This window comes from Leifsonia xyli (genome assembly GCA_001647635.1).
Taxonomy (GTDB): Bacteria; Actinomycetota; Actinomycetes; order Actinomycetales; family Microbacteriaceae; genus Leifsonia; species Leifsonia xyli_A.
Genome location: CP014761.1, coordinates 2,058,934 through 2,115,855 on the forward strand (window position 1 = coordinate 2,058,934; position 56,922 = coordinate 2,115,855).

Here is a 56,922-nt window from a genome sequence, read left to right on the forward strand (position 1 = left end):
AGGTCGGCCTGGGTGTCGTTCCAACCCAGAATCTCCCGAGACCGGGCGATCTCTCCCGAATGCTGCGCATAGGAGATGCGGGTCTCGCAGTCGGCGAGAAGTCCGAGTGCGCGAGAGTGAAGGGCGCTGTTGCGGTCGCCGAGCGCGTCGAGGTCCGCGACCCGGTGCAGGAGGTACCAATTGGAGGTGCCCAGGTGCCGGGCGACCTTCTCGTCCTCGACACGTTCGGCGAGTCCGTCACCGCCGGAAACATCATTGAGGAGCTCGACGGCGGCCTCTTCATGGATAATGACGCGGGCCTGCCGGTTCGCGCCGAGGCTGGCGCGCCGGATCCAGTTCGCCGTCGCCAGCCGGGCCAAAGCCTGCGCTTCGGGCGATGCACCCTTCAGCGCGGAGGTGTCGACGACCATCATCGGGGCGTCCGCATCAAAACGGACCGTGGAAGGCCCGTCGAAGAATCCGGTGAGGTCGCCTGACACCATGCGGCGAAGTGAATGCGCGAGCCGGTGGCCGGCGTCGGCCACTTCCACCGCCAGACCTTCGTTTGAGTCAACGAGCCGGTCGTAGACGTGGGTGATTGTTACAGTCGACTGGCCGCGCAGCGCATCGAGGGCCACATCGAGCGCGGTGTGCTCGACCGGCTCCAGGTTCCCACCCTCGCGGAGCCGACGGATGATCGTCTTCACTGTCGCACGCCGGTACTGGAGCACATTCTGGTTCCAGTCCTCATCCGAGAAGGAAGCGTCGCGCGGTCCTTCATCCAGGAGATTGATGCGGGCGGCTTTGCCGGGGCCCACGGAGATAAAGGTGCCGCCAACGTAGGCAGCCACGCGCACCCACTCTCCATTCGGGTCGTGCGGGACCGCGATCTTCCTGCCGAGCCGCGCCAGCCGGGACGACCAGGACTTGGCGAGCATGGACTTGCCGGTGCCTTTCACCCCGAGGATCGCCACCGAGTGCGAGCGGACAGCTTCGGCGGAATACGCATCCCACGGATCGAAACAGAACGGCGCCCGAGACAGCAGATTCTCCCCGATGTACGCCCCAGTGAGGATGTCACCGGTTTCGGCCAGGAATGGGTACGCGCCGCCGAGCACCTTCGAGCTGCAGCGGTGTGCGGGTGGGGTGGCGCGCAGCGGGCCACGCAGGTTATGCGGCTGCTTCCACCCCCACGCCGGCATCTTCGACGCCGGCAGTTCCGCGGACGGGATCTTCCACGACGAGTTCTTGTCCACGTCGCTGCTCCGGCGATGGCGGTCGTTGGCCCCTGGCTTCTCGTTCGCGGGGATGCGGCCGATGACCGTGTTCGGCTTCATCGGAGTCACTCCCCTTCCAGCGGCACCGGCAGAGCGCCGGTGACAAACCCGGCGGCTTGCTGCCCCGACATGGACGCCAGCACGAGCCGTGCTGGGTGGGAAGCCTGCTCGATGTCCGTCCGCGCCTTCGCTAGTGCGTCTTTCGATTCGGCGGAGATGGTGACAAACCCGCGGTATTGCACGTCGCCGAAGCCGTCGACGAGGTCGCGCTCGCGGACCGCGAGGTCCTCCTCCTCGCGCAGGTGGGTCAGCGGGACCCGGGAAGACAGCTTCATCCGGATTGTCGCGGCGGTTTCCATGTCGGACTGGGCACGGTTCAGCTGGGCCAGCGCCTTGTGTGTGGCCACCGGCCGGATCTGAAGGGTGATCACCCGGGTCGCGTCTCCGGCGTAGAGGAGGGGTTCGAGGAACCCGGTGCGGACGTCCGTGCGGGGCCACTCGGCGACCCAGAAGGTCTGGTGCCAGGACTCATCCACGCACATCACGTCCCAGCCCTCGTCGATACCCATCACGGGAGGCGCGGGCTGCGGCACGAGCGTGGCGTCCTGCTCGCGCCGGGTCGCGGCCGAGACGGGGTCCGCGGAAAGCGCGAGCAGCTTGTCGAGATCGTCGGAGGTCAGCCACCCGGCCGGTGTGAGGCGGGCGTGCTCCATCGAGGTCTCGATGCCAGCGACGCGCTCCTTGAGCACGGCGGCAAGTCCGGTGAGTCCTTTGCCTGCGTCGCGGATCGCCCCGTTGAGGGCACCGGTGTCGAAAGTGAGGGTGACGTAGTTGGTGAATCCCATCGACCGCTTTGAGGCGGCCTGGGTCAGGTCCCAGTACTGCTGTCGAAGTTCGGGGCTGACCTGTGGGGCGTGTTCGCCTTCGCGGGCGATGAGGTAGTCGCGGAGCTCGTTGGAGGAGGCTCTGTCCACTCGAATGCGAATGGTGGTCTCTCGCACGCCCGGCAGGTTTTCCAGTGAGCTGAGCCATTCGACGAAACCGTCGTAGGCCGCTTCCTGTGTGCCTTTGTCACGGAGCGCCCACGCACGGGATCCGACCCGCACCGTGATGCAAGCGAGCCGGCCGTGAGCGTTGTAAATGAACGCGCCAGCGCCTGGGATTTGAACGACCTGTACATCACCTAATGCGCCTGGGAGCAGGAACTTCGAGGTCACGGTCGGAGTGATCGCGGCAGCCTGTGCGTGGCCGACGTTCAGCGACGCGGTGGCGACTCGAAGCCAGACGTCTCGGCGGAACACGGTTTGACCGGCGATGCTGCGGTACACGTACCGGGCCGCCTGGGCAGCGATCACCAGCACCGGCTCGCGCCGGTACGTGGCGAGTGCGAAGAACACGATCAACGAGATCAGCGGAAGCATTACCCAGAACGCGTTCGGGTTGATGAACAGCGTCGCAAGCAGAGCGGCGACGGCGCCGCCGATGACGACAAGCTGGAGGAAGGTGAGGCCGAGGAAGATCCCGCGGCGCTCGCGGGCGGCGAACCGGACGCGTGGCGCGCCCTCATCCGTGATGATCTGGTCGGCGGTGAAGGTGGTCATGAGTTATCTCCCAACCTTGATGACGCGCGCCGCGGAGCGAACAGGTGCGGCGGCGGTGTTGACGCGCGAGAACTGGTCGCGCACGGAGAAGCGGTGATGTAGAGCGGTGCCCACTTCCGCGCCCGCAAAGGACACGAGCTTCGTGGCCCACAGCGGGGAAAACGAGGCGGCGATCACGGCGCCTGCGGCGACCAGGATGACTCCGATGCTGAGGCTGGATTTGGTGAGTTCGACGGCGAGGAGGACGACGCCGGCAGCGAGGGGTTTGGCGATGAGCAGTCCGATGGTGAGGTTCATCCAACGCTGTGCCCAGGCGGTGAGCTTGGGTTGGCCGATCATCATCAGTCCGACGGGGGCCATCGCTGCGAGGGCGAGGAGCCCGAACTCGCGGATGGCCATGGCGATGAACAAGAAGAGCGAGGCGATCATCATCAGCCCGACCACGAGCAGAGCGAGCACGTACTCCCCAACGGCGCCGGGTCCTTGCGCGCCCTGAGCGGCGATAGTGAAGACGGCGCCTCCTTGGGTGAATTGGGAGTAGTGCATTACCGCGTTGGGCGCTTGCTTGGTGATGTCGAGGATGCCGACGACGCGCAGCAGGCCTTGGCTGAGGCCTCCGCCTTGCACCGTTGAGGTGAGGCTGCTGGTGACTGCGTCGGTGACGCCAGAAGCTTTTTGCATGCCCCAGACGCAGATGGCGGCGAACGGGATGGCCAGGGCGGCGCCGGCGGCAGTTCGGCCGATGCGTGCCCAGTCCCGCAGGATCATCGCGATGCCAATCTGGATGAGGGCGACGATGAGGATCACCGGTGCGGTAACGGCGACCCAGAACAGGAACTGGGAGTGTGCGATCTCCCAACTGCTCTGGTCGATGTTGGTGTTGAAGGAGCCGGCGATCATGGTGGCTATGAAGTCGCCGAGGTTGCGGATGGTGGATCCCATGAATTCGGCGAGGGTTTGGGAGGCCTGGCAGTCGAAGTCCGAGATGAAGCAGCCGTAGTTCGGTGAGAACGGGTCCGGCGGAGCAGCGAGTACCTGCATGGTGATCACGCCACGTGAAGGGACTGGCCCCAGTTGATCAGTCCGGCGATTCCGGCGGCGACGGCGACACCTGCGACGCAGCTGACGACGCCGACGATGCCCATCTTCTGCACGCGTCCGTTGCTGGAGATGTGGCCGACGACGATGAACCCGGCGGCGATCAGACCGCCGATCACACCGAGGGTGAGGACGATGGCGAACACGACGTTCGCAATCGACTGAAGGGCGCCGACGCCGGGTCCGGAGAAGTCCGGCGACGGGTTGTTCACGGTCAGCACGGGTATCGTGCGGGAGTGCACGATCACGAGTGCTTCGTTGAGAGCGTTCATGATGTGGTTTTCCTTCCAGTGGGTTATGTTCTCGACTCGGGTTCGTTCGTCTCGGCCATCCGCTTCGCGGTCAGGAGCCCGGATCCGATGATGCCGAGCAAGGTGACTGTGACGAGTCCCAGGACGCCGAGGAGAGTTAGCACGAGGTTCATGAGGTCACTCACCGCCAGCGTTCGCGGAATTGGTTGCGGAGGCAGGCAGCGGGACGGTCAGTCTCAGCGGTTGTCCCTCGGAGGGGACGTCCATGGTGAGCAGGAGGCGATCGACTCCTGCTGGCAGATACCAGGCGGCGGCGAAGGAGCGTTCTTTGTCGTTCGGGAGGGTCCAGGTGGACTGGCCGCGGAAGAGCCCGCTCGGCATCCAGGGCAGGCCGTTGGTCTTGGCGACGGTGGGCCCATCGGCGGTGTCCAAGACCGCGGGCTCCGGTCGACCATCGAACTGTGTGCCCTTGAGGGTGGTGCCGGTGACGTCCTGATAGGTCTGGTTGCCTTGCGAGGGCTTCCACTCGCCGGTCATGGTGAACTTCATGAAGATGACCGGTGTGCCAGCGGGAAAGAGTTCCTGCGTCGCATCGGGGAGTGTGCAGCGGCAGCCGTGCTTGGCCTTGAACGTCTTCCCTGGGAAGACCTGTACGTAGACCGTATCGACGATGCCGTCTGCGGCCGGCGTCGCAGCTTCAGCCGGGGTCGGGGTTGGCTTGGCCGGCGCGACGGTGGTGAATGACGGGTTCTTGGCTGGGGCTGTCGTGGCGCAGCTGGTCAGGGCTAGGCATGAGAGGAGCGCCGCGACTGCGATCAGCTTCTTGGTCATTTCACTTCACCTCGGTTTCGTGTGCGCCCTTCACTTAGAACTTCCGGTTCGGGACGTTTTTTGGCGCGCATCTCGAACTCAGGGCACCTGGATGTGTTGGTGGTTGCAGGTGTCGGGGAAGGCAGTGGTGATGTTCAACAGCGTGCCCAGGACCACGTGGGCGCGAGCTCGGCAGTCGCTTTGACCGATCGACGAGTCGTGCGGGGCGTAGGGGTCCAGGGCGTGGATCAGCTGGAGCGAGAGGGCGTCCGCTCCGGTCAGCGACTGCCGATTGATCGCGTAGAAGTCGACCGCCTTGCCCTTCCAGTGCGCGGACGCGGTGCCGGCGCCGGGCGTCGACCCGGTGCACTTGCGGTTCAGGTCGCTGATACCGACCTGCTGGAACGCTTGGACAGCCACGACGATCAGTTGGAGGATGTGCGCGTCGATGATGCAGTCGGATCTGGCTGTGCCGTCTGCCATGTTGAGAACCTGCTGCCGATAGCGCGTCTCAAGGAAGTTGAGCTTGTTCGCTTGGATCGCCGCAGCCAGGACCGCTGCCGCTGCACGAGCGTCTGCAGGGACCTGACATTCCGTGGCACTGGCCCCGGTCAGGGCCGTGAGGACCCGTTCGGCGGGCGTCCAGAACGGGGCGTAGTGGTTCGGGTCTGCGTTGATCTGCACCGCGTGCGCGACAAGGGTGGGAGCCATGGTCTGCCAGTCAGGGACGCGCAGCATCCGCGTGTAGAAAGCGGCGGCCGCGGTGGCCGGGTCCATCCGTTGCGCCGGAGTGCCGTAGCTGGCGCCCTGCTGGAAAACACCAATCGTGGTGTTGTCCACCGCATCACCGTGGTCAAGATTGCGGAGTCCGGACTCGCCAATCGCGACCATCAGCGCCAGCGTCAGCCCGTGCGGAGGAACACCCATCTGCTGCCCGACGGTGATGATCGTCGCAGCGATCTTCAACTGCTCAGGCCCGTAACCATCGACCGCCCGGCCTGCCTCCAGGGCGGGAGCGGAACCGCCGCACGCTCCCCCGCCACCGCCGAACCCGTTGGCTCCCATCGCGAGCACCAGGGTGACCGGCACCGCGACCAGGGCCAGCGGGACGACGAGGACGATGACAGCGGCCACGATCAGCAGGTTCCGGATCGTCTTCGGATGCGTCACCGCGTGAGCTGCCGCTGCGCTGGCGCTGATCATGCGGCAGCTTCCTGCTCGAGTACAACACGGGCGATCATCAGCAACCGCTTCGCGGTCGCGATCCGCGCCCGCGCGGACCCCGGGTGGATGTGGAGCGTATCGGCGATGGTGGTCGCGTCCTCGCCAATCATCTCCGCGACCTCCCGAAAGCCACCAACGTCGGGAACGCAGGACACGATCACCGACCCCGTAATTGGTAGTCCGGCGTCTGCGGCTGCGAGGGCGGCCAGCACCGTTCGCGCGGTCTGACACACCCGGTCATGCACCGAGCGCAGCCCGCGTTTGGAGATCTGATGGGTGTCTGCCACACGGTCGGCGTCGCCGTTGGCCAGGCTGAGGTCGCTGATGATCTGCCAGTCGGACGGACCCACGAAGTCGGCGACCAACACCATCCACCGGTGCGCGTCGAACCTGCGGATCAGCGCATCCAGGGGGTCGATGTCCGTATCGGACTCCACGTCGCTCGGAACGTCGTCCATGACGACGTGCTTCCGTTCGACTTCTCGGAGTACGACATGGCGGGTGATGCCGAACACGAACGCATGCGGTGAGCCGCGTTCCGGGTCGTACCGAGAGCTTCGATGCCAGACCGTCTCGCGAGCCAGCTGTAGTACCGCGTCGACCTCGTTCGGCCAGCCGCGCAGCTGGAACCGGACATACGGCAGCAACGTGTCGACTTCGCGGAGCAGCTCCGTCAGTCGAGCATCCGCGCGCGTGCGGAGTTGGATTCCTTCAGCCACGAGATCACTACCTTCCTTGTACGGAGGTGGCTTGTGTGAAGGATCGGGTTCGGGCCTGAGGACCCGTTAGTGCGGTGCGCCGGCACGCCTTGGCGCGCGCCAGCACAGAATGAGTGAGGACGGTGAACCGGGAGTACGCCGGGGATTCAGGTGGGCGGCGTGCCCGGATCGAGAGATGGAGTAGCGAGGCGGGCTCTGCGGTTCGGGAGCGTCAGCCACGATGCGTCACCGCCGCCCGGACTCGGTCTGTGAGTCGTGCGCCACGGTGAAGAGGGTAAAGATCGGCCGCTCCATTTGGTGCCGGACGCTACCCCCATACGGGGGTTGGCCTGGCGCGCCACGCCGGGGTGGACGGCGGGTTCTACTGACAGCCGTCGCACTGCAGCGCATCCATCGGGTCGACCGGCACGAGATAGCCGTCGACGAAGTCCTGGATGACGCCAACCGGCGTCGGCGCCGATTGCCCTACGCGTATGTCGTCGTCGCGGTCTGCGCGCTCGCTTCCAGCCATGCGATCACCTCCTCCCGCTTGTACAGCACCGTCCGCGGCGTCGGCTTGTAGAACCGTGGCCCCTGCCCGCGATGGCGCAGCTGAGCGAGCGCCGCAATGGAGAGGCCAGTGAGCTCAGTCACTTCCGCCGGCTGGATGAAGTCCCCCGTCATTTCGATCGCCTCCGATTCGACAACTGAAGGATCAGTTGCTTGTCAGGGTGACAATAGCGTGAGTCTGTTGCTTTGACAAGACTGGCGGGTTTAGTCTGTCGAAATGACGGACTTTCGATCGGAAACCAGCGTCGGCGCTCGCATCAAACTCGCCCGGCGACAGCGAGGCTTCCGCACCACCCGTGACCTGGCCGAAGCGATCCCCGGCGGCAACGTAACGGCCGCGATCCTGGAGAACATCGAGTCCGGACGAAAAGCCGACATCAGCGTCAGCCAGCTACTGAACATCGCACGCGCCCTCGGCGTACCGCCGACCATGCTCCTCGCGCCGATCGGCCGACCCAACAACGAACTAGACCTACCCAACCTGAGCAACGACTTCGACGGCATGACAGCCGCCGAGTTCGACTGCTGGCTCTCCGCGACACCCGCCAGCTCTTACGTCCCCGGCATCGCCGCCGAACGGTTCGACATCGACATCCTGGCGTCATTGCGGGAACTCGGCACACTGCGCCGGGAAGTTGACCGACTCCGCATCGTCCGCGACGTACACCTGACATCCGGCGACCCGGACCTCTCGGCCTCGAGCGCCGAAATCGACGACCGGATCGACCGCGTCACCCGGGAGGCCGCCCGCGTAAGCGGCCTCCTGGCAAGCGCAGGACTGACCGGCATCACGAGCGAGCCCGCAGGGGTCTAGTAGGCGGCGTGAGTGATGGGGAGCATCGAGAGCTACCAGACAGCGGGCGGCCGGCGTTACCGGGTCCGCTATCGCGACCCGGATCACCGTTCCCGGGAGAAGGCCGGATTCTCGCGGAAGATCGACGCCGAACAGTTCCTCGCCTCGACTACCGTCACGACATCGCGAGGTGAATGGGTCGACCCATCGTCGGCCAAGGCTGAAGTCGGCGCACTCGCTGAGGAGTGGCTTGCGTCGCGTAGCAACCTGAAGCCCTCATCACTGAAACCGCTGAAGGGCTCCTGGCGTAAGCACGTCGCTCCCAAGTGGGCGCACCGTCGCGTCGGCGAGATCCGGCACAGCGAGGTGCAGACCTGGGTCGCGTCGATGTCGAAAGCCAGCTCGCCGACCGTCGTGATCCGAGCCCACGGGGTCCTGGCCGGGATCCTTGACATCGCGGTGCGCGACCGGCGGATCACACGAAACCCTGCCCGCGAGATCAAGCTGCCTCGAAAGGTTCCCAAGGAGCACGTCTACCTCACCCACCAGCAAGTCCACGATCTGGCCACAGCATCTGGTGAGCGCGGGCCGATCATCCTCCTGCTCTGCTACACCGGCCTGCGCTGGGCCGAGATGGTCGCGCTGCGCGTGAAGGACATCGACTTCCAACGGCGGCGCATCCGCGTCTCCGAGAACGCCGTCGAGGTCGACGGGATGATCGAGGTCGGCACCCCGAAATCGCACAAGCGCCGCACGGTTCCGTTCCCCCACCTGCTCGACCCGGCGCTGCGTCCGCTGGTCGAGGGCAAGGGCCCGGACGACCTCGTCTTCGCCGACAAGCACGGCAAGTATCTGCGCCGCACCCGGGTGAGCACGGCATCGCGATCCTGGTTCGTGACCGCGCGCCTTACCGCCGGCATCCCACAGATGACCCTTCACGATCTCCGACACACGGCCGCGAGTCTCGCGGTGTCGGCCGGCGCCAACGTCAAAGCCATCCAGCGGATGCTCGGTCACGCCTCCGCGGCGATGACTCTGGATATCTACGCGGACCTCTTCGACGATGACCTGGACGACGTTTCGGCACGCCTCGATGACGCCGCCAGGAAATCAGTTGTGGGGTTTTTGTGGGGGATGGGCACATCTGGGCAGAAAAAACCCCCGGAATCAGCGGGATTCCGGGGGTTTTGGGCGGCGGAGACGGAGGGATTTGAACCCTCGGTCCCCTTACGGGGACTCCACCTTAGCAGGGTGGTGCACTAGGCCTGACTATGCGACGTCTCCAGCGCGACCGCGAGCGGACGCACGACAGCCATCATAACGGACGCGGCGGGGGCGTCCGGACACCGGACTCTCAGGCTCCGTACGGCACCTGGTGGGAGACGGTTCCCAGGATCTGCGACACGAGCACGATCGTCCACACCATGGCGACCACGAACGCCACGACCTGCACCGCGATCGCCACCCACAGCGGGGCGAGGCCGCGGCCGCCGGCGACGCCGCGCACGATGACGCTGCGACCGATCGGGTAGACGATGCCCAGGAACGACCAGGCCCAGTGGAACGGGCGCTCGACGCCGCGGCGGACCAGCTCGCGGTAGTCCAGCCACGAGAACACGATCACGGCCGCCGTCACCAGCCACCCGAGACCCGCCACGAGGAAGTAGCCCGCGCCGCCGATCAGGGCGAACGGATCGACGCTCAGCGTCGACCGGCCGCCGACGGAGACCTCGCGGAACATCACCTGCGGCTGCACCAGGAACTGCAGGAGAACGGGGATGATCGGCAGCGCGACGACCAGCCAGATCCACACCGTGTAGACGGGCGTCCCGTCCGGCAGCGGGGACGGCGCGGCGGCGTGTAGGGCGACGCGCCGGTCGAGGCGTGCTCTGTCCAGCGGACGCCGTCCCACCAGCGGAGTCCGCCGGTGCCGGTCGGGTCCGGGTACCAGCCCGGGACCGGCGAGCCGGGAACCGGCGCGGCGGGGGTGCTCACGAGTCGCGGCCGACGGCGGGCTCGCCGACGAACTGGTGCGACTCGGAGGCGAGCTCGGGCCAGTCCTCGGCGTCGGCGATGCGCACCCAGGCGCCCTTCGCCTCGCTGCGCCCGGCCGGGACCGCCTCGGCCACCCCGCGAGAGACGAGGTCCTCCGCGCGCTCGGCCGGAAGGTCGAGCGCGAGCTCGGTGCCGTCGAGGTAGGCGAACAGCCTGCCGTGCACGTGCAGCCCGGTGGCGGTTACCGAGACGTCGAGGTCCGGGTCCTCCAGCAGCTGCGCGGCGAGCAGTTCGAACGAGGGTACGGGGCTGTCGGTCATGCGGATCCTCTCGATCAACGGTCGGGATGGCGGCGATGCGCCCGCTTGAGACCCTACTCGCGTGGCCGCTCAGGGCGTCCAGTCGCGCGAGACCTGATCCTCGAGCTGCTTGAGATGATCGCCGAGGGTGCCGCCGACCGGTGGATACGTGGTCACGGGATCCGAGACGCTGTGGTCGGCCGTCGACAGGGTGACGACGGCGAGGACGATCGCGATGAGGGCTACGACGGCGTCCACGGCCAGGACGAGATCGAGGATGCGACGCCGACTCGGACGCCTGGCCGGCGGTTCGGCGACCGGTGCGTCGGCGACCGGACCCTCGACGGCGACCGGGGACAGCGGGACCGTGGCGGACGCGTCCTCTCGTTCGGACGCCGGCAGCAGCAGGGTCGAGCCAGTGGCGGTGACCGCCGGCTCCGGCGACGGGTCCATCCGGGCGGTGGGGACGTCCGCCGGATCCACGGGGTCGGCGATCCAGGCGTCCTGATCGAGGAGGGGCCGGAGCTCCGCGACGACGGTCTCCGCCGAAGGACGCTGTTCCGGCTCCCGCGCCGTCATCGCGGCCAGGAGCGCGCTCCACCGCGGGTCGAGCGCAGGCGGCATCGCGGGGTCGCGCGTGAGCCGAGCCGCTGCGGACTCCGCCAGCGTCCCGCTGAACTCCCGACGGCCGGTCAGGCACTCCAGCAGCACGAGCCCCAGCGAGTACACGTCGCTGCGGCCGGTCAGCGGACGACCCAGCGCCTGCTCCGGACTCATGTAGCTCGCGGTGCCCATCACCGAGCCGGTCGCGGTGATCTTCGTGTCATCGACCAGTCGGGCGATGCCCAGGTCGGTGAGCTTGGCGGCGACGCCGGTGGACAGCGACTCCGGCAGGAGGATGTTCGCCGGCGAGATGTCGCGGTGCACCACCCCCTGACCGTGGATGTAGGCCAGCGCGTTCGCAATGTCCAGCCCGATCGCGGCGACGACCGGGCCGGGAAGAGGTCCGTCCTTGATGCGGTCGCGCGCATCGCTGCCCTTGACGTACTCGAGGACCAGAACGCCGCGCCCGGCGTCGTCGGAGGTGGCGTCGAACAGGGTGACCAACGAGGGATGCGACAGGCTCGCGAGCAGCCGCACCTCGACCTCCTGGCGGCGCAGGTCCTCCGCGGAGGCGAGCTCGCGGCGGAAGATCTTCAGCGCGACGTCACGGCCGAGCTCCTGGTCCTGCGCGCGGAACACCTCGGCCATGCCGCCGTGGCCGACGCGCTCGACGAGGCGATAGCGGTCGGCGATGACCCGGCCGGACTCGTCGACGGGAGGGGTGGGGAGCTCATCGGTGGTCGACACAGTCAGTCACCCCCGCCCTTCTTGCCTTTGCCGCCCTTGTCGTCCTTCTTGTCGGGGCCCTTCGGCTGCTCCTGCTGTTGTTGCTGCTGCTGCTGGAGTTGTTGGATCTGCTGCTGCAGCTGAGCCTTCTCCGCCGCGTCCTGCAGGCGGCCGAGGTCGGCCCGGATCGCCGTGATGGATGCGGCGATCGCGTCGTGACGGGCCGCGCTGATCGATCCCTTCTTCACCGCCGCGTCGTTCAGCTGCTCCAGCGCGGTCAGCTTCGCCAGCGCCCCGGCGTAGTCGTCACCGGCGGAGGAGGTTGCGACATCCAGCACCGCGTGCTGAAGCTGGGACGCCGTCTGCGTGGAGTAGGACTCGCCGCCGGCGCAGCCGGTGAGGCCCAGAGCGAGCACGAGCGCGGCCGCGAGCAGGGGAGCGCGTCCGGTCATCTCGGCACTCCACTTCTTCTCGGGCACGCCGAACGGCGGGCGATCTACGGTTCGCTGACACGGTAACCGCGCCGCACGACCTTGTCGACCCGGCAGGCTCGGACGGAAGCGGAGGGCGTGGGATTCGAACCCACGAGACATTTCTGCCCACCAGTTTTCAAGACTGGCTCCATCGGCCGCTCGGACAGCCCTCCTGAGCGCCGGGACGGAACCCGGCGCCTCGAGTCTAACCGGAGCCGCTTCGCCGTGGCCGCGTCACGATCCTGCCGGGGCCGTCGTCGTAATAGGTGACCGAGTGTCCAACACATGCAAAGGAAATCCATGTCTTTCAAGAAGGCCGTCGTCGTTCCGGCGATCCTGCTCGCCGCTCTGACCACCGGGTCGCTCGCCGGCTGCGTCTCGACCACCGAATCCGACATCAAGACCACCAGCACTGCCGAGGCGGAGACAGGCGGTCTCGGTGTCACCTGGGGCCACGACGACAAGATCGAGGGCCTGCCGGAGGAGATCCCCTACCTCGACGACTACTCGAGCGCGAAGGCGACCGGTGACGAGGCGAAGGGCGAGTACGAGCTCACCATCGAGACCAGCAGCAAGGACGCCAAGGCGGACGCCGCGAAGAAGCTGACGGATGCCGGCTTCACGGCGAGTGGCAGCACCTACACCACCTCGAAGTGGAAGGTCACGCTGGTCGGCAAGGACGGCAAGGTCGTATACACGATCGAGAAGGCGTAGTCCCCACACGAGAAAGCGCCCCCGTCGACATCACGACGGGGGCGCTTCTTCGTATGCGGACTCAGTCCTGGAACGGCTTCGAGCAGGTGTACTGCGCCGCGGTCTGGCCGTGGACGTCGGACGGCAGCTGGACTCCGGAGCCGTCGCCCGCGGCCTGCGTGGAGCCGTCGGTCGGCGCCTGCGTAGCGGGCGCCTGAGTCGCGGGGGCTGCCGGCGCCTGGGTCGCGGGCGCCTGCGTCGCCGGAGTCTGCGCACCGGGCGCGTTCGGGTCGGACTCCGAGCCGACGCCGGTGTCGCCGGTCAGGGTGACGGGCTGGTCGTTCTGCAGGGCGCCCATGAGCTGGGCCGCGGCATCCTTCGTCGGGGAGACGCCGTCGCCGTCGTAGTGGTTCGGGTACTGCACGAACACGACTTTGCTGATGTCGATGTTCTTCAGCGCCATCGCCATCGACACGATGGTGGTCGGGTTGTTGAGACTGTCGGAGAGGGTGATGTTGCTCGTGGCGGCTTTCGCGATGCCGTACAGCTTCACGGGGTTGTTGAGCACATCCGCGCTCTTGATCGTGCGGACGAGCGACGACAGGAACACCTGCTGATTGCTGATGCGGCCGAGGTCCGACCCGTCGCCGACCCCGTGACGGGTGCGAAGGAAGGCGAGAGCCTGCTGACCCTGGAGGGTGTTCTGGCCGGCCTTCACATCCAGACCGGTGTACGGGTCCGTGATGTCGCCCGCGACGCAGACGGGCACGCCACCCACCGCGTTCGACATCTCGATGACGCCGTCGAACTGGATGACGCCCGCGTAGGGGATCTCGAGCCCGGTCAGCTTCTCGACCGTCAGCACGGTGCAGGCGAGACCGCCGTAGCTGAGGGAGTTGTTGATCTTCTGGCGGCTCATCGCGTCGAAGCTGCCGCCCTTGGGGTCGGGGCAGGACGGGATGGACACGTACATGTCGCGCGGGAAGCTCACGACCGTCGCGTTCTTGTGGTCGGCGGAGACGTGCAGCAGCATCGTGACGTCGTTGAGGTTCTCCTCGCGGTCACCGTAGGCCGCGTTGCCGCCGCCGGAGTCGCTGCCGGCGAGCAGGACGTTGAACGCGCCGTTCATCGCGCCGACGCTCGGAGTGACCTCGTTGCCCTTGGCGTCGACGAGCTTGACCGACTTCTTGACGCTGGCCACCACATCCACCGCCGCGTAGGCCGCGAGGGAGACGCCGGTGACGCCGAAGACGGCGACGACTGCGACGAAGATCTTGAGGAGTGCCTTGAGCGGGTGGTGGTGCTTCAGTCGACCGTGCCGGACCGCCGGCCCGGCCGTCTTCTCCTGCGCTCGCGCTTGCGCGCGGGTGGGCATCTCGCTCATTCACTTCCTTCCGGACGGGCTGTGCGCACGTTCACAAGCGTGCACCCGGGATGGGCACACGCCGTCTCACAGCATGCCACGCCAGCCTGGAAAGGGTCTCAGAGCGCGTCGAGGACCTGCGCGAGTCCGTCCTCGACGACGGAACCGGTCGACCGGGTGGCGACCGCCTTCACCTCGTCGGGCGCCTGTCCCATCGCCACGCTCAGCCCCTCGGCACCCGCCCAGGTGAGCAGTTCCAGGTCGTTGCGGCCATCGCCGACGGCGACGACGCGCGACCGCGGGATGTCGAGCGCGTGCCGCACCCGCTCCATCGCCGTGGCCTTGTTGACGCCGTCGGGCGAGATGTCGAGCCATGCCGTCCAGCCGATCGAGTAGCTGACCCGCTGGAGGCCCATCCGGTCGACGATCGACAGGAACTCCTCGGTGTCGTGCTCGGGCGAGACCACGACGACGCGGGTCGCGGGATGCTGCAGCAGCTCCTCGAACGGCACCTGCTCGGCGTTCACGAGCTCCCAGTCCGTCATGCCCTCGGTGTAGCGGCGGAAGCCGGTCGGCCCCTCCACCATGAAGCTGCCGCTCGGCAGGTGGGGTCGCATGGTGAGCAGCACGTCCGTCGGGTCGAAGACCTCGATGAACTCGCGCCGATAGCCGCCCTCGACCGAGCGGTCGCGCTTCATCGTGAGCGCTCCGTTCGCGCAGACGACGAACTCGCTGTCGAGCCCGAAAGCCTCGTGGATGGGGCGCGCGGTCTCCCAGCTGCGGCCGGTGGCCAGCATGACCTCGTGTCCGGCGTCGCGCACGCGCGCAACCGCGGCGCGGACGGCGTCGCCGATCGTCTCGTCCTCGTGGATGAGCGTGCCGTCGACGTCGAGCGCGATCAGCAAGCGGTCGTCGGAGCTCACCGGGCGATCGGCTCCAGCAGCTCCAGGCCGCCCAGCCAGGGACGCAGCGCCTCGGGCACGCGCACCGAGCCGTCCTCCTGCTGGTGCGTCTCGAGGATGGCGACGAGCCAGCGGGTCGTCGCCAGCGTCCCGTTGAGGGTTGCGACGGGCGCGGTCTTGCCGCTCTCGGTGCGGTAGCGGATGTCGAGGCGGCGGGCCTGGAACGTCGTGCAGTTCGAGGTGGAGGTGAGTTCGCGGTAGCGGCCCTGGGTCGGGATCCACGCCTCCACGTCGTACTTGCGGGCTGCGCTCGAGCCCAGGTCGCCGGCAGCGGTGTCGATGACGCGGTAGCTGAGGCCCAGCGCCTGCATCATCTCCTCCTGCCAGCCGAGCAGCCGCTCGTGCTCGGCCTCCGCGTCCTCGGGACGGGTGTAGACGAACATCTCGAGCTTGTCGAACTGGTGCACGCGGATGATGCCGCGGGTGTCTTTGCCCGCCGAGCCGGCCTCGCGGCGGTAGCAGGTCGACCATCCGGCGTAGCGGAGCGGTGCGTCCACGTCGATGATCTCGTCGGCGTGGTAGCCGGCGAGCGCGACCTCGCTCGTCCCGGTCAGATAGAGGTCGTCGTTCTCGAGGTGGTAGACCTCGTCGGCGTGCGCGCCCAGGAAGCCGGTGCCCTGCATGATCTCGGGCTTCACCAGCGTCGGGGTGATCATCGGGATGAAGCCGTTCTGCACGGCCTTGTCGAGCGCCATGTTCATGAGCGCGAGCTCGAGGCGCGCACCGATGCCGCGGAGGTACGAGAAGCGGGCGCCCGCGACCTTGGCGCCGCGGGCCATGTCGATCGCACCGAGGAGCTCGCCGAGCTCCAGGTGGTCGCGGGCCTCGAACTCGAACTGCGGGATGTCGCCGACCGTCTTGAGCACGACGAAGTCGTCCTCACCGCCCGCCGGAACGCCGTCGATGATCGGATTGCCGATGCTGCGGATGAGCTGCTCGAACCGCGCGTCCGCCTCGTTCGCGGCCTGCTGCGCCTCCTTGACGCGCCCGGCCAGCTGCTGGGCCTGCGCGACGAGCTCCTTCTTCTGCTCCTTCGGCGCCTTGGCGACGGTCTTGCCGAACGCGTTCTGCTCGGCGCGGAGCTCCTCGAAGGCCGTGATGGCCGCACGACGCTCGATGTCGGCCTGGATCGCCTCATCGACGAGCTGCACGGAGTCGCCGCGCGCCTCCTGCGAGCGGCGGACGACATCGGGGTTCTCGCGGAGGAGCACGGGATCGATCACCTGACCAGCTTATCGAGCGATGCCGAACAGGTAGCGTGAGCACCGTGAACGCTGGGGGTGGGGACGCGGGGATGGTCGTCGCGGTCGTCTACAACCCCGTGCGCGTCGACGTCCCGCGGGTGCGCGCGGCGGTGGAGGCCGCGGCGGCCCAGGGCGACGGCGTCGAGCTGCTCTGGCTGCCGACCACGGTGGAGGAGGGCGGCCAGGCGCAGGCCCGCGAGGCGCTCGACCGCGGCGCCACGCTGGTCCTCGCCGCGGGAGGGGACGGGACCGTGCGCGCTGTCGCCGAGGCGCTGCGCGGGCAGGACGCGACGCTCGCCGTCATCCCGGGCGGCACCGGCAACCTCCTGGCCCGCAATCTCGGCATCCCGTTCGGGAGCGTGGAGGCGGCGTGCGCCGTCGCGTTCGGCGGCGAGACACGCCGGATCGACGCCGGGGTCGCCGCGGCGCGCTACCCGGACGGCTCTCGATCGGAGCACGCGTTCCTGGTCATGGCGGGGATCGGGATCGACGCGGCGATGATCGCCGGCGCACGGCCCGAGCTCAAGCGACGGTTCGGCTGGCTGGCGTACGTGGATGCGGCGTTCCGAACGTGGCCGTCGGCGACCGAGGTGCGAGTGCGGTTCCGCCTCGACCGCGGGCACGAGCGGTCGGCGCACGTGAGCACGATCCTGATCGCCAACTGCGGCGCGCTGCCGGGGAACATCGAGCTGATCCCTGACACCGCGATCGACGACGGTCTCCTCGACGTGGCCATCCTGCAGCCCGCGACCGTGTTCGGCTGGCTGGCGATCTGGCGCAAGGTGACCTGGGAGAACCGGGTGCTGCGCAGATCCGCTCTCGGCCGGCGCATCATCCGCTTCACCGATCGGGCCGTGCGTACCCGGCTCAGCTACCTGCGCGGGGCGTCGGTGCAGGTGGAGGTGGATGCGCCCGAGCCGTTCGAGCTGGACGGCGACGCGTTCGGCGACGTGGTCGGGCTCGACTTCAGCGTGGACGAGTTGGCGCTGCGGGTGAAGGTGCCCGCCTAGAGCTCATCGTCGGGCGGCGTCTCGACGGGTGCGCGACGGCCGGCGATCACGTTGAGGAACAACAGCCCGACGAGGGTGAGGAGGCCGACGGTGATCAAGGGACCGGCGAGCATCCACCCCAGCTGTGCGAACACGAGCGAGCCGACGTCGCTGCTCGGCGTCGGGCCGCTGTACGACGACGTGACCGAGATGCAGTAGAGCACGATGCCGAGCAGGACGAAGCCACCGCCGACGATCCAGAGAGCCAGGATGAGCGGGTTGCGGCGGGGGCTGACGTCGAGCCGGGCGAGCGCCCCCTGACCGACGACGTATGCGGACGCCGTCGTTGCGGGTTCGATCGCGGCCTCGGGCTCGCGGACCAACGCGGCACGCGCCTCCACCGGCGGGAGGTCGTCATCGTCCGTCTCGGCGGGGCGCTGCAGCAGCGACGACGGCCTGCGGTAGGCGGAGTCGGGCGCTTCGGCACGGACGCGGGTCTGCGCGCGCTCCCCCGGCTGCGGCTGGTAGCCGCGCTGGAAGGACGGGTCGTAGCGCGGGTCGAAGGCGTCGCCGCGACCGCTGCCGTCCTGCTCCTCGGCCACCATGCCGACCTCCTCGCTGTGTGGCGTGTTCGCAGCCTACGCCGGAGAGGGGCGGTCGTGACCCGTCTCATCGGTCAGCGACGCCAGCCACGCGCGGGCCTCGGTGAAGACGTCGTCGCGGTAGCGCTGGTCGAACTCTACCGGCACCCGGTCGGCCCGCGGATACGAGCCGAGGAACATGACCGACGGGCTGAACCGGCGGAGGCCGAGCAGGGCGTCCGCCACCCGCTCGTCGCGAATGTGGCCGTCGGCGTCGATGACGAACCGGTAGCGGCCGAGGGCGTCGCCGATGGGCCGCGACTCGATGAGGCTGAGGTTGACCCCGCGGGTGGAGAACTGCTCCAGGAGGTCGAGCAGGCTTCCCGGGCGGTCGTCGGGCAGCTCGGCGATGAGGCTGGTCTTGTCCGCGCCGGTCGGCTCGGGGACCGTGCGGGAGGTGCTCACCAGCACGAACCGGGTGACGGCGTTGGCGTTGTCGCCGATGTTCTCGGCGAGCACCACCACGTCGTGGTGGTCGACGATTCCGGGCGGCGCGATGGCCGCATCCGCCCTGCTGCCCTCGAACAGCGACGCGGCGGCCGCGACGTTGCTGGAGGCCGGGAGGTGCCCGTGGTCCGGGAGATTGCGGTCGAGCCACTGGTGGCACTGCGCGTACGCGACGGGATGCGCGTTGATCGTCTTCACATCGGCGAGCGCCGTACCCGGCCGCGCGACCAGGACAAAGGTCACCGGGACCAGGTACTCCCCCACGATCCGCAGCCCCGGGATGGTGGCCAGCGCATCCTGAGCCACCGAGACGCCGCCCTCGATCGAGTTCTCGATCGCGATCATGGCGGCCACGCTGCGGCCCTCGACAACATCGGCGAGCGCTTCGCCGAGGTTGTTGACCGCCCGCCACTGCTTGCCGCGCGCCTCGGGAACCTGCTTGAGCGCGGCCTCGGTGAACGTGCCCGAGGGACCCAGGAAGCTGTAGACGTCGTCCACGGAGGCGGGGAGCTCGGCGCGCGCGTCGGCGGGGTCGGAGGACATGCCGCTCAGCTTACCGAGGCCGTTGGCGCAGGCCGCCCGCCGTGGAAGAGTAGGGGCATGGACGAACGAGCCGGAACCCCCGCCCAGCCCTCCGACCTGATCGACGTCGACGCCCTGCGGCGCGCGTACTACGAGCTGAAGCCGGATGTGAGCATCCCGGAGCAGCGCGTGGTGTTCGGCACGTCGGGCCACCGCGGGTCGTCGCTCGACACCGCGTTCAACGAGGACCACATCGCGGCGACCACGCAGGCGATCGTCGAGTACCGGAACAGCCAGGGCATCACCGGTCCACTGTTCATCGGCGCCGACACGCACCTGCTCAGCGAGTTCGCGACGACGACCGCGCTCGCCGTGCTCGTCGGCAACGAGGTGCGCGTGCTCGTGGACGAGTTCGACGACTGGGTGCCGACGCCCGCCGTCTCGCACGCCATCATCCGGTACAACCGCCAGGGGCATGACGACCAGGCGGACGGTATCGTCGTCACGCCGAGCCACAACCCGCCGCGCGACGGCGGCTTCAAGTACAACCCGCCGCACGGCGGCCCGGCCGACACGGATGCCACCAGCTGGATCGCGAAGCGCGCCAACGAGATCATCGCGAACGGGATGACCGAGGTGCGGATGGCCGAGCCGTCCGGCGTCGAGACCTACGACTTCCGCGGGCACTACGTCGACGACCTCGAGAACATCATCGACGTCAAGGCGATCAAGGACTCCGGCATCCGGATCGGCGCCGACCCCCTCGGTGGCGCGAGCGTCCACTACTGGGAGGCGATCGCCGAGCGCTACGGGCTCGATCTGACCGTCGTGAACCCCGACGTCGACCCGACCTGGTCGTTCATGACGCTCGACTGGGACGGCAAGATCCGGATGGACCCGTCCAGCCCTTCGGCGATGGCCTCGGTCGTCGCGCGCCGGGCGGACTTCGACATCCTGACCGGCAACGACGCGGACGCCGACCGTCACGGCATCGTCACGCCGGACGGCGGCCTGATGAACCCGAACCACTATCTCGCGGTCGCGATCGACTACCTGTTCCGCACCCGCACGGAGTGGAAGTCGGACGCCGCCGTCGGCAAGACGCTGGTGTCGTCGTCGATCATCGACCGCGTCGCCGACTCTCTCGGGCGACGGCTGTGGGAGGTGCCGGTCGGCTTCAAGTGGTTCGTGCCGGGCCTCATCGACGGAACCGTCGGCTTCGGCGGCGAGGAGAGCGCCGGCGCGTCGTTCCTCCGGTTCGACGGGACCGCGTGGACGACCGACAAGGACGGAATCCTCCTCGCCCTGCTCGCCAGCGAGATCCGCGCGGTGACCGGCAAGTCGCCGTCGGAGGTCTACCGCGAGCTGACCGAGCGCTTCGGCGACCCGGTGTACCAGCGGGTGGATGCGCCGGCCAGCCCCGAGCAGAAGGCGGCGCTGTCGAAGCTCGACGGCGACGCGATCAGCGCCACCGAGCTGGCGGGCGAGCCGATCACGGCGAAGCTGAGCCGCGCGCCCGGCAACGACGCACCGCTCGGCGGCGTCAAGGTGCAGACCGACACGGCCTGGTTCGCGGCGCGTCCCTCCGGCACGGAGAACGTCTACAAGATCTACGCCGAGTCGTTCGTCGGCGAGGACGACCTGCGCGAGGTGCAGGAGGAGGCCAGGCGGATCGTCGGCGACGCGCTCGGCGGCTGACGCCACGTCCGAATCTCCGACGATGAGCGCGGGCCGTCGCCCGGTTCAGTAGGCGGCGGCCTCGCGGCGCAGGACGATCGCGAGCGCGTCGCCCGACGACGCGCCGTGGGCAGCGGCCACGATGCGGGAGACGGCGCCCGCGGGCGTGACCGACCCGCGCAGGATCGACTGGATGCGCAGCAGCCCCTTCTCGCCGCCCAGCGCGTCGAATACGCCGTCGCTCAGGCACAGGAACTGGTCGCCGTCCTCGAGGATCAGCTGCCGGGCCGGGCGTGACTCGCGGTCGAGGCCCAGCGGGAGCGTCGCAGTCTCCAGCCGCTCCAGCTCGCCCGTGCGCTCGCGCAGCACGAAGGCGAGACCGTGGCCCGCGTCCACGAACTGCATGCGCCCGTCGGGCTCGATGCGCGCATGGAAGACCGTGGTGTACGCGGCCAGCAGATGGAGCTCGTCGTCCACGACGTGCGCCGCCGTCTCCACCGCCCGCGCCGGGTCGCTGAACGGAGCGGCCGCGCGCAGTGCGGCTCGCACGGACGCGGCGACGATCGCGACCGGCACACCGGTCCCGACCACGTCGCCCACGGTCAGGCAGAAGCCCTCGCCGCAGTCGTACCAGTCGTAGAAGTCGCCGGCGATCCGCTCACCGGGCTCGGAGGCGGCGGCGATCGAGAAGCCCTTCGCGGCCGGCTTCCGGCGGGGCAGGAGGGCGCGCTGGACGAGCTGCGCGCGGTCCAGCTCCTCCTCGCGGGTCAGCTCGGCCTGCACCCAGTCGGCGAGGTCGCGGAGCAGGATGCGCTGGGCGTCGGTCAGCTCGTGCGGCTCGGTGTCGAGCACGCACAGCGTCCCGACCGCCTGGCCGCCCGGGGCGTGCAGCGGCTCCCCTGCGTAGAAGCGCAGGTGCGGGTCGCCCACGACGAACGGATTCGTGGCGAACCGCTCGTCCTCGGCGGCGTCGCGCACGATGAGCGGCGCATCCTGACGCACGGTCAGGTCGCAGAACGCGCCCTCCCGCGGCGCCTCCTCGACCAGGCCGACCTGCGACTTGCGCCACTGACGGTCGCCGTCGAGCAGGGTGACGCTCACCATCGGCACCCCGAACAGCTGCTGGGCCATGCGCGTCACCCGGTCGAACCTGTCCTCCGCGACGGTGTCCAGGATCCCGAGGGCCTCGACGGCCTCCTGGCGTGCGTCCTCCTCTGCGAGCGCAGTCGCACTCTGCGTGTGCCCATCCACGACCATGGCACAAGCATATTGAAGGATGTCAGCCGGTATAGCTTTCGCCGCCCGGGCAGCCGAAGAACTCCTCCAGGGTCGTCACCCCGGTGGTGTGCAGCTCGGTCGCGAGCGGGACGCCGATGTACCGGAAGTGCCAGGGCTCGTAGGTGAAGCCGGTCACCGCGACCTTGTCCGCCGGGTAGCGGAGCAGGAAACCGAAGCGCCACGCGTTCGCGGCGAGCCAGCGGCCCTGCGGCGTCTGACCGAAGCACGCGTCGAGCGAGCACTGCGCCGGCAGGGCGCTGATGTCGACGGCCAGGCCGGTCTGGTGCTCGCTGTGGCCGGGGCGGGCGGTGTCGGTGTCCGCGTACGCCTGGCCGTTGCGGGCGACGTCGTCGTCGTACACCCGCGTCTGCGAGTCGAAGGACCGGTAGGCGCTCTGCACGGCGAAGTCGAGCCCCGCCTCCCGCTTGCCCGCCTGGAACATCGCGACCAGGGCGGCCGCGGTCTGCTGCCGCATGGGCTGGCGGTTGACGTAGGCGACGTCGGGATAGACGAGGTCGTCGGGCGCGAAGGTCGTGGGATGCAGCTCTCGCGGCTTGTTGACGACGACCCACGGGCTCGCCGGGTCGTCATGCGAGAGCGCGGCCTTATCGAAGCCCACGACGGTCGGGGTCGGCGGGATGGACGGGGTCGCCGTGGGGCGCGGCGGCCGCGGTGTCGGCGCGGTGCGATGCGGCGTCGATCGGTGGCTCGTCGGGGCCGCAGACACGGCTCCGGAGGCGCACCCGGTCAGCACCAGCACGACCGCCAGCACGCCGGCGACGCGGGCAGCGCGCGACCGACGATCCCGCCTCGCGCGGGCACCCCCCAGACTCACGGGGCCGAGCATAGCTCATGCCCGTGACGCCTCCCTGCAGGGTGGCCGTAACCGGATCTACTTGGACAGGCTCCAGAAGTGGCCGATGCCTCCGGGGTGGTCGACGGTGATCGCCTCGTCGAGGTCGCGGTAGTCGCTGTCCTCGTTGTGGCCTACCATCTTGATCTTGATCTGGCCGTTCACGTTCTGCACGGCTGACACGATCTGGACGTGGTCGAGCGAGTCGTTGTCGTTCCAGTCGAACATCACGATGTCGCCGACCTTGATCTTGTCGCGCTGGTCGAACGAGTACTCGGTGAGCCCGAGCTTCGCGGCGTTCTCACGGAAGTAATTGTCCATCGCGGGCACGTAGCCCCAAGCCGGGCTCCAGCTGGAGGCGGCGTCGTGGTTGTACCACTCGTCGTTCATCTGCCAGCCTCGGGCGATCAGCGTCTGGCTGACGAAGTTGGCGCAGTCCCCGCCGACGGGGTTGAGGTCGCCGTACTGGGCGGTGTTGTAGTTCTTCCAGTACGTGAGCGCGTAGGCGAGCTGCTTGTCCACAGGCGTCTGCACCTGGTAGTCGTACGTGCTGGTCGAGGTGGTGACCGGCTTGCCGCTCTTGTCGGTGACCGTGACCGGAACGCTTCCCGCCTGGAAGTTGGCCGCTGCCGGGACGTTCACGACGACCTTGTCGGCGGTGGCCTGCGCGACGGTGGCGGCCTGGCCGCCGATCTGGACGGCGCCCACCTTTTGCAGGTTCGTGCCCTCGAGGGTGATGGTGCCCCCGGAGACGCTGCCCGCGGCAGGCTGGATGGACGACACGACCGACGAGGTCGGCGACGGCGACGGCGCGGCTGCCTGGGCGACGGCCTTGGTGACCGGAGACGGCTCGCCGGCGCACGCGGTGAAGGCGAGCGCGGTCGAGGCGGCGACGGCCGTCAGGGCGAGCGCACGATGGAGACGACGGGAGCGGGCGGGAGGAGTCATCGCCTTGCACCATACGCTCAGAACTTTTGCGTCACCTGAAGAGGGGACAGCGACGTTCGCTGTGCGACCGTACAGCTTTCGCTGGGAGCGAACCCCCTGCGTTGTGAGCCGAGTGGCAGGGGGTGTAACTTTGCAGTCTCCGCAAAATTCTTTTACACGCATTTTCGCACCCGCACTCTCGACCCGGAGACAGATGTCCAGTCAAACCACCGCGGCAGGCGCCGCCCCCAAGCCGATCATGTCGCATCGCGAGATCCTCTTCGTGATCTTCGGCCTCATGGCCGGCATGTTCCTGTCGGCGCTCGACCAGACGGTCGTCGGCACGGCGATCCGCACGATCGGCGACGACCTCCACGGCCTCAGCGAGCAGGCCTGGGTCACCACCGGCTACCTGATCCTCTCGACGATCTCGACTCCCATCTACGGCAAGCTGTCCGATATCTTCGGCCGCCGTCCGTTGTTCATCATCGCGATCCTCATCTTCATCGCCGGATCGATCCTGGCGACCTTCTCGACCTCGATGCTCGAGCTCGCGGCGTTCCGCGCCATCCAGGGCCTCGGCGCCGGTGGCCTGATGTCGATGCCGCTGGCGATCATGGGCGACATGCTCGCCCCGCGCGAGCGCGCCAAGTACCAGGGCTACTTCCTCGCCGTCTTCGGCATCTCGAGCCTGGTCGGCCCGCTGGTCGGCGGCCTGTTCGCCGGTGCGGACCAGATCCTGTGGATCGACGGCTGGCGCTGGGTGTTCCTCATCAACGTCCCGATCGGCCTCATCGCCCTCGCGATGGTCCTGCGGTTCCTGCACCTGCCCAAGCGGTCGCGCGGCTCGGCACGCATCGACTGGTGGGGCGCGGCCGGCGTGATCGTCGCGCTCGTCCCGCTGCTGCTGGTGGCCGAGCAGGGCCGCGACTGGGGTTGGGGCAGCGCCGCGGCGATCGCCTGCTACGTGATCGGCGGCGTCGGCATCATCGCGTTCATCTTCATCGAGATCGCGATGAAGGACGACGCGCTCATCCCGATCAAGCTGTTCCGTTCGAGCACCTTCTCGATGGCCACCATCATCGGCGTGCTCGTCGGCTTCGGGATGTTCGGCGCCATGCTGACCCTCCCGCTGTACCTGCAGATCGTCCTCGGCTCCACGCCGACGGAGTCGGGCCTGCAGCTGCTCCCGATGATCCTCGGCCTGATGGTGTCGTCGATCGTCTCGGGCCAGATCATCGCGCGGACCGGCCACTACCGGCAGTTCCCGATCATCGGAACGGCCATGCTCGCCGGCGGCTTCTTCTACCTGACGTTCATCAAGTACGACGACTCGTACTGGTTCATCGCCGGCGCGATGCTGCTCATCGGACTCGGCCTCGGCCAGCTGATGCAGACGCTGACCATCGCCAGCCAGAACTCGGTCGGGCTGCGCGACATGGGTGTGGCGACCAGCGCATCCACGTTCTTCCGCCAGATCGGTGGAACGCTGGGCACCGCGGTGCTGCTGTCGCTGCTGTTCACGGTGTTCCCGACGAACATCAAGACGTCGCTGACCGACACCCCGACGCTGACCTCGGCGCTGGATGCGGCGCTCACCCCCGCGGTGGCGAACGCGCCCGAGAACAAGCAGATCATGAACCAGATCTACGACCCGATCGTCGGCAAGCTCGTCCCGCAGGTGCAGGCGCAGGCCCATCAGGCGGGCGTCCAGGCGCTGGTCGCGAAGGGCATCCCCCAGGATGTGGCGGAGCAGCAGGTCCCGGCCGAGCCGATCGACTTCTCGAACGCCGACCAGCGCCAGCAGGTCGTCTCGAAGGCGGTCCCCGCCCTCCAGACGCAGCTGGAGAAGTCGAACGCCGGGACGAGCAGCTCGGACATCAACGACACGTCGTTCCTGAACTCCGCCGACCCGCGGCTCTCGAAGCCGTTCCTCGTGGCGTTCAACGCCTCGGCGGTGCAGGTCTACTGGGTGGCGATGATCGTCGTCCTGGTCGCGTTCGTCCTGTCGCTGTTCTTCCGGACCCCGCCGCTGCGCGCGAAGTCCGCGCTGCAGGAGGCGGCCGATGACGCCGCCGCCGCGGACGCCGCGAAGAACGCCGAGCGCGAGCCGGTCGGCGCCTACGCGTCGCTCTCGGAGGACGACGACGAGGAGTACGACACCGGCATCATCGCCACGCGCGCCGCGAACGAGTTCGGCGCGCTGGTCGAGCCCGGCGTCGACACGGCGTCGACGCGCGCCCAGCGGCCGCGTCCCGCGACCGACTGAGCGCGCGTCACTCGGCGCAGAACGGCCGCCGCCTCCTCGAAGGTAGCGGCCGTTCTGCATTCCGCGGACAGATGCGGACTCGTGCACTTCATCGCCTGCTCGGGAAGCCATGACAAGAGCCTCAGTCCGCGGCATTCTGGGTCGCTGTGGAGCGGATCAGCGTCCGATGCCACTACTCGCGAGAACCGTCACGACGACGACACCCCCCGCGACTGTGGCGAGGAAGCACAGCATGACAATTAAGCGCCGAGCAACGTTCGTGATCACCGGCTCACTATAGAGCGACGGCGAAACCGTCGGCCCCTGATGGCCGCAATGCCTCGGAAATAGGCGGACACTGTCGGCGCCGCGTACCGTGATCGCAGCATCCTACGCTTCCCGGAAACACAGCGATGAGAGCGCGACCACGAAAGACTTGACAAGTCCGTCCGGACCGTTTTACAGTCTCTCCAAACGCATGAGAGCGCTCTCACGTCTGTCGCATGAGAGCGCTCTCAAAGCGCACCAGGCGCACACCAGACACACGCACAAAGGAGTGACCCGTGAAGCTTTCACGACGCACCAGGATCGCTGCGGCCGTCGCCGGCGCAGCATCCTTCGCCCTCATCGCAGCCGGATGCTCATCGAGCGGAGGCAGCGGTTCCAGCTCGGACCCGATCACGCTGACCGTCACCACGTTCGGCACGATGGGCTTCGACAAGCTCTACTCGCAGTACGAGAAGGAGCACCCGAACATCAAGATCAAGGCCACCAACATCGACACCGGTGACAACGCGCTCACCGACTGGCAGACGAAGCAGGCGGCGGGCAGCGGCCTCCCCGACGTCCAGGCGGTCGAAGAAGGCTGGCTCAGCAAGGTCATGCAGGTCTCCGACCAGTTCAACGACCTGAAGGACTACGGCGCGAACGACATCAAGAGCCGCTGGGTCGACTGGAAGCTGAAGCAGGCCACCGACAAGAACGGCCGCATCATCGGCTACGGCACCGACATCGGCCCGGAGGGCCTCTGCTACAACGGCAAGCTGTTCGCCGCTGCCGGCCTCCCGAGCGACCGCGAGTCCGTCGCGAAGCTGTTCGGCGGCGACAACGCCACCTGGGACGACTTCTTCAAGGTCGGCGAGCAGTATCACGCGGCCACCGGCAAGGCCTGGTACGACCAGTCCGGCTTCATCTGGAACGCCATGGTGAACCAGCAGGAGGAGGGCTACTACACCAAGGACGGCAAGCTCAACATCAAGGACAACAGCGACCTCAAGACGCTGTGGTCGAAGCTGGCGGCCGGCGCCGCGGCGGGCCTGTCCTCCAACCAGACCCAGTGGGACTGGGGCAAGGGCAAGGCGTTCACCGACGGCTCCTTCGCCACGTTCGTCTGCCCGGGCTGGATGCTCGGCGTCGTGCAGGGGCAGGTCAAGGCGGGCGGCGGCGACGCCACCACCGGCTGGGACTTCGCCAACGTGTTCCCGGGCGGCGCGGCCAACTGGGGCGGATCGTTCCTGACGGTCCCGAAGCAGTCGAAGCACCCGAAGGAGGCCGCGGCCCTCGCCGCGTGGCTGACCACCGCGAAGTCGCAGGTCCAGACCTTCCAGGCCGCGGGCACGTTCCCGTCGGTGACCGAGGCGCAGACCGACCCGGGCGTGACCGGTGAGAGCGACCTCACGAAGTTCTTCAACAACGCCCCCGTCGGCCAGATCCTCGGCGAGCGCGCGAAGGGCGTCGTCGCCCAGTACAAGGGCCCGGACGACTCGGTCATCCAGTCCCAGGTGTTCGGCCCGTCGGTGCAGCAGCTCGACTCGGGCAAGGCCAACGGTCAGCAGGCATGGGACAACGCCATGAAGCTGCTCGACCAGCTGGTCGTCAACAAGTAACCCGAAACCGCAACCGGGCCCCCGCTGCAACCCGAGCGGCGGGGGCCCGACCCACGGGAGAACCGTCATGACCACCACCGCCACCAGGGAATCCGCGCCCTCGGCTCCCGCTTCGTCCCGCAAGCGCGACGACCGCGGAGGCCTCACCTTCAAGCAGCGGCTCAGCCGCTTCGACGTCAAGGCGTCGCCCTACTTCTACGTGGCGCCGTTCTTCATCCTCTTCGGGCTCGTCGGCCTGTTCCCGCTCATCTACACGTTCGTCGTCTCGCTCAACAACTGGAACCTGCTGACCGGTCCCGGCGAGTGGGTCGGCTTCAAGAACTACGCGACCGAACTGACCGATCCGTTCTTCTGGAATTCGCTGTTCAACACGATCAGCATCTTCCTGCTCTCCGCCATCCCGCAGCTGATCGCCGCCGTCTTCATCGCCGCGATCCTCGACCAGAACCTGCGCGCCAAGACCTTCTGGCGGATGAGCGTGCTCCTCCCGTACGTCGTCACCCCGGTCGCCGTGACGCTGATCTTCTCAAGCGCGTTCGACGAGAAGTACGGACTGATCAACAACCTCCTGCAGGCGGTCGGCCTGCACCCGGTGATGTGGAAGACCGAGACGTTCCCCTCGCACGTCGCCATCGCGACGATGGTCAACTGGCGGTGGACGGGCTACAACGCGCTCATCCTGCTGGCGGCCATGCAGGCGGTCCCGCGCGACATCCACGAGTCCGCCGCCCTGGACGGCGCCGGCTCGTTCCGCCGGTTCTTCTCGATCACGCTGCCGAGCATCCGTCCGACCATGATCTTCGTCATCATCACGGCCACGATCGGCGGCCTGCAGATCTTCACCGAGCCGAAGCTGTTCAACCCGTCGAGCGCCGTGCCCGGCGGCCCGCAGCGGCAGTACCAGACCACCGTGCTCTACCTGTGGGACATGGCCTTCAACCGGCAGAACTTCGGCAAGGCCTCTGCCATCGCCTGGCTGCTGTTCCTGCTCATCGTGATCTTCGGCGTGCTCAACTTCCTGATCTCGCGCCGGATCGCCTCCACCGAGACCCGCCTGCACCGCAGACGCACCGCGAGGCGCCTGCAGGCGTCGCGCATCCTGGCCGCTGCGAGCGAGGAGAAGAACCTGTGACCGCCACCGCCACCCGTCCGACTCGGGCGCCCCGCGACGCGCAGCCCCGCGCGCCGAAGCGCAAGGCGCTCGGGATCGACCGCCGCCCCGGCTTCCTGACCTACGGCATCCTGCTCGCGGTCTTCCTCGGCGGCGCCTACCCGCTGTGGTGGTCGTTCGTCGCCGGCTCCAGCGACAGCACGGTGCTGACGTCGACCTGGCCGCCGTTCCTGCCGGGCGGCCAGTTCTGGACGAACATCGGCCAGGTGCTCGACACCGTCCCGTTCTGGCTGGCGCTCGGCAACTCGATCATCGTCGCGTCGGTGATAACCCTCTCGGTCGTCGCCTTCTCGACGCTCGCCGGCTACGCCTTCGCCAAGCTGCGCTTCCGCGGTCGTGAGGGTCTGATGGTGTTCGTCGTCGCGACGCTCGCCGTCCCGACGCAGCTCGGCATCATCCCGCTGTTCATGGTGATGAAGCAGTTCGGCTGGACCGGGACGCTCGGCGCGGTCATCGTCCCGACGCTGGTGACGGCGTTCGGCGTGTTCTTCATGCGCCAGTACCTGGTCGACGTGATCCCCGAGGAGCTGATCGAGGCCGCCCGCGTGGACGGTGCGAACATGATCCGCACGTTCTGGCACGTCGGCGTCCCCGCCGCGCGCCCGGCCATGGCGATCCTCGGACTGTTCACCTTCATGACCGCGTGGACGGACTACCTCTGGCCCCTGCTCGTCGCCCCGCAGAACCCGACCCTGCAGGTCGCGCTGAGCCAGCTGCAGTCGGCCAAGTACGTCGACTACTCGATCGTGCTCGCCGGAGCCGTGCTCGCCACCATCCCCCTGCTGATCCTCTTCGTGCTCGCCGGCCGGCAGTTGGTCTCCGGCATCATGGCCGGCGCGGTGAAAGGCTGAGAATGAACCGCACCTGGCCCGCCGGCTTCCTCTGGGGATCGGCCACCGCCGCCGCGCAGATCGAGGGCGCCGCCCACGAGGACGGCAAGGAGGACTCGATCTGGGACGCGTTCGCGCGCGTCCCCGGCGCGATCGCCGGCGGGGACACCCCCGAGGTCGCGGTCGACCACTACCACCGCATGCCGCAGGACGTGGCGCTCATGGCCTCCCTCGGCCTCCAGTCGTACCGGTTCTCGACGTCGTGGGCGCGGGTGAAGCCCGGAGACCGCTTCGTGAACGCGGAGGGACTGTCCTTCTACGACCGACTGGTGGACGAGCTGCTCGGCGCGGGCATCCTGCCGTGGCTGACGCTCTACCACTGGGACCTGCCGCAGGCGCTCGAGGAGAAAGGCGGATGGGCGAACCGCGACACCGCCTACCGCTTCCGCGACTACGCGGTCGCCGTCTACGACGCGCTCGGCGACCGGGTCGACTACTGGACGACGTTCAACGAGCCGCTGTGCTCGTCGCTGATCGGCTACGCGGGCGGCGAGCACGCCCCCGGGCGGCAGGAGCCGCGTGCCGGGCTCGCGGCGCTGCATCACCAGCACCTGGCGCACGGTCTGGCGGCCTCCGAGCTGCGCTCGATGGCCGCGGCGACGGGCCGTGCCGAGTCGCTGCGCGTCGGCATCACGCTCAACCTGACCACGGCCGTCCCGAACGACCCGGCGGATCCCGTCGACCGAGAGGCGGCGCGACGCATCGACGGGCTCTGGAACCGGATGTACCTCGAGCCCCTGCTGCTCGGCGCGTACCCGGCCGATGTGCTGGAGGATGTGCGCGAGCACCGCTTCGAGGAGCTGGTGCGAGAGGGCGACCTCGCGACCATCGCGCAGCCGCTCGACTTCCTCGGCGTGAACCACTACCACGACGACAACGTGAGCGGGCATCCGGCGCCGGCGGACGACCCGGCGCCCGTCGTCCCCACCGCGCGTCCGACCTCATCGCCGTTCGTGGGGAGCGAGTACGTGAGCTTCCCGTCGCGGCACCTGCCGACAACGGCGATGGGGTGGGAGGTCAACCCCGATGGGCTGCGCGCGCTGCTGGTGCGGCTCTCCCGCGACTACCTGACCCTGCCGCCGCTGTACATCACCGAGAACGGCGCCTCGTACGACGACGTCGTGACGGCGGACGGCGCGGTGCACGACGTCGAGCGCGAGGCGTACATCCTCGCCCACATCGACGCGGTCGGCCGGGCGATCGACGAGGGCGCGGACGTGCGCGGCTACTTCGTGTGGTCGCTGCTCGACAACTTCGAGTGGGCGTGGGGATACGCGAAGCGGTTCGGGATCGTCCGGGTCGACTACGAGACCCAGGAGCGAACCGTCAAGGACTCCGGAGTCGCGTTCGCGAGGGTCATCGCGGCGGCTCGCGCGGGCGAAGCCGTGGCGGAGACGGCGCCTTCCCGCGTCTAGCATGGACGCGAGCGACGAGGAGACCCGATGACGACGGAGCAGCTGGCAGGGCGCGGCGTGCCCACCCTGGAGGCCGTCGCCGCGCGCGCCGGCGTCTCGCGCGCGACCGTCTCGCGGGTCGTCAACGGGTCGCCGAAGGTGACGGCCGAGGTCGTCGCCGCGGTCGAGCGGGCCATCGCCGACCTCAACTACGTCCCTAACCGTGCGGCACGCTCCCTCGCCTCGCGCAAGACGCAGGTGATCGCGCTGGTGGTCCCGGAGTCGACGGCCAAGGTCTTCGCGGACCCGTTCTTCGCATCCATCGTCCAGGGCGTCGCGCTGAGCCTCGCCGACACCGAGTACACGCTCAACATGGTCATCTCGTCCGAGACGAACCCCGACAAGACGCGGCGCTACCTCATGGGCGGTAACGTCGACGGCGCGCTGGTGGTCTCGCACCACTCGGGCGACCACTCCTACGCGCAGCTCGGCGCCTCCCTGCCGCTGGTGTTCGGCGGACGACCGGTCAGCGAGAGCGAGCACGCGTCCTACTACGTGGATGTGGACAACGAGGCGGGCGCGCAGGTCGCCACCCAGCACCTCATCGACCGGGGCCGCCGCAATATCGCCCTGATCACCGGGCCGCAGGACATGCCCGCCGGCCTCGACCGCTACACAGGCTGGCGCCGGGCGATGGATGCGGCCGGGCTCGATGCGTCGATGGTCGCGTACGGCGACTTCTCGCCCGCGTCCGGGCTGGAGGCGATGCGCCGGCTGCTTGCGGAGGGGCGCCCGATCGACGGGCTGTTCGCCGCGAACGACCAGATGGCCGCGGGCGCGTACTCGGCGATCCATGAAGCGGGGCTGGACATCCCGGGCGACATCGCGGTGGTCGGCTACGACGACGACAGCTTCGGGCTGATGTCGACCCCGCCGCTGACGACGGTGCACCAGCCGTCGATCGGCCTCGGCGAGGCGATGGCGCGCGTGCTCGTGCGCCGCCTCGCGGGCGAGCCCGTCGAGCGCGTGACCCTCCTCCCCACCGAGCTCGTCGTCCGCCAGTCCTCCTGACCCCGCTCGCCCCCGCCTTCCCGAAGTGCAGGTACTTGCGCACCCGTGCGGCGTGTCGACCGCAACTAGCTGCCCTTCGGCGACGGGGGTCGCTGCGGCAGCCGACGCTTGCGCTCGCGCAGGGCCGGGGTACCGTCGCGGCATGCCAACATATACCGCACACCGGCCGCTCGATGGCGACGCCGACGAGTACTTCGACTACGTCTCCGACCCGGAGAACCTGCCCGCCTACTTCCCGCGCGTGACCGAGGCGCATGAGCTGCCCGACGGCAAGGTCGAGACGACCGCGCACGTCGACGCCGATCAGGACGGGAGCGACGAGACCGTCACCTCCGAGGCCGCGTTCGACGTCGACCGCGCGGCGCGCGAGATCACCTGGTCGGCGCCCGGCCCGCACGACTACCACGGCTCGCTGCGGATCACCGACGACGGCGTCGAGCTGACCATCCACACGACGCAGGAGTTCGACGGGATGCAGCAGTCGCTCGACGGGTCGCTGGCGAAGATCGCGGAGAACCTGCGCGCGAAGGCCTGAGCCCGGGCGGTGTTCGACGGCTTCCGGACGACCGACGTCGACGTCGGCGAGGCGCGCATCCACGTTCGCCACGGAGGCGACGGACCGCCGGTCGTGCTGCTCCACGGCCACCCGCGGACCGGCGCGACCTGGCACCGCGTTGCGCCGCTGCTCGTCGCGGACGGCTTCACCGTCGTGATCCCCGACCTGCGCGGCTACGGCCGGTCGACGGCGCCCGCGCCGCGGCCCGACCACGCGCAGGCGTCGAAGCGGGCCCTGGTCAGGCCAGGCGCCGGTACAGCCTGTTTCCGGCCGCCGCGATCACGAGGCCGGTGGCGACGATCGCCGCGACCCCGCCGGCGTAGGCGATGAAGAGGTGCTCAGTCCCGGACTGGGCCGAGAAATAGGTCACCGCCAGCGCGATGATCGAGCCCAGGCCGCACAGCGTACCGACCCAGACGAGCGGCCAGAGCTTGCTGCGCACGGGCGGTTCGGCGCCCGGCATCCGCAGACCCGAGAGCACGATGCCCGCCAGGCTGCCCCAGAAGGCGACCACCAGCATGCCGGCCACGACGTCGCTCGGCCGATGCCACTGCTCGACCAGCGTGGACGCGCCCGCCGCGATCGTGAAGAGCGACCCGACCACTGCGGCGAGCGGGCGGAACCGCGGCGACGACAGCAGGAAGACGACGAGCGCCGCGGACGCGGCGACGGCGGTGTGACCGGACGGGAGGGAGTTCGAGAGTCCCACATCCACGCCCTTCTCGGGCCGGGAGAGGACGGTGTACTTCAGAACCTGCGTGCTCACGTTCGCGGCGATCGCCGCGCCGACCGCGACCGCGAACACCAGCCAATTGCGACGCACCAGGACGATGACGATCGCGACGACCGCGCCGATGATGACGGAGGCGACCGGGAGGGCGTCGAGGAAGGCATGAGCGAATTCGATGACGCCGCCCTTCCACGCGTCGGCCCCGGCGAAGGCGCGCTCGTCGATCACCTGGCCGATGTAGCTCTGCACGAACACCAGGTACACGGCGACGAACAGCATCGCGGACACGAGCGCACCCCAGACGAAGGGCAGGGCGCGGAGGCTCGATCGCATAGTGCCTCCAACCCTTCCACAACCGACCCTGAGATTCCCGGACGAACCCTCAACGGGGGCAGAACTACGCTCGCCCATCGCCTGTGAAGGCGAGTAGACCGGTCGCATGAGACGCATCGAGAACACCATCGAGATCGACGCGCCGCCGCACGATGTGTACCTGGCGATCCGCGCGCTCGACGCGTACCCGGGGTGGCTACGGCGCTCGATCGTGTACCGCGGCACCCGCGTCGGGACCCCGGACGGCTATGTGGACACGACGACGATCGGCCGCATGAGGGGGCGGCTGCTCGAGGAGGAGCCCGACCGGATGCTGCACTTCCACCAGTCCGTGCGCTCCGGCGGGGTGGACGCGGACATCCGCTACGCGGTCGACGGCACCGCCGCGTCCACCCGCGTCACCCGCGTCGGGGAGCTGACCACCCACGGCGCCTTCCGCGCGATGCAGCCCGTGCTCGCGCGAATGGCCGCGGCCGAGAGCAGGAGGACGATGCGCGCGCTCAAGGCGCACGTCGAGCACCGCGGGTGAGACGCGTCAGACGAACCGCACGTCGTCGCCGAGCCGCTCGCGCATGACGTCGATCGCCGCCGGATTGCTGTCCACCAGGAGGAACCGCCGCCCGAGCCCCGCTGCCACGGCCCCGGTGGTGCCGCTGCCGGCGAAGAAGTCGAGCACCCAGTCCCCTTCGCGGCTCGACGCCTGCACGATGCGCCGCAGCACGCCCTCCGGCTTCTGAGTCGGGTATCCGGTCTTCTCGCGCCCGGTCGGCGACACGATCGTGTGCCACCACACGTCCGTGGGCAGCTTGCCGAGCTGCGCCTTCTCTGGAGTGACCAGCCCGGGCGCCATGTAGGGCTCGCGCTCGACCGCGGCCGAGTCGAAGTGGTAGGCGGACGGGTCCTTCACATAGACGAGGATCGTGTCGTGCTTAGCCGGCCAGCGGTTCTTCGGCTTCGCGCCGTAGTCGTACGCCCAGATGATCTCGTTGAGGAACGACTCCCGGCCGAACAGCGCATCCAGCAGCACCTTCGCGTAGTGCGACTCGCGGTAGTCGAGGTGGAGGTACAGCGTCCCGTCGTCGGCGAGCACCCGCCAGGCCTCGATGAGCCGGGGCTCCAGGAAGCCCCAGTAGTCCTCGAACCGGTCGTCGTAGCGCATCAGGTCGCCCTTGATCCGCTCGTAGCTGCGGCCCTTGAAGCCGACCACGCTGCCCGCGCCGCCCTCCGACCGGACCGAGGTGAGCGTCCGCCGCGCCTGCGGTCGGCCCGTGTTGAAGGGCGGGTCGAGATAGATCAGCCGGAACGCGCCGTCGGGCAGCCCGGCGAGCACCGACAGGTTGTCGGCCTCGACCACGGTGCTCGGCGCCTCGGGGTGCCACAGCGGGGAGGCTGCGGGCTCGGGCTGCGACATGCGTCCATTGTCGCAGCGAGAGAATGGGACCGTGCACAATCTCGGCCTCCTCTTCGACGTCGACGGACCCCTCGCGAGCCCCGTCACCCGCACCATCGCCATCCGCAGCATCGTCACCGACCTGGTGTCGATGGCCGCGGCCGGCGTCCCGATCGCGTTCATCACCGGGCGGTCGGGCGACTTCATCCGCAACCAGGTGGTCGCCCCGCTGTGCGACGCCGGGCTCGGCGAGGCGCTGGACCAGCACGGCGCGCGCATGTTCGGCGTGTTCGAGAAGGGCGGCGCGTGGGCGCCGATCACCGGCGGCGGGATGGGCGAGGTCACGGTCGACGAGTCGGTCGCGTTCGCGCCAGAGGCGGTGGATGCGGTGCGCCGGCTGGTGCGCGAGCGCTTCGCCGACACCATGTTCTTCGACGAGACCAAGCGCGCGATGATCTCCGTGGAGCAGCGCACCGACGTGGACGCGGACACCTACGCCGAGGCGCAGGGCCGGTTCGAGGATGCGGCGTTCGACGTGCTCACCGGGCTCGGCGTGGGGCTGCGGTACCGGGATCGCGTGTCGCCGGACGCGTCCGGCGCCGTGCCGTTCCGCATCGACCCGACCATCATCTCCACGGACATCGAGTCGGTGCTGCTCGACAAGGACCGCGGCGCCCAGCGCGCGTTCGACTACTTCGCGGCGCGCGGGCCGCTCCCCCGCCGCTGGCGGTCCGTCGGCGACTCCCGCAGCGATTACAAGATGGCCGACTTCGTCCACGACGCCGGCTACGAGGTCGCCCACGTGGATGTGCGCCCCGCCGACGGCGTGCTCGAGCGGCCCTACGAGGTGATCACGATCGGCGACGCGATCCACGACGACGCCGGCGCGGAGTTCCTGGCGCACTGGCGCCGCGAGCTCGGGCTGGAGCCGACCGGCTGACTCAGCCCAGCTCGCGCCCGCGGTTGCGGCGGCGGACCTCTCGCGGCGCCCGGCCGCCCAGGAACGACCGCGCCGGGTCCACCACGAACCCCTGACGCAGCGCCTCGCGGCCCACCAGCATCCGGAAGCCCATCTGGTCGCGGTTGGTCAGCGTCGTCTCGGCGCGCACGGTCCGGCCGCCGAGCACGAGGTCGAGGAGCACGACGACCCGCTCCTCGGTGTGCCCGGACGAGCTGCGGACCACGCGCCGGTCGTGCACCGCGCACTCGGCGGTCACCGCGTCCCGGTCGGAGTCCTGCCAGGGATGCACCTGGAAGCGCACCCGATCCCCGGGCAGCTCTTCGATCTCGAACGCGTGCAGGGAGGAGCTGCGCGCGCCCGTGTCGACCTTCACCTTGATCCACTCGACCGGGACGCCCGGGAGGCTCACCCATTCGCGCCAGCCGACCGTGCGCGTGCCGGCGTCGTCGGTGTTTAGATGGGTGTCGGCCATTCCCCCATCTTCGCAGGAGCTCCCCCGTGAAACTCGCCATCCTGTCGCGCGCCCCGCACGCGTACTCCACCCAGCGCCTGCGCTCGGCGGCGGAGAGCCGCGGCCACACCGTGAAGGTGCTCAACACGCTGCGGTTCGCGATCGACCTCTCCGGCGAGGAGCCCGACCTGCAGTACCGCGGGCGACTGCTGTCCGACTACGACGCCATCCTGCCCCGCATCGGCAACTCGATCACGTACTACGGAACGGCCGTCGTGCGGCAGTTCGAGCAGATGGACGTCTACACCCCGAACACGGCGAACGGCATCACCAACTCGCGCGACAAGCTGCGGGCGACGCAGATCCTGTCGCGCCACAACATCGGGATGCCGCGCACGGCGTTCGTGAACAGCCGCGCCGACGTGCGGATGGCGATCGAGCGCGTCGGCGGGGCGCCGGTCGTCATCAAGCTGCTGGAGGGCACTCAGGGTATCGGCGTCATCCTCGCGCCGGAGGCGAAGATCGCGGAGTCGATCATCGAGACGCTGCACTCGACGAAGCAGAACGTCCTCATCCAGAGCTTCATCGCGGAGAGCCGCGGCCGCGACATCCGCGCGCTCGTCGTCGGGGACCGCGTCGTCGCGGCGATGCGGCGCGTGGCGAGCGGCGACGAGTTCCGCTCGAACGTTCACCGCGGCGGCACCGTCGAGAAGGTCGCGCTGACGCCCGAGTTCGAGGAGGCGGCGGTGCGGTCGGCGCAGATCATGGGTCTGCGCGTGGCCGGTGTCGACATGCTCGAAGGCAAAGACGGCCCGCTGGTGATGGAGGTCAACTCGTCGCCCGGGCTCGAGGGCATCGAGCGCGCGACCGGCCTGGATGTGGCCGGGGCGATCATCGACTTCATCGACAACCAGGTGGCCTTTCCGGAGATCGACGTGCGCCAGCGGCTCAGCGTCTCGACCGGCTACGGCGTCGCCGAACTGCTCGTGCACACCAACGCCGACCTGGTCGGCAAGATGCTCCGCGACTCCGGACTCGCCGACCGCGACATCTCGGTGCTGACGTTGCACCGCGGCACATCGGTCATCCCGAACCCGCGCAGCGGCGTGGTGCTCGAGTCCGGCGACCGCCTGCTGTGTTTCGGCCGCCTGGAGGAGATGCGGTCGATGATCCCGGACCGGCGCAAGCGGCGCACGAAGGTGCGCAAGCTGCCGAAGGAGGCCCAGGAGGCGCTCACCGAGGAGTGAGGTCGGTCAGACGATCGGCCGCTCCGCCGTCCGTCGCTGCTCTGCCCGGCGGTAGTGCCGCAGGATCAGCCACAGCGTGAGCAGGCCGCCCGCAGCGACCACGATCAGCACCACGATGTAGAGGATGCCTGCGAGAGCCGTCACCGCATCCGCCGTCTGCGCCGTGAGACCTCCGGCTGTCGTGAGCTCCTCGAGCGCGCGGCCGTTGGCGATGAGCGCGATCACGGCGGCCAGGTCGCTCGCCGAGTCCCAGAGACCGTGCAGGACCGCGACGCCCAGGTACGTCACGACGATCCAGATCGAGAAGCGGAACCGGGTGCGCCCGCGAGCGGCTCCGAACAAGACCGCGCCGAGCACGGCCGTCCATAGGACGTGACCCACCGGCGCGAGGATGGCGCGCAGCACCTCCGTCTGCAGCAGCGACACGAGGTCGATTCCGCGGGAGGTGATCGCCGCGTTGAACGCGTACCCGGCCGACTCGAAGGCGGCGAAGCCGGCGCCGACGGTCGCGCCGAGCAGCGCGCCCTGCGTCGCGGTCTTCGGCACGACGCGCCAGCCGATGATGATGAGCAGCACCGCCTTCACGAACTCCTCGATGAGGCCGACGAGCAGGTAGAGCCCCCAGCTCTGGTGCAGGTTCACCTCGAGCAGGGAGGCGCCGAGCACGCCGAAGATGCCGCCGATGAAGAACGCGAGGACGAGCTGCAGGGAGCTGATGCTGCCGGTGACGCGTTCGATCGCGAACAGCACGACGCAGAACGGCACCAGGAAGCTGCCGAGCAGGATCAGCGTCGGGATCAGGTTCGTGTTGCCGGTGACCGCGGTGACGATGATTGTCAGGATCCACAGGGCGAGCCCGGTGAGCAGCGTCTTCCACCACCAGCCGTGATGGTGGTGGGGGTGCGGGGCGACGGTGGCGACCGGCTCATCCATGGGGGTCATCATCCCACCGGGCGGGTGTGGGGCGGGGCTTTTCTCACGCGAGCGTGCGGAAGGCGGCCACCCGCTCCCGCACGAGCTCCCGCAGATCCAGAACCTCGTGCGCCGTCACCCACCGCTCGAAGGCGAGGCGGAACGCGGCCATCGCGGCCTCCGCGGCGACGGCCGCCTCGATGACAGGCACCCCGCGACCCGCCAGCGCGCGCGCCGACTCGGTCGCCACTGTCGCGAGCTTCAGCAGCTCGCGCTCCTGGAGGCTCCGGTTGGCCGCGATCGCCGCGGCACGGCGGCGCGGGAACTCGCGATCGGGCCGGCTCTGCAGGAACGCGGCCGCCGCCTCCATGCCCGCCGACGCCGCCTCCAGCGGTGACAGCCCGGCCGGGGCCGCCTCTATCGCGGTGAGCACCGTGGCCTGGAACTCGTCGGACCCGGCGAACAGCACCTCGCGCTTGTCTGCGAAGTGGCGGAAGAAGGTGCGCTCGGTCACGCCTGCGCGCGCGGCGATGTCCGCGACGGTCGTCTCCTCGAATCCAGGGTCGGCGAAGAGGTCGAGCGCCGCCTCCACGAGGCGTTCGCGTGCTCCCGGCTCCCAACGTCCCACAGCTCCAGTGTAGTGATGACAGCGACTGACATCGGTGCTATCGTGATGTCAGTCGCTGACGTCAGTCTCTGACATGACTACGAGAGGAGCGCACCATGCGCGTATTCGTCACAGGAGCATCCGGATGGATCGGCTCGGCCACCGTTCCCGAGCTCGTCGCGGCCGGGCACGAGGTCGTCGGGATGGCCCGGTCCGAGCGATCGGCCGCGAAGGTCCGCGCCGCGGGCGCGACGCCCGCCGTGGGTGACCTCGACGCGTTGGACGCCCTCCGCGAGCAGGCCGGGGCCGCGGACGCGGTCATCCACCTCGGGTACAAGCACGACTTCTCGGACATGCCGGGCGCGGCGGCAACCGAGCGCGCGGTGATGGAGACGTTCACCTCCGCACTGGAGGGCACCGGCAAGCCTCTGCTGTTCGCCTCCGGCGTGGCCATGCTCACGCCCGGGCGCGTGGCTACCGAGGAGGACGCCGTCCCCTTCAGCGGACCGGAGGCTCCGCGCGGTGGGGCCGAGGCGCTTGCCTTCGCGGCGGCCGACCGCGGCATCCGCCCGGTCGCATTGCGCTTCGCGCCGACCGTGCACGGCCACGGCGACCACGGCTTCACGGCGGTCCTGACCGCGATCGCCCGCGAGAAGGGCGTCGCCGGCTACGTCGGCGACGGCTCCAACCGCTGGCCGGCGGTGCACCGCAGCGACGTCGCGCGTCTCATCCGCCGTGCGCTGGAGGACCCAGACGCAGCGCGCGTGGTGCACGCGGTGGCCGAGGAGGGCGTCCCGGCCCGGGCGATCGCGGAGGCAATCGGCGCGGCGGTCGGCGTGCCGGCCGCGTCCATCGATCCTGCCGACGCGCAGTCGCAGTTCGGCTGGATCGGCATGTTCTTCGGGGCCGACATCCCCGCCTCCAGCGCCCTCACCCGCGCACGCCTCGGCTGGGAGCCCGTCGGCCCGACCCTGCTCGAGGATCTCGCGGACGGCGCTTACACCACCCCTGCGGCCGCCTGACCCGATCCGACGATCGACCCGGGCGGCCGACCCCGCCCGGTTGTCGGGGGACGGGACGGGTTAGGCCGGCGCCGTCGGAGCGGGCGGCGCCGGTGGTGCGGCAGGCGGTGCCTTCGGCGCAGTGGTGCCGGGCGTAGTCTCCCCGGGGTTCACCAGCACGTCATCGAAGGTCGCCTTCTCCTCGGCGGTCCGCTGATCCCAGTGCGGCTTGCGCGCCGCGTAGAAGATCAGCGGAGGGACGCCCAGGATGACGACGACCACCGCCACGAGCAGCGGGTACGCCCATCCCGGAGCCCCTGCGGCGAACCCGGCGGGCGGGATGAAGCCCAGCGCGAAGGCCGCGAAGCAGGCGATGAAGCCGATCGTCGCGATGAGGCCCATCGCGGGCGTGCGGTATGTCCGCTTCACTTCGGGGTGCGTCCTGCGCAGCCGCATGGCCGCGGCGAACATCAGCATGTACATGATCAGGTACAGCGCTGCCGCCATGTCGACGAGCAGGATGAACGCCGTGTTGATGTTCGGCACGAAGATGAACAGCGCCGCGAGCAGCGTCACGACGATCCCCTGCACGTTCAGGATGCCGACCTGCACGCCCGCCTTGTTCCTCCGCTGCAGGAACGTTGGCAGGTAGCCCGAGCGGGCCGCCGCCAGCAGACCGCGGGACGGACCGGCGATCCACGTCACGACCGACGCGAACGCGCCGAGCGCGATGAGCAGCGAGATGATCGGGGTGGCCCAGCCGATCCCCCAGGCGTCGAAGTACGTCTGGAAGGCGAGGTTGATGCCGGTGGTCAGCCCGAGCTTGCTCGACGGCACCGCGACGGCGATCGCGATGGTCGGGAAGATGAAGATGCCGAGGATCAGGATCGACGAGATCAGCACCGTCTTCGGGTAGCCGCTGCCCGGGTTCTTCATGTCGTTCGCGTGCACGGCGTTCACCTCCATGCCCGCGTACGCGAGCACGTTGGAGACGATGAGCACGATCGACGCGATCCCGGTGAAGGGCGGGATGATGTCCGACGCCTGCAGCGGCGCCTGACTCGTGTTGCCGGATGCGAGCCAGATGATCCCGAACAGGATGAGCAGCACACCCGGGAAGATCGTGCCGGCGAGTCCCGACCACGACCCGACCTTCGCGAACAGGTTGCCGCCGCGCAGGGTGATGAAGGTCGAGAACCAGTAGATGACCAGGATCACGACGGCGGTGTAGAACCCGGAGTTCGCCAGGTTCGGGTCGAGGAACACGAACGCCAGCGAGGCTGCGATGAACGCGATCTGTGTCGGGTACCAGACCACGTTCTGCACCCACTGCAGCCAGATCGCCTGGAAGCCCCAGCGCTCGCCGAACGCCTTCCGCACCCAGGTGAAGACGCCGCCCTTCCACCCCGTCGCGAGCTCGGCGGCGACCAGCGCCACCGGGATCAGGAAGAAGATCGCCGGGATGATGAACAGCGTCACCGAGCCGAGACCGTAACCGGCCATGGCGGGCAGGCTGCGGAGGGAGGCCACCGCGACGACCGTCAGGATGGCGAGCTGCATCACGCTCATGAACTTCGTCGAGGTCGTGGCCGGCGCGCCGATCGCCGGCTTGTGCGACACGGTGCCGAACGGATGCGGCTTGACGTGCTCGACGGACGGCGCCGGGGTGCCGTCGGCGCGCTGCGGGGATCCTGCGTGCTTGTGCGGTTCGCTGGTTGCGGTCATGGTCTGCTCCGCTCTGTGCTGCGAGCGCGTCGCGCTCAGTGGGTGAAGGAGTGCGTCTGGCCTTCCGTGGGCATGGGCGCCTCGAGCGCGTCGAGGTAGTCGGCCGCCTCCCGGATGTCGATCACCAGCGACTCGGCGAGGTTGCGGCTGAGGCCGTTGCGCACGACGATGCGCTGCACCGTGAGGTCGCTCAGGTCGTCCGGCATCGGGTAGGCCGGGATGAGCCACCCCTTCAGCCGCAGCCGTTCGGACAGGTGGTAGAGGTTCCACTTGTCGGTGTGCCCCTTCTTGAGCTGCCAGGCGAAGACCGGGATGTCGGAGCCGTCGTTCCACAGCTCGAAGGCGGGCATTTTGGCGATCTCGCTCGACAGGTAGAGGGCCACATCCTGCGACGCCTTCTGGACGCGGTAGTAGCCGTCGAAGCCGAGGCGCAGGAACAGGTAGTACTGCAGCAGCACCTGCGCGCCCGGACGCGAGAAGTTCAGGGCGAACGTCGGCATGTGGCCGCCGAGATACGTGACGTCGAAGACGAGGTCGGAGGGCAGGTCGTCGACGGTCTTCCAGACCACCCAGCCGAGACCCGGGTACACCAAGCCGTACTTGTGGGCCGAGGTGCTGATCGACACGACGCGGTCGACGCGGAAGTCCCACACCAGGTTCGGCTGCAGGAACGGCGCGATCATGCCGCCGGACGCGCCGTCCACGTGGATCTTGATGTCGAGTCCGGTGTCCTCCTGGATGCGGTCGAGCGCCTTCGCGATCTCGTCGACTGGCTCGTACATCCCGGTGTAGGTCACGCCCATGATCGCGACGACGCCGATCGTGTTCTCGTCGACGTACTTCTCGAGGTCGTGGCCGTCGAGCACCTTGTGGTCGTCGCTGATCGGCACGTAGCGCGGTTCGACATCCCAGTAGTTGCAGAACTTCTCCCAGCAGACCTGCACTGCGCTCGACATGATGAGGTTCGGCTTGTCGTACGGCTTACCAGCGGCCTTCCTGGCGAGCTGCCAGCGGCGCTTCAGGGCGAGGCCGCCGAGCATGCACGCCTCCGAGGAGCCGATCGTGGACGTGCCGATCGACTTCTCGGGGTCGGGTGAGTTCCACAACCCCGCGACGATCTTCCAGCAGCGGGTCTCGATCGCGGCCGTCTGCGGGTACTCGTCCTTGTCGATCATGTTCTTGTCGGCCGACTCGGAGTACAGCCGGGCGGCGTACTCGTCCATCCAGGTGCCGACGAATGTCGCCAGGTTGAGGCGGGCGTTCCCGTCGAGCATCGACTCGTCGTGCACGACCCAGTACGCGGTCTCCGGCAGCGACTCCGTGGGCGGGATGCGATCCAGCGGCAGCTCGGTCGCCTCGCCCGGCCGGGCGAAGATCGGGTTGAGCTGGGTGCGGTCGTTGAACCCGGTGTAGGCGGTGGTTGGCGATTTCGTGCTGGCTTTCTTGTCCTCGGCGTTTGCCATTTCTTCACTCCTCGACAGCTCGTGATCCGCATCCCGGTCGGGCATGGCCGGGCGTGGCGGGTCACACGTTAATCAGGCCGTCGTCGGAGTGGATAGTCAGTGCGCGCGACTCAGGAGCCGGAACGCTTCAGGGTGCCGATCGTGGCGCCGCCGTCGTCGAGGACGGTCATCGTGCTGCCCGAGACGTTGCCGGTCGCAGCCTTGCTCAGCCAGGTGTCGACGCCCTCGCACGCCTTCATCGTGGAGGCGATGGATCCGAACGTGATCTCGTCGCCGTCGATCTGGCCCTGCCCGCTCAACTGGTTGCAGCCGTCGCTGCCCGAGAAGGTGCCGTCGTTCTGGATGTCCAGGTTCGGCTGGCCGGACGACGTCGAGCCCCAGCGGCCGACGACGGCGGCTCCGCTGGGCGTTCCTGCGCAGCCCGCGAGTGCGAGGGCCGCTGCGAGGACGATGGTGGCGCCGGCGGCCGCCACGCGGACGCGGTGGATGCGGACGTGCATGATTCCTCCCGGAGGCCGTTCTGAGCGGCAGGGTAGCGCCGGGTCCCCGGACTGCGACAGAGGTCAGTCAGCGGCGGCCAGCACCTCGTCGACGACGGCTAGAAGTTCCGGCCGGGCGAGGATGCGGAAGTGGCCGCCGACGTCCAGCTCGATGTTGCGCGCGCCATCCAGCCGGCTGCCCCCGGGCACGTGCGGGTCGAACCAGCCCCACACGGACACGATCTGCGCGTTCACGGCCCGGCTGAGCGCCAGGCGCAGCAACCCCGGGGTGTTGGGCATGAGCGCCCGGACGCTCGGGAGCGGGATGAACCGCGCGAGCGACGAGCCGGCGAACGGCGTGCCGACCGTGACGGCGGTGCGGATGCGCGGACCGGAGTCGGGCATCCCCATCAGGTACTTGGCGACCAGGCCGCCCTTGCTGTGGGCGACGATCACCACGTCGTGGAGGTCGTGCTGCTCCAGGTGGCGGGTGACCAGCGCAGCGGCCTCCGGCACCGACATCCGGTTGTCCCCGAGCCCGGTGACGACGTGCACCGGGTGGCCCCGCGCGTGGATGTGGCGGCTCAGCGGCCGCAGGAACCGCCACGTCTCGAAGATGCCCGGCAGCAGGACGACGGGAGCACGGTGTCCCGCGCCGGCGACCAGCGCGTCCGGTGTGCTGCGGTCGAGGAGCGCGCGGAGCTGGTAACGGCCGGCGTACAGGTAGTCGAGGGCGACCACGCCCGCCTTGCGGAGGAGCGTGCGCTTCATCTCGGAACCGTCGCCCCCTGCCGGATCAGGGCGGCGGTGCGCCACGGCGCGCCGTGCATGACGAGGTGGGCGACGCCGGGGACGGCGGTGCCGGTCCCTCCGCTGCTCGCCGCCAGTTGCTGCATCCACGGGTCGCGCGCGATCGGATCGCGGCCGCCGCGGATGACGACCACGGGCACCCGGCACCGCCCCAGCTCGCGCTCGGTCTCGAACCCGAGCATGGCGGGGAGCGTCGCGAGGTACCAGCGGACGCCGCAGCGCAGGTAGTCGCCGATCACGATGCGGTTCCCCCGCGCGTCCTCGCGGAAGATGTCGATGCCGAGGAGCAGCCCCGCCTTGAGGGCGTTGCGATCCTGCGGCGCCATGACCGGGCCGAGCAGCGCGAGGCCCTGGACGAGGTCGGGGCGGCGGTCGGCGAGCGCAATCGCCACCTGAGTCCCCATCGAGTGCCCGACGATGACGGCGTCCACGATCCCGAGGCCGTCGAGCGCGATCGCCACCGCGTCGGCGAAGTCCTCGATCGAGAACCCGCGCACCCGCCGGAGGTTCCGGGCCTTCCCGAAGCCGGGCAGGTCGACTGTGACGACGCGCCCCTCTTCGGCGAGCGCCGGCACGAGCCGCTCGAAGTACCGCGAGCTGACCCCGATGCCGTGCACGAGGACGAAGGTGGGCCCTCCCGCGGCTCCCGGGCCGCGAGTGTCCATCGTGACCACGGCGGACAGGGGCGGCGAGGGCTCACGATCGTCGGTCACCCCACCACGGTATCCCTCCGCTCCAGCGCGTCCACCACGCCGACCTCCTGGGTGATGAACGACGTCGGGTCGAACAGTCCGGCCGCGACGAGGTCGATCAGCGGCGGCGTGACCGCCCGGTGGTTGCTGTTGCGCCGACGGAGCCTGCGACCGAGGTAACGGAAGCCACGAGACCCGTTGAAGACTCGCGCGACGAGGGTAGCTGTGGAGAAGTACTAGCCCCACCGGCAGCGGAAGGAGTACCACAGGATCATGCCCGCATCAGAGGAGCTCCCCTCCACCCTCGAGCGCTCCGAGAAGCACGCGCAGGCGCTCTGGTCGAAGGCGCACGACTCCGCGGTGAAGGAGTACGGCGAGGGCGAACGCGCCCACCGCACCGCCTTCTCCGCGCTGAAGCACGAGTACGAGAAGGTCGGCGATCACTGGGAGCGCAAGGCGCAGAACGGGCCCTCCGACCGCAAGGCCGCGGGCGGTCGCGGTACCAAGGCGAGCACGCAGGAGGGCGTCGACGCGAACGCGTCCAAGAGCCACCTGCTCGACGTCGCGAAGCGCCTGGACATTTCCGGTCGCACCCGGATGACGAAGGACCAGCTGGTCGAAGAGATCAAGAAGGCCAACCGCCGCGAGACTGCGGCCGCACGAAAGACGGAGTGACCCATGGGCGACGTGATCGCGTTCATCCTGTGCTTCCTGCTGTTCCTGGTGGGGATCTTCCTCCTGGGGCTCGCGGACACGCTGGCCGCCTTCCAGGGCCTGGTGTTCTTCGCCGGCATCCTGTGCATCGCTCTGTCGTTCGGGATCCCGGTGCACGTGCTGGGGCACGCGGACTGAGCCCCATCCTGGTCACTGTCAGGGGTCCGGGATAGCGTTGGCGGATGGCTGATATCACGCGCCTGCACAGCCACACCTCCGACCCGGAGGAGGCGGATGCGGCGATGGCGGAGGCCGGCGGGCACTTCGCGTTCGCACGACTCCCGCAGAACGACTTCGCGTTCGAGGTCGACCAGGTGGTCGATCCGTCGTTCTCCGTCGCGCGCTACGCGATCGGCGGCGAGTGGGAGACGTCCGGCGACTTCGACGACGTCGTCATCGTCAACGTCAAGAGCGACATCTACCGCTGGGAGATCGACGGCGAGCACGGGTTCGGCTCGCGCGCGCCCTTCCTGATCCGGCCCGGGCACGACTTCACCTGCTACGCCCAGGACAGCGACGTGGTCAACATCTTCCTGTCGCCGGATGTCCTGCGGGACGTGGCGGCCACGGCGTTCGGTCACGAGGGCCCGGTCGTCTTCAGCTCGGCCGAGACCGTCGACCCACGGCGTGCCGAGTACATGATGACCGCCGCGACGGTGGCGTCCGAGTACATGGAATCGGGCACGTTCCGCCACCCGCTGGTGCGCGCAAGCTTGTTTCACACGCTCGCCATGGCCGCGCTGCAGTGCTTCCCGCTCAGCGCCGACCCGGCGGAGAGGCCGCTCTCACCTGCCGCGCTCCAGCAGAAGTACCGCCTCGCGGTGCGCTTCATCGAAGACCATGCGTCGCTGCCGATCACGGTCGGTGACATCGCGAACGCGGCCGGCACCACCATCAGCCAGTTGAATGCGGCGTTCCGCGAGCGCCACGGTGGCACCGCGCGCAGCTACCTCTGGACCGTGCGGCTTTCGGCCGCACGCACCGATCTGCTGGTGTCCGATCCCACCTCCACCGACCTCGCCGAGCTCGCCGGCCGGTGGGGCTTCGCCGACCTCGACCGCTTCACCCGCCGCTACCGCGCCCAATACGGCGAAAGTCCCCGGGTGGCCCTCAGCCACTGAGCTGTGATGCACAGCGTCGCATGGTGCGAAACGTGCCGACCGCGGCCTGAGATCAGCCGTAGTACCCCGTGCTAGCGGCGCTCGCGGCCGTGGCCAGTGCGACCACGAAGATGAAGCCGAAGATGGCCGACAGCGCGAGGGAGGCGTAGCCGATGATCACCGCGGCCAGGGCGAGTCCACGGCCGTTCTCGCCCGTTCGCTTGATCTGCGAGAGGGCGATGTGGCCGCAGATGACGCCGACGAGGGCGACGAAGAAGGAGCAGACGAACGCGACGATCGCGAGCGTGTTCGTCGAGGGGTTCGCGTGCGGCGGCGCGGCCGGGTAGGCCGGAGCAGCGTATCCCGGCGCCGGTGGGGCGGTCGACTGCTCAGGTGCGGGGGGAACGGACGTCATGATGCCTCCAAGTCGTGGATGAGAACACTCACTTCCTCAGACGTGGTTCCGTCCGCATCGTGACGCTCGCAACCCGATCCGCTTCATCCATGGGTCGCAACACGCCGTCATGCGCGGGCGATAACGGCGTGTTGCGACCCATGGATGTGCGTCAGGCGGCGGCCGGACGCGGGCGGAGGCCCGGGGCGAGCGGCAGCAGCGCGGCGACGACGGAGGCGATCGTCGCCGCGGCGAACGGACCGGCGGCCCCGAGCGCGTCGCCGAGGACGCCGGCGACGGCCGTTCCGGTCGCTGCGCCGATCAGGCCCGCGGTGTTAAGCCAGCCGAACGCCTCCGGCGTCGATGACTCCGGCAGGGCGGCGGACACCATCGCGTAGAGCGCGGCGAGCGACGGCGCGAAGCCCAGGCCCGACAGGAACAGCACCGCGTAGAGCAGCGGGATGCCCGGCACCAGCCCGGCGGCCGCCGTCGCCACCGCGACCCCGCCGAGGATCGCCGCCAGCGTGCGCGGGCCGATCCGCCGGTGCCCGAACGCGATCCCGCCCAGGAGCGAGCCGAGGCTCGAGACCGCGATCGCGACCCCCGCGAGCACGCCGTCACCGTCGAACCGCGCGATCAGCGCCAGCTCCAGCGCCCCGAACGACGCGATCAGCGCGAAGCTCGCGGCGGCCGCGAGCCGCACCGCGCGCGTGAGCAGCACCGCGCCGGGACGGGACGTGCTCCGCGGCAGCCGCACGCCCGCGATATGGGGCGCGAGCAGGAACCACACCGTCCCGACCACCGTCACGGCCGCGGCCAGCACGAGCGGCGCCCGGGTCGAGACCGCGCCGCTCAGCAGCGTCGCCGCGACCGGCCCTGTGATCCAGATCAGCTCCTGCGCCGAGGTGTCGAGCGCGAACAGCGCCGGGACCGCGCGGCGGGGCACCAGCCGCGGGTACAGCGCGCGCACCACGGGCATCAGCGGAGGGACGGACGCCCCGATCACCGCACCGAGAACGAGCATCAGCACCGGCACGGGCGGGCCGAAGGCGAGCACGAGCATCCCTGTCGCATTCAGCACCGCCGCGGCCAGCACGGGCCCGCGGATGCCCAGCACGCCGACCGACCGGCTCACCAACGGCATGGCGATCGCCTCGCCCACGCTCACACAGGCGACGACGAGTCCGGCCAGCGCGTACGACCCTGTCGCGTGCCGTACGTGCAGCAGCACGGCCAGCGACAGCATCCCGAGGGGGAAGCGCGCGACCAGCTGCGAGACGGTGACCCGCAGGACACCGGGCACGCGGACGAGTTCGAGGTACGCCCGCACCCCGCTACTTGCCCACGCCGCCGGCGAGACCGCGCACGAAGTAGCGCTGGCACACGAAGAACAGGATCACCATCGGCAGCGCGGCCATCACCATCCCGGCGAAGACCACCGGATACTGCGTGCCGTTCTTCGACATCATGTCGGCGAGGCCGACGGGCAGCGTCTGCACGCCGGTGCCGCTGGTGAAGATCATCGCGAACAGGTACTCGTTCCAGTTCTGCAGCACGTTCAGCACGATGGTCGTCGCGATGATCGGCATGCTCATCGGCAGGATGATGCGCCAGAAGGTCGCGGCACGTGATGCTCCGTCGATCGAGGCGGCCTCATCCACTTCGCGCGGCAGGTCGAGCATGTACGCGCGGATGAGGAACACCGTGAACGGGATGCGGAACGCCGTGTAGAGGATCAGCAGCCCGAGGAACGTGTCGTACAGTCCCCACGCCTGGAACAGCTTGACCAGCGGGATCAGCGCGACGGTCGGCGCCAGCATCAGGCCGGCGAGCACGATGACGGTGAAGCTGCGGTTGAGCGGGATGTTCACCCGGGTCAGCCCGTACGCCGCCCACGCGCTGATCAGCTCGGTGATGAGGGTCGCCAGGACGGTCAGCGAGACGCTGGTGAAGACGAAGTCGCCGACGCCCTGGTTCCACGCCTTGCCGAAGTTCTGCCACAGCCACTCGGTCGGGAGCGCGAAGGGGTTGCCGAACAGCTCGGCGTTGGTCTTGAGGGCGTTGGTCACCATCCACAGCAGCGGGTAGAGGACGAGGACGGCGAGAGCGATCAGCAGCGCCCACATGAGGGCGGTGCGGACACCGCGGCCGAGACGGGCGAGGGCTACCATTCCACTCTCCTCTTGCGCGAGTAGGCGAGCTGTGCCGCGGCCAGCAGCAGCGTGATGACGAAGATGGCGACGCCGATCGCGGCGGCCGAGCCGAAGTCGTTGGTGACGAAGCCGGCGTGGTACAGCCACGTGCCGAGCACCTGGCTGGAGTTGTTCGGGCCGCCGCTGGTCATCACCATGACCTCGTTGAAGACCTGGAAGGCACCCGAGATCGTGACGATCATCATGAGGCCGGTCATCTCGCGCACGAGCGGCAGCGAGACCTGGAAGAACCGGCGCACCGGGCCGACGCCGTCGAGGTTCGCGGCCTCGTACAGCTCCTGCGGGATGCGCTGCAGCGCCACCGAGAACAGCAGCACGCTGTAGCCGAAGCCCTGCCACTGGCTCATCGCGATGATCGCGAAGATCGCCGTGCCCTCGTGCCCGAGCCACGCCTGGGAGAACTGGCCGAGGCCGAGGTTGTCGAGGAAGACGTTCAGGAGGCCGGTCTGCGGCTGGTAGATGAAGTAGAACAGGAGGCCGGCGACGGTCAGCGAGATCGCCGACGGGATGAAGTAGATCGCGCGGAACGCCTTGCGCCAGCGCTCGCTGCGCACGCTCTCGACGATGGCGGCGAGCACGAGGGCGCCGAAGACCTGGAAGACGATCGAGATCGCGGCGTACCAGGTGTTGTTGCCGAGGGCCTTCCAGAAGATCGGGTCCTGGCCGATCTCGGCGTAGTTGTCCACGCCGACGAAGGTCTGGTCGCCGCTGTAGATGTTCCACTTCAGGAAGCTGAAGACGATGTTCTGCAGGAGCGGCCAGTAGACGAAGATCGCCAGCACGGCCAGCGCCGGGACCAGCCAGATCAGGCCGCGCCAGCGGGCGGGACCCCGCTTTGCCGCCTTCGGGGCGACGCGGCCGGGGGCCGGGGCCGTCCGGCCGCGGTCGAGCCGCGGCCGGACGGGAGCCTGTGGGGCCTGAGTGGTGGTCATTTCGCCTTCTCGGACGCCTGTCGCACGGCCTTCAGCGCCGCCTCGGGGGTGAGGCTGCCGGAGACGAGACCCTCGGAGACGGAGACCCACGCGTCGCCGACGGAGGGCACGCTCGCCATGTCCAGCCAGACCACGGTCGATTTCGCGTCGTTCACCAGCTTGGTGCCCTCGGCGACGGCCGGGCTCGACGTCTGGTCGGTCACCACATCCTTCACCGCGCTCGGCTGGCCGTACGGCGGCGAGGAGAGCGTTGTCGCGTTCTTCGTGTTCATGACGAACTTCATGAAGTCGAGGGCGAGCGCGGCGTTCTTGCTCTTCTTGTTGATCATGTAGCCCTCGGGCGCGGCCTCGAGCGTCGAGGTGTCGCCCTTCGCGCCCTCGGCGGCGGGCAGCTGGAAGATGCCGAAGCCGTCCTTGGCGAGCTGGCTGTCCTTCGTGTTCACCGAGTCGAACTCGATGAGCTCCTGGTAGTACATCGCGGCTTTGCCGGTCGCCTGCTGCTGCTGGGCGGTGGTGTAGGTGACGCCGTTGGAGTTGCCTGCGTCGCCGGTGCACTGGGTCACCAGCTCCTGGAACTGCTTCATGCCCTCCAGGTAGCCCTCGTCCGTGTACTTCGCGGTCTTCGGCAGCAGGTCGGCCTCGAGGGTCTTCTGCGGGACGTCATACGCGAAGAGCTGGCCGAGGTAGTGGAGGCCGGGCCAGCCGTCCTTGTTGCCGAACGCGATCGGGGTGATGCCGGCGGCTTTGATGGTCGAGCAGTCGGAGATCAGCTCCTCGAGCGTCTTCGGCACGCTCAGGCCGAGGTCGGAGAAGACCTTCTTGTTGTAGCCCATGAACTTGCCATCCACATACTGCGGGATGCCGTAGTACTTGCCGTCGTACTTGAAGGCGTTGAGCGATCCCTCTCCGAAGGTGTCGCCCCAGGACGTGCCCGGCGCGATGACGGAGGTGAGGTCGACCGCCAGGCCGTTGGCGGCGAAGTTCTCGCCCCAGTTGCCGGCGTAGCTGAAGTAGATGTCGGGCAGCGACTGCGACCCGATCAGGACCTTCTCCTTGTCCTTGATCGCGTTGTCGTCCGTCTCCTGGGCGAGGGTGATCTTCACCTGCGGGTGGAGCTTGGTGTAATCCTTCACCAGGCCCTCGAAGTACGAGCCGAGCGGGTCGCCCGCGGCGGCGGTGAGGATGCTGATGCTGCCGGAGTAGTCCGGCTTCGCGGTGATGTCGGCGCTGGCGCCGCCGCCCGAGGAGCAGGCGGTGAGCGCGAGCGCCATGACGCCCGCTGCCGCTGCCGTGATGGTCCTGGTCTTCTTCACGCTCATCTCCCGTCGTGCGGGTCGTGCGGTCGGGTTCGTCCGCTGACCCGTCTTTGGATCGTGGGTCGCTCCACGCGACCGGTTGCGATGACTATACGTGATTTTGGTACCGGTATCAACATCGCCCAAGAAAGCGCGAAGTGCAGCTTGTTGCGCACCTGCACGGCGTGTCGACCGCAACTAGCTGCCCTTCGGCGGCTGGTGGGTGGGAAGGGGGACGGCGGGAGGGGAGGGGGAGGGGCTAGCGAGAGGGCGGCGGGGCGACGGAGTCGCGCTCGATGAAGTCGGCCTCGAGGACGTGCGTGGCCACGGGCGCCTCGCTGCCGGCGACGCGGGCGAGCAGGCACTCGGCGGTCAGTTCGCCGAGCTGGTGCATCGGCTGGGCGACGACCGACATCGGCGGCGTCATCACGCTCGCCCACGAGCTGTCGTCGAAGCCGATCAGCGACACGTCCTCCGGGCAGCGCAGCCCGCGCTGCCGCATGGCGCGCAGGGAACCCGTGAGCGCATCCGTCTCGGTCGCGAAGATCGCGGTCGGCGGGTCGGACAGCGCCAGCATCCCGAGCACCGCCCGCGTGGCCTGCGACTCGTTCTTGACGACGTGCGTGACGAGCGAGGTGTCGAAGGGGATGCCGGCGTGCTCCAGCGCCTCGAGATACCCGAGCAGGCGCTCGCCGTCCGACCAGAGCGCGTGGTCCAGGATGCGGCGCAGATCGTCCGCGTCGGCCGCGGGCTCGTTCGTCACCGGTCCCCAGACGAAGCCGATCCGCCGGTGGCCCTTCTCGATGAGGGAGAGCACGGCCTGGCGCGACGCCTCACGGTTGTTGATGACGACCGCGTCCGCATCCACCGTGTCCACGAGGCGGTCGAGCAGCACCAGCGGGATCTCGCGCTTGGCGACGATCTCCAGATGCGGCAGGGACGCGGAACGACCGGCGGCCGGCGCCAACGCGATCCCGTCGACCTGCTTGTCGACGAGCACGTCGATCGCGGCCGCCTCCTGCTGCAGACTCTCGTCGGTGCTGAGCACGATCACGTCGTAGTCGGCCTTGCGCGCGGCGTCGCTGATGCCGCGCAGCACGCCGGCGAAGAACGGGTTGCCGACGTCGGCGAGCACCACGCCGAGCGTGCGCGTCTCCCCCGTCGTCATGCTGCGGGCGATCGTGTTCGGCCGGTAGCCGAGCTCCTTGGCGACGGCGAGGATGCGGTCCCGCGTCTTCGGGCTCACCGAGCCGTAGCCGCCGAGGGTCCGGGCGACGGTCGCGCGGCCGACGCCGGCCGCGGCCGCCACCTCGGAGATCGTCGGCGAGGGAGTGCGGTGGTCCCGCTCCGTAGACATCGCCACCCCTTCCTGATCCGGGGCGGCCTCCGCCCTAGCCGGCTTCGCCCGCCGTCACCGGCGGCAGCGAGCCGACCCGCGCGGCCAGATCGACCGCGCGCCCGTGACCGAACGCGCCCTCGACCGTGCACTGCCGCGCGGCGTACTGCGCCGCCCGCCGCATCGACCGATGAAGAGCGGCGCCGCCGGCCCGCGCATTCCTGCGCCAGCCGGATCGGAGCAATTCAACCACGAACGCGCTCACGTACGCGTCGCCGCATCCCATCGTGTCCACGAACGGCCCTGGCACCGGCGCCGCGTCGGAGTAGTAGTACGCGTCGCCGTCGAACAGCACCGCACCGTCATCCCCCTGGGTCCCCAGCACGAGCGACGGCCCGTACGATGCGATGCGTCGGAGCTCGGCCCAAGTGTCCGTGCGGGACTGCCCCCGAGCGACACGAGGGCGAGGTCGATCCACGGGCCGACCGCGTCCAGGTACTCCGTCGTGCGGTACTCGGGCTCGGACGAGAAGTCGTACGAGCGCAGCACCCGCGTGGATGCCAGCTTCGGCAGCTCCGGGATGATGCCCGAGTAGGCGCTCGAGTGCACCAGCGAGAAGCCCGAGATGTAGCGAAGATCCTCCTCGCTCAGCCGCACCGGGTCGCTGATCGTGACACCCCCCTGGTTCCAGCCCAGGAAACGGCGCTCGCCGTCCACCGTCTCGATCTCGGTGATCCCGTTGGGACCCGGGCGCACCGAGGACCGCGAGGTGTCGACCCCGCAGTCCTCGATGGCCGCACGCACGAAGCGCCCCTGCTCATCGTCGCCGAAGACCCCCAGGTACGCCGCCTCGGCGCCGAGCTGCCGGGCGAAGACCGCGACGTTCACCGCGTTCCCGCCCGGGTACTCGACGCCGCGATCGACGAACCGGTCGACGATGTTGTCCCCGAGACCGAGGACGCGCACCGTGCTCATCGACGCCCGCTCAGTACGCCACGACGCGGTAGTAGCGGCGCAGGTCGAGCGAGTGGTCGCGCACCTGGGCGAGGTGCTTGCTGAAGCGGTCGACGACCGCGTCCACGACGATCGGCGCCAGCAGCCCGCGGAACTCGTCGCTCACGCCCGGGAGAGCGTAGTCCTTGGTGTCGATGACGGTCACGTCGTCGCTGTACTCCTTCGAGAAGGAGATGACGCGGTCGGTGAGCGGGCGCGTCTCGTCCTCGCCCGCGAACACGATGATGCTGGTGTCCTTCTCGATGAGCTCGAGCGAGCCGTGGAAGAACTCGGCGGCGTGGACGCGCGTGGTGGTCAGCCACTGCATCTCCTCGAGGATGCACATCGAGTAGAGGTAGGTGAAGCCCCACAGCTGGCCGGCACCGGTCAGGAAGTGGTAGTCGTTCTCGGCGTGCTTCTCGGCGAAGGTCTTGCCGATCGGGTCGGCCTGCTCGGTGACGGCGATGAGGGCCTCGGGCAGCGCCTCGAGGTCCTTCACGAGACGGTCGTAGCCGTCGAACTCGCCGCGGAGCGAGAGGAATTTGGCGGCGAACGTCAGGAACTGCACGTCGAAGGGCCACGCCTTGGGCGCCGACAGCAGCACCTCGTCGACGGCGGACGCGATCGGGCTCTCCGGGTAGCCGGTGAAGCCGACGGTCAGCGCACCCTTCTCGCGGGCGAACTCGACGCACTCGAGGATGTCCTCGGTGGTGCCGGACACGGAGGCGAAGATCGCGACCGAGTCGGGGCCGAACTGCGGGTCCGGCGCGAGCACGAATTCCTTGCCGATGACGGCGCGCACCGGGAAGGACGAGTGCGTCTGGAAGAAGCGCTCGTAGGGGAGCGCGGCGGCGTACGTGCCGCCCGCGCCGATGAAGTAGATGTTCTTCCAGCGTCCGGCGCTGACGCGCTCGGCCAGCTCCTCGATCTGCGGCCGCAGCGCGACGGTGCTGCGGACCTGCTCCAAGTATTCCTCTTCGTTGAAGCCCAGCATGTGTCTCCCTCCACCGATCCAGTTTTTGGTACCGGTATCAACTCGTCTCAATGCTGGCACATGGGAACGGGATGCGCAACAGCGCGTACCCCTCGCGTCCGCCCGTCGCCAGCCCCGGGACGCGGGACCCGGCCCGTGCTTGCGTAGGGGCATGCCAGAGAACCAGTTCACCTTCGACAACCCCGTCGACCGTTACCCGGTCATCCACCCGGACGAGACGCAGGTGCCCGAGCCGGGCCTCGAGAGCGACCTGCACCCGGCCGCCGACCTCGGCGAGGACAGCTACGTCGGCACCGGCCGACTCACCGGCCGCAAGGCCATCGTGACCGGAGGCGACTCCGGCATCGGCGGCGCCACCGCGATCGCGTTCGCCCGCGAGGGCGCCGACGTCGCGATCGTCTACCTGCCGGAAGAGGAGGAGGACGCGCAGCGCATCGCCGGCCTGATCCGGGATGCGGGACGTACCGCCGTCACCATCCCCGGCGACCTGAAGGAGCGCGCGTTCAGCGACGAGGTCGTGAAGCGGGCCCGCGACGAGCTCGGCGGGATCGACATCCTCGTCAACAACGCGGGCAAGCAGATCGCCACCGAGAGCCTGACCGATGTGAACGATGAGCAGTTCGACCACACGATGAAGACGAACATCTACGCGATGTTCTGGCTCACGCGGGCGGCGCTGCCTCACCTGCCGGCCGGCGCGACGATCATCAACACGACGTCTATCCAGGCGTATTCGCCCAGCGAGACCCTCGTCGAGTACGCGACGACGAAGGCGGCGATCAACGCGTTCACGAAGGCGCTCGCCCAGCAGCTCGCGCCGAAGGGCATCCGCGTGAACGCCGTCGCGCCGGGTCCGATCTGGACGCCGCTGCAGGTCAGCAAGGGCCAGCCGCCGGAGGCGATCCCCGAGTTCGGGCAGCAGACGCCCCTCGGCCGACCGG

At 69.0% G+C, this 56,922-nt stretch carries 55 protein-coding genes, 2 tRNA genes and 2 pseudogenes (2 of these 59 cut by a window edge); 19 read left to right on the forward strand and 40 right to left on the reverse strand.

What is annotated here, in order from left to right:
• The 8 genes from A0130_10045 to A0130_10080 form a co-directional block, all read right to left on the reverse strand.
• On the reverse strand, window positions 1-1,316 hold the 5' portion of the coding sequence (locus A0130_10045) for a hypothetical protein (protein ID ANF31965.1). Its footprint begins 133 nt before the window's first position; only the first 1,316 of its 1,449 coding nucleotides appear in the window; the start codon lies at window positions 1,314-1,316; its stop codon lies off the left edge, out of view.
• Between the two features lie 5 nt (window positions 1,317-1,321).
• Entirely contained in the window at window positions 1,322-2,857 is a 1,536-nt protein-coding gene (locus A0130_10050; protein ID ANF31966.1) for a hypothetical protein, read from the reverse strand.
• A 3-nt stretch (window positions 2,858-2,860) separates the two neighbouring features.
• A complete protein-coding gene (locus A0130_10055; protein ANF31967.1) occupies window positions 2,861-3,907 on the reverse strand; it encodes a hypothetical protein in 1,047 nt (348 codons plus the stop codon).
• Window positions 3,904-4,227, reverse strand: a complete 324-nt coding sequence (locus A0130_10060) for a hypothetical protein (GenBank protein ID ANF31968.1) — start codon at window positions 4,225-4,227, stop codon at window positions 3,904-3,906. The genes A0130_10055 and A0130_10060 overlap by 4 nt, the downstream gene beginning before the upstream one ends.
• A gap of 156 nt (window positions 4,228-4,383) precedes the next feature.
• Window positions 4,384-5,037: a hypothetical protein gene (locus tag A0130_10065; protein ID ANF31969.1), complete on the reverse strand. Its 654-nt coding sequence runs from the start codon at window positions 5,035-5,037 to the stop codon at window positions 4,384-4,386.
• Window positions 5,038-5,115: 78 nt separating this feature from the next.
• The gene (locus tag A0130_10070) at window positions 5,116-6,219 is read right to left on the reverse strand and encodes a hypothetical protein (protein ANF31970.1); all 1,104 of its coding nucleotides are present in this window, start codon (window positions 6,217-6,219) and stop codon (window positions 5,116-5,118) included.
• Window positions 6,216-6,959, reverse strand: coding sequence for a hypothetical protein (locus A0130_10075; protein ID ANF31971.1), 744 nt, complete (start codon window positions 6,957-6,959; stop codon window positions 6,216-6,218). Before A0130_10075 ends, A0130_10070 begins: the two co-directional genes overlap by 4 nt.
• Window positions 6,960-7,424: 465 nt before the next feature.
• The gene (locus A0130_10080; GenBank protein ID ANF31972.1) at window positions 7,425-7,622 is read right to left on the reverse strand and encodes a hypothetical protein; all 198 of its coding nucleotides are present in this window, start codon (window positions 7,620-7,622) and stop codon (window positions 7,425-7,427) included.
• Window positions 7,623-7,725: 103 nt separating this feature from the next.
• Here A0130_10080 and A0130_10085 point away from each other — a divergent pair, with 103 nt between their 5' ends.
• Entirely contained in the window at window positions 7,726-8,322 is a 597-nt protein-coding gene (locus tag A0130_10085) for a hypothetical protein (GenBank protein ID ANF31973.1), read from the forward strand.
• A gap of 15 nt (window positions 8,323-8,337) precedes the next feature.
• Window positions 8,338-9,417: pseudogene (locus A0130_10090) on the forward strand (integrase).
• Window positions 9,418-9,493: 76 nt separating this feature from the next.
• Here A0130_10090 and A0130_10095 read toward each other — a convergent pair.
• From A0130_10095 to A0130_10120, 6 genes are all read right to left on the reverse strand, one after another.
• Window positions 9,494-9,585 (reverse strand) — tRNA-Ser (locus tag A0130_10095).
• 70 nt (window positions 9,586-9,655) lie between these two features.
• Complete coding sequence (locus tag A0130_10100) at window positions 9,656-10,213, reverse strand: hypothetical protein (protein ANF31974.1); 558 nt, start codon at window positions 10,211-10,213, stop codon at window positions 9,656-9,658.
• Window positions 10,214-10,292: 79 nt separating this feature from the next.
• Window positions 10,293-10,616 (reverse strand): hypothetical protein, encoded by a 324-nt coding sequence (locus A0130_10105; protein ID ANF31975.1) that lies wholly within the window; start codon window positions 10,614-10,616, stop codon window positions 10,293-10,295.
• A gap of 69 nt (window positions 10,617-10,685) precedes the next feature.
• A complete protein-coding gene (locus A0130_10110; GenBank protein ID ANF31976.1) occupies window positions 10,686-11,945 on the reverse strand; it encodes a hypothetical protein in 1,260 nt (419 codons plus the stop codon).
• A 2-nt stretch (window positions 11,946-11,947) separates the two neighbouring features.
• On the reverse strand, window positions 11,948-12,376 hold the full coding sequence (locus A0130_10115) for a hypothetical protein (GenBank protein ANF31977.1): 429 nt from the start codon (window positions 12,374-12,376) through the stop codon (window positions 11,948-11,950).
• Window positions 12,377-12,485: 109 nt separating this feature from the next.
• Window positions 12,486-12,570, reverse strand: a tRNA-Ser gene (locus tag A0130_10120).
• Between the two features lie 127 nt (window positions 12,571-12,697).
• Between A0130_10120 and A0130_10125 the strand changes: the two genes are divergently transcribed.
• Entirely contained in the window at window positions 12,698-13,111 is a 414-nt protein-coding gene (locus A0130_10125) for a hypothetical protein (GenBank protein ANF31978.1), read from the forward strand.
• Between the two features lie 61 nt (window positions 13,112-13,172).
• Here the strand turns inward: A0130_10125 and A0130_10130 are convergent, their stop codons facing one another.
• The 3 genes from A0130_10130 to A0130_10140 form a co-directional block, all read right to left on the reverse strand.
• Window positions 13,173-14,474: a hypothetical protein gene (locus tag A0130_10130; protein ANF31979.1), complete on the reverse strand. Its 1,302-nt coding sequence runs from the start codon at window positions 14,472-14,474 to the stop codon at window positions 13,173-13,175.
• Between the two features lie 98 nt (window positions 14,475-14,572).
• Window positions 14,573-15,376, reverse strand: coding sequence for a haloacid dehalogenase (locus A0130_10135; protein ID ANF31980.1), 804 nt, complete (start codon window positions 15,374-15,376; stop codon window positions 14,573-14,575).
• Window positions 15,373-16,638 carry a serine--tRNA ligase gene (locus A0130_10140; GenBank protein ID ANF31981.1) on the reverse strand — a complete coding sequence of 422 codons (1,266 nt, stop codon included), beginning with the start codon at window positions 16,636-16,638 and terminating at the stop codon, window positions 15,373-15,375. Before A0130_10140 ends, A0130_10135 begins: the two co-directional genes overlap by 4 nt.
• 71 nt (window positions 16,639-16,709) lie before the next feature.
• On the opposite strand from A0130_10140, the gene A0130_10145 reads away from it, so the two are divergent.
• Window positions 16,710-17,669 (forward strand): hypothetical protein, encoded by a 960-nt coding sequence (locus A0130_10145; protein ID ANF31982.1) that lies wholly within the window; start codon window positions 16,710-16,712, stop codon window positions 17,667-17,669.
• Here A0130_10145 and A0130_10150 read toward each other — a convergent pair.
• Window positions 17,666-18,253 carry a hypothetical protein gene (locus A0130_10150; GenBank protein ANF31983.1) on the reverse strand — a complete coding sequence of 196 codons (588 nt, stop codon included), beginning with the start codon at window positions 18,251-18,253 and terminating at the stop codon, window positions 17,666-17,668. The two genes, A0130_10145 and A0130_10150, sit on opposite strands and share 4 nt — an antisense overlap.
• 33 nt (window positions 18,254-18,286) lie before the next feature.
• Window positions 18,287-19,279 carry a prephenate dehydratase gene (locus tag A0130_10155; protein ANF31984.1) on the reverse strand — a complete coding sequence of 331 codons (993 nt, stop codon included), beginning with the start codon at window positions 19,277-19,279 and terminating at the stop codon, window positions 18,287-18,289.
• A gap of 57 nt (window positions 19,280-19,336) precedes the next feature.
• On the opposite strand from A0130_10155, the gene A0130_10160 reads away from it, so the two are divergent.
• On the forward strand, window positions 19,337-20,956 hold the full coding sequence (locus tag A0130_10160) for a phosphoglucomutase, alpha-D-glucose phosphate-specific (protein ANF31985.1): 1,620 nt from the start codon (window positions 19,337-19,339) through the stop codon (window positions 20,954-20,956).
• Between the two features lie 45 nt (window positions 20,957-21,001).
• Here A0130_10160 and A0130_10165 read toward each other — a convergent pair whose 3' ends face one another.
• Genes A0130_10165 through A0130_10175 form a run of 3 tightly spaced genes read right to left on the reverse strand, consistent with a single transcriptional unit; the run spans window position 21,002 to window position 24,014 of the window.
• Window positions 21,002-22,192, reverse strand: a complete 1,191-nt coding sequence (locus A0130_10165; protein ID ANF31986.1) for a hypothetical protein — start codon at window positions 22,190-22,192, stop codon at window positions 21,002-21,004.
• 22 nt (window positions 22,193-22,214) lie between these two features.
• Window positions 22,215-23,060 carry a hypothetical protein gene (locus tag A0130_10170; GenBank protein ANF31987.1) on the reverse strand — a complete coding sequence of 282 codons (846 nt, stop codon included), beginning with the start codon at window positions 23,058-23,060 and terminating at the stop codon, window positions 22,215-22,217.
• Between the two features lie 45 nt (window positions 23,061-23,105).
• A complete protein-coding gene (locus tag A0130_10175) occupies window positions 23,106-24,014 on the reverse strand; it encodes a hypothetical protein (GenBank protein ID ANF31988.1) in 909 nt (302 codons plus the stop codon).
• A 193-nt stretch (window positions 24,015-24,207) separates the two neighbouring features.
• On the opposite strand from A0130_10175, the gene A0130_10180 reads away from it, so the two are divergent.
• The 7 genes from A0130_10180 (at window position 24,208) to A0130_10210 (ending at window position 33,188) form a co-directional block, all read left to right on the forward strand.
• Window positions 24,208-26,262, forward strand: a complete 2,055-nt coding sequence (locus A0130_10180) for an MFS transporter permease (protein ANF31989.1) — start codon at window positions 24,208-24,210, stop codon at window positions 26,260-26,262.
• Window positions 26,263-26,804: 542 nt separating this feature from the next.
• Window positions 26,805-28,127, forward strand: a complete 1,323-nt coding sequence (locus A0130_10185) for a sugar-binding protein (protein ID ANF31990.1) — start codon at window positions 26,805-26,807, stop codon at window positions 28,125-28,127.
• A 67-nt stretch (window positions 28,128-28,194) separates the two neighbouring features.
• Window positions 28,195-29,259, forward strand: a complete 1,065-nt coding sequence (locus A0130_10190; protein ANF31991.1) for an ABC transporter permease — start codon at window positions 28,195-28,197, stop codon at window positions 29,257-29,259.
• Window positions 29,256-30,149 carry a sugar ABC transporter permease gene (locus A0130_10195; GenBank protein ID ANF31992.1) on the forward strand — a complete coding sequence of 298 codons (894 nt, stop codon included), beginning with the start codon at window positions 29,256-29,258 and terminating at the stop codon, window positions 30,147-30,149. The genes A0130_10190 and A0130_10195 overlap by 4 nt, the downstream gene beginning before the upstream one ends.
• A gap of 2 nt (window positions 30,150-30,151) precedes the next feature.
• A complete protein-coding gene (locus A0130_10200; protein ANF31993.1) occupies window positions 30,152-31,603 on the forward strand; it encodes a beta-galactosidase in 1,452 nt (483 codons plus the stop codon).
• Between the two features lie 27 nt (window positions 31,604-31,630).
• Complete coding sequence (locus A0130_10205; GenBank protein ANF31994.1) at window positions 31,631-32,653, forward strand: LacI family transcriptional regulator; 1,023 nt, start codon at window positions 31,631-31,633, stop codon at window positions 32,651-32,653.
• A gap of 142 nt (window positions 32,654-32,795) precedes the next feature.
• Window positions 32,796-33,188: a hypothetical protein gene (locus A0130_10210; GenBank protein ID ANF31995.1), complete on the forward strand. Its 393-nt coding sequence runs from the start codon at window positions 32,796-32,798 to the stop codon at window positions 33,186-33,188.
• A gap of 259 nt (window positions 33,189-33,447) precedes the next feature.
• On the opposite strand, the gene A0130_10215 is transcribed toward A0130_10210, so the two are convergent.
• Window positions 33,448-34,272, reverse strand: coding sequence for a hypothetical protein (locus A0130_10215; protein ANF31996.1), 825 nt, complete (start codon window positions 34,270-34,272; stop codon window positions 33,448-33,450).
• A gap of 106 nt (window positions 34,273-34,378) precedes the next feature.
• Between A0130_10215 and A0130_10220 the strand changes: the two genes are divergently transcribed.
• Complete coding sequence (locus A0130_10220; protein ID ANF31997.1) at window positions 34,379-34,801, forward strand: hypothetical protein; 423 nt, start codon at window positions 34,379-34,381, stop codon at window positions 34,799-34,801.
• Window positions 34,802-34,807: 6 nt separating this feature from the next.
• Here A0130_10220 and A0130_10225 read toward each other — a convergent pair whose 3' ends face one another.
• Window positions 34,808-35,683, reverse strand: coding sequence for a DNA methyltransferase (locus A0130_10225; GenBank protein ANF31998.1), 876 nt, complete (start codon window positions 35,681-35,683; stop codon window positions 34,808-34,810).
• 31 nt (window positions 35,684-35,714) lie between these two features.
• On the opposite strand from A0130_10225, the gene A0130_10230 reads away from it, so the two are divergent.
• On the forward strand, window positions 35,715-36,602 hold the full coding sequence (locus tag A0130_10230) for a hypothetical protein (protein ANF31999.1): 888 nt from the start codon (window positions 35,715-35,717) through the stop codon (window positions 36,600-36,602).
• A gap of 1 nt (window position 36,603) precedes the next feature.
• Here the strand turns inward: A0130_10230 and A0130_10235 are convergent, their stop codons facing one another.
• Window positions 36,604-37,095 carry a hypothetical protein gene (locus A0130_10235; protein ID ANF32000.1) on the reverse strand — a complete coding sequence of 164 codons (492 nt, stop codon included), beginning with the start codon at window positions 37,093-37,095 and terminating at the stop codon, window positions 36,604-36,606.
• Window positions 37,096-37,121: 26 nt separating this feature from the next.
• Here A0130_10235 and A0130_10240 point away from each other — a divergent pair, with 26 nt between their 5' ends.
• Window positions 37,122-38,321 carry an alpha-L-glutamate ligase gene (locus tag A0130_10240; GenBank protein ANF32001.1) on the forward strand — a complete coding sequence of 400 codons (1,200 nt, stop codon included), beginning with the start codon at window positions 37,122-37,124 and terminating at the stop codon, window positions 38,319-38,321.
• 6 nt (window positions 38,322-38,327) lie between these two features.
• Here A0130_10240 and A0130_10245 read toward each other — a convergent pair whose 3' ends face one another.
• Together A0130_10245 and A0130_10250 are read right to left on the reverse strand one after the other, a co-directional pair.
• Window positions 38,328-39,266 (reverse strand): hypothetical protein, encoded by a 939-nt coding sequence (locus A0130_10245; protein ID ANF32002.1) that lies wholly within the window; start codon window positions 39,264-39,266, stop codon window positions 38,328-38,330.
• Window positions 39,267-39,297: 31 nt separating this feature from the next.
• Complete coding sequence (locus tag A0130_10250) at window positions 39,298-39,861, reverse strand: TetR family transcriptional regulator (protein ID ANF32003.1); 564 nt, start codon at window positions 39,859-39,861, stop codon at window positions 39,298-39,300.
• Window positions 39,862-39,956: 95 nt separating this feature from the next.
• Between A0130_10250 and A0130_10255 the strand changes: the two genes are divergently transcribed.
• Window positions 39,957-40,862, forward strand: coding sequence for a 3-beta hydroxysteroid dehydrogenase (locus A0130_10255; GenBank protein ID ANF32004.1), 906 nt, complete (start codon window positions 39,957-39,959; stop codon window positions 40,860-40,862).
• Between the two features lie 60 nt (window positions 40,863-40,922).
• On the opposite strand, the gene A0130_10260 is transcribed toward A0130_10255, so the two are convergent.
• From A0130_10260 to A0130_10280, 5 genes are all read right to left on the reverse strand, one after another.
• A complete protein-coding gene (locus A0130_10260) occupies window positions 40,923-42,566 on the reverse strand; it encodes an amino acid:proton antiporter (GenBank protein ANF32005.1) in 1,644 nt (547 codons plus the stop codon).
• A gap of 35 nt (window positions 42,567-42,601) precedes the next feature.
• Window positions 42,602-44,029: a glutamate decarboxylase gene (locus A0130_10265; protein ANF32006.1), complete on the reverse strand. Its 1,428-nt coding sequence runs from the start codon at window positions 44,027-44,029 to the stop codon at window positions 42,602-42,604.
• Between the two features lie 110 nt (window positions 44,030-44,139).
• Window positions 44,140-44,529, reverse strand: a complete 390-nt coding sequence (locus A0130_10270; protein ID ANF32007.1) for an META domain-containing protein — start codon at window positions 44,527-44,529, stop codon at window positions 44,140-44,142.
• A gap of 63 nt (window positions 44,530-44,592) precedes the next feature.
• A complete protein-coding gene (locus A0130_10275; protein ID ANF32008.1) occupies window positions 44,593-45,279 on the reverse strand; it encodes an alpha/beta hydrolase in 687 nt (228 codons plus the stop codon).
• Window positions 45,276-46,031, reverse strand: coding sequence for a hypothetical protein (locus A0130_10280; GenBank protein ID ANF32009.1), 756 nt, complete (start codon window positions 46,029-46,031; stop codon window positions 45,276-45,278). Before A0130_10280 ends, A0130_10275 begins: the two co-directional genes overlap by 4 nt.
• A 252-nt stretch (window positions 46,032-46,283) precedes the next feature.
• On the opposite strand from A0130_10280, the gene A0130_10285 reads away from it, so the two are divergent.
• Together A0130_10285 and A0130_10290 are read left to right on the forward strand one after the other, a co-directional pair.
• Window positions 46,284-46,685, forward strand: coding sequence for a cation transport regulator ChaB (locus A0130_10285; protein ANF32010.1), 402 nt, complete (start codon window positions 46,284-46,286; stop codon window positions 46,683-46,685).
• A 221-nt stretch (window positions 46,686-46,906) separates the two neighbouring features.
• Window positions 46,907-47,845 carry a hypothetical protein gene (locus A0130_10290; protein ANF32011.1) on the forward strand — a complete coding sequence of 313 codons (939 nt, stop codon included), beginning with the start codon at window positions 46,907-46,909 and terminating at the stop codon, window positions 47,843-47,845.
• A 52-nt stretch (window positions 47,846-47,897) separates the two neighbouring features.
• Here A0130_10290 and A0130_10295 read toward each other — a convergent pair whose 3' ends face one another.
• The 8 genes and pseudogenes from A0130_10295 to A0130_10330 form a co-directional block, all read right to left on the reverse strand.
• Window positions 47,898-48,239 (reverse strand): hypothetical protein, encoded by a 342-nt coding sequence (locus A0130_10295; GenBank protein ID ANF32012.1) that lies wholly within the window; start codon window positions 48,237-48,239, stop codon window positions 47,898-47,900.
• Window positions 48,240-48,390: 151 nt separating this feature from the next.
• Window positions 48,391-49,548 carry an MFS transporter gene (locus A0130_10300; GenBank protein ID ANF32013.1) on the reverse strand — a complete coding sequence of 386 codons (1,158 nt, stop codon included), beginning with the start codon at window positions 49,546-49,548 and terminating at the stop codon, window positions 48,391-48,393.
• Between the two features lie 4 nt (window positions 49,549-49,552).
• Window positions 49,553-50,389, reverse strand: a complete 837-nt coding sequence (locus A0130_10305; GenBank protein ANF32014.1) for an ABC transporter permease — start codon at window positions 50,387-50,389, stop codon at window positions 49,553-49,555.
• Window positions 50,383-51,240: an ABC transporter permease gene (locus tag A0130_10310; GenBank protein ID ANF33389.1), complete on the reverse strand. Its 858-nt coding sequence runs from the start codon at window positions 51,238-51,240 to the stop codon at window positions 50,383-50,385. Before A0130_10310 ends, A0130_10305 begins: the two co-directional genes overlap by 7 nt.
• A 119-nt stretch (window positions 51,241-51,359) precedes the next feature.
• Window positions 51,360-52,682 carry a sugar ABC transporter substrate-binding protein gene (locus A0130_10315; protein ANF32015.1) on the reverse strand — a complete coding sequence of 441 codons (1,323 nt, stop codon included), beginning with the start codon at window positions 52,680-52,682 and terminating at the stop codon, window positions 51,360-51,362.
• Between the two features lie 235 nt (window positions 52,683-52,917).
• Window positions 52,918-54,015 (reverse strand): LacI family transcriptional regulator, encoded by a 1,098-nt coding sequence (locus A0130_10320; GenBank protein ID ANF32016.1) that lies wholly within the window; start codon window positions 54,013-54,015, stop codon window positions 52,918-52,920.
• A gap of 34 nt (window positions 54,016-54,049) precedes the next feature.
• Window positions 54,050-54,960, reverse strand: a pseudogene (locus A0130_10325) (sugar kinase).
• A gap of 19 nt (window positions 54,961-54,979) precedes the next feature.
• Window positions 54,980-55,981, reverse strand: a complete 1,002-nt coding sequence (locus tag A0130_10330) for a silent information regulator protein Sir2 (protein ID ANF32017.1) — start codon at window positions 55,979-55,981, stop codon at window positions 54,980-54,982.
• 151 nt (window positions 55,982-56,132) lie between these two features.
• Between A0130_10330 and A0130_10335 the strand changes: the two genes are divergently transcribed.
• Window positions 56,133-56,922, forward strand: partial view of an NAD(P)-dependent oxidoreductase gene (locus A0130_10335; protein ID ANF32018.1) — the 5' portion only. The gene runs 107 nt beyond the window's last position; 790 of the gene's 897 nt are visible here — the first part of the coding sequence; the start codon lies at window positions 56,133-56,135; its stop codon lies beyond the right edge, outside the window.

Bases quoted from the DNA above. Each gene is read 5' to 3' on its own strand.
- A0130_10050 (ANF31966.1), bottom strand. From the start codon at position 2,857: ATGACCACCTTCACCGCCGACCAGATCATCACGGATGAGGGCGCGCCA.
- A0130_10060 (ANF31968.1), bottom strand. From the start codon at position 4,227: ATGAACGCTCTCAACGAAGCACTCGTGATCGTGCACTCCCGCACGATA.
- A0130_10065 (ANF31969.1), bottom strand. From the start codon at position 5,037: ATGACCAAGAAGCTGATCGCAGTCGCGGCGCTCCTCTCATGCCTAGCC.
- A0130_10070 (ANF31970.1), bottom strand. From the start codon at position 6,219: ATGATCAGCGCCAGCGCAGCGGCAGCTCACGCGGTGACGCATCCGAAG.
- A0130_10080 (ANF31972.1), bottom strand. From the start codon at position 7,622: ATGACGGGGGACTTCATCCAGCCGGCGGAAGTGACTGAGCTCACTGGC.
- A0130_10085 (ANF31973.1), top strand. From the start codon at position 7,726: ATGACGGACTTTCGATCGGAAACCAGCGTCGGCGCTCGCATCAAACTC.
- A0130_10105 (ANF31975.1), bottom strand. From the start codon at position 10,616: ATGACCGACAGCCCCGTACCCTCGTTCGAACTGCTCGCCGCGCAGCTG.
- A0130_10115 (ANF31977.1), bottom strand. From the start codon at position 12,376: ATGACCGGACGCGCTCCCCTGCTCGCGGCCGCGCTCGTGCTCGCTCTG.
- A0130_10125 (ANF31978.1), top strand. From the start codon at position 12,698: ATGTCTTTCAAGAAGGCCGTCGTCGTTCCGGCGATCCTGCTCGCCGCT.
- A0130_10130 (ANF31979.1), bottom strand. From the start codon at position 14,474: ATGAGCGAGATGCCCACCCGCGCGCAAGCGCGAGCGCAGGAGAAGACG.
- A0130_10145 (ANF31982.1), top strand. From the start codon at position 16,710: ATGGTCGTCGCGGTCGTCTACAACCCCGTGCGCGTCGACGTCCCGCGG.
- A0130_10150 (ANF31983.1), bottom strand. From the start codon at position 18,253: ATGGTGGCCGAGGAGCAGGACGGCAGCGGTCGCGGCGACGCCTTCGAC.
- A0130_10155 (ANF31984.1), bottom strand. From the start codon at position 19,279: ATGTCCTCCGACCCCGCCGACGCGCGCGCCGAGCTCCCCGCCTCCGTG.
- A0130_10160 (ANF31985.1), top strand. From the start codon at position 19,337: ATGGACGAACGAGCCGGAACCCCCGCCCAGCCCTCCGACCTGATCGAC.
- A0130_10165 (ANF31986.1), bottom strand. From the start codon at position 22,192: ATGGTCGTGGATGGGCACACGCAGAGTGCGACTGCGCTCGCAGAGGAG.
- A0130_10170 (ANF31987.1), bottom strand. From the start codon at position 23,060: ATGCTCGGCCCCGTGAGTCTGGGGGGTGCCCGCGCGAGGCGGGATCGT.
- A0130_10175 (ANF31988.1), bottom strand. From the start codon at position 24,014: ATGACTCCTCCCGCCCGCTCCCGTCGTCTCCATCGTGCGCTCGCCCTG.
- A0130_10180 (ANF31989.1), top strand. From the start codon at position 24,208: ATGTCCAGTCAAACCACCGCGGCAGGCGCCGCCCCCAAGCCGATCATG.
- A0130_10190 (ANF31991.1), top strand. From the start codon at position 28,195: ATGACCACCACCGCCACCAGGGAATCCGCGCCCTCGGCTCCCGCTTCG.
- A0130_10200 (ANF31993.1), top strand. From the start codon at position 30,152: ATGAACCGCACCTGGCCCGCCGGCTTCCTCTGGGGATCGGCCACCGCC.
- A0130_10205 (ANF31994.1), top strand. From the start codon at position 31,631: ATGACGACGGAGCAGCTGGCAGGGCGCGGCGTGCCCACCCTGGAGGCC.
- A0130_10210 (ANF31995.1), top strand. From the start codon at position 32,796: ATGCCAACATATACCGCACACCGGCCGCTCGATGGCGACGCCGACGAG.
- A0130_10215 (ANF31996.1), bottom strand. From the start codon at position 34,272: ATGCGATCGAGCCTCCGCGCCCTGCCCTTCGTCTGGGGTGCGCTCGTG.
- A0130_10220 (ANF31997.1), top strand. From the start codon at position 34,379: ATGAGACGCATCGAGAACACCATCGAGATCGACGCGCCGCCGCACGAT.
- A0130_10225 (ANF31998.1), bottom strand. From the start codon at position 35,683: ATGTCGCAGCCCGAGCCCGCAGCCTCCCCGCTGTGGCACCCCGAGGCG.
- A0130_10235 (ANF32000.1), bottom strand. From the start codon at position 37,095: ATGGCCGACACCCATCTAAACACCGACGACGCCGGCACGCGCACGGTC.
- A0130_10245 (ANF32002.1), bottom strand. From the start codon at position 39,266: ATGATGACCCCCATGGATGAGCCGGTCGCCACCGTCGCCCCGCACCCC.
- A0130_10255 (ANF32004.1), top strand. From the start codon at position 39,957: ATGCGCGTATTCGTCACAGGAGCATCCGGATGGATCGGCTCGGCCACC.
- A0130_10260 (ANF32005.1), bottom strand. From the start codon at position 42,566: ATGACCGCAACCAGCGAACCGCACAAGCACGCAGGATCCCCGCAGCGC.
- A0130_10265 (ANF32006.1), bottom strand. From the start codon at position 44,029: ATGGCAAACGCCGAGGACAAGAAAGCCAGCACGAAATCGCCAACCACC.
- A0130_10270 (ANF32007.1), bottom strand. From the start codon at position 44,529: ATGCACGTCCGCATCCACCGCGTCCGCGTGGCGGCCGCCGGCGCCACC.
- A0130_10275 (ANF32008.1), bottom strand. From the start codon at position 45,279: ATGAAGCGCACGCTCCTCCGCAAGGCGGGCGTGGTCGCCCTCGACTAC.
- A0130_10285 (ANF32010.1), top strand. From the start codon at position 46,284: ATGCCCGCATCAGAGGAGCTCCCCTCCACCCTCGAGCGCTCCGAGAAG.
- A0130_10290 (ANF32011.1), top strand. From the start codon at position 46,907: ATGGCTGATATCACGCGCCTGCACAGCCACACCTCCGACCCGGAGGAG.
- A0130_10295 (ANF32012.1), bottom strand. From the start codon at position 48,239: ATGACGTCCGTTCCCCCCGCACCTGAGCAGTCGACCGCCCCACCGGCG.
- A0130_10305 (ANF32014.1), bottom strand. From the start codon at position 50,389: ATGGTAGCCCTCGCCCGTCTCGGCCGCGGTGTCCGCACCGCCCTCATG.
- A0130_10315 (ANF32015.1), bottom strand. From the start codon at position 52,682: ATGAGCGTGAAGAAGACCAGGACCATCACGGCAGCGGCAGCGGGCGTC.
- A0130_10320 (ANF32016.1), bottom strand. From the start codon at position 54,015: ATGTCTACGGAGCGGGACCACCGCACTCCCTCGCCGACGATCTCCGAG.
- A0130_10330 (ANF32017.1), bottom strand. From the start codon at position 55,981: ATGCTGGGCTTCAACGAAGAGGAATACTTGGAGCAGGTCCGCAGCACC.